Annotated in this window: 55 protein-coding genes, 2 tRNA genes and 1 pseudogene (1 of these 58 running past the window's edge); 33 read left to right on the top strand and 25 right to left on the bottom strand. The window is 69.6% G+C overall.

Annotated elements, in window-relative coordinates; all coding sequences use genetic code 11:
- Nucleotides 1-339, bottom strand: the beginning of a protein-coding gene (locus ACFFCN_RS06895; RefSeq protein WP_375490403.1) for a ferredoxin reductase. Its footprint begins 759 nt before the window's first position; only the first 339 of its 1,098 coding nucleotides appear in the window; the start codon lies at nt 337-339; the stop codon falls past the left edge of the window.
- Between the two features lie 166 nt (nt 340-505).
- On the opposite strand from ACFFCN_RS06895, the gene ppdK reads away from it, so the two are divergent.
- The gene (ppdK, locus tag ACFFCN_RS06890) at nt 506-3,184 is read left to right on the top strand and encodes a pyruvate, phosphate dikinase (protein WP_375490402.1); all 2,679 of its coding nucleotides are present in this window, start codon (nt 506-508) and stop codon (nt 3,182-3,184) included.
- Nucleotides 3,185-3,404: 220 nt separating this feature from the next.
- Here the strand turns inward: ppdK and ACFFCN_RS06885 are convergent.
- Nucleotides 3,405-4,265, bottom strand: a pseudogene (locus ACFFCN_RS06885) (NAD(P)-dependent oxidoreductase); the annotation flags it as partial.
- A gap of 94 nt (nt 4,266-4,359) precedes the next feature.
- On the opposite strand from ACFFCN_RS06885, the gene ACFFCN_RS06880 reads away from it, so the two are divergent.
- The 4 genes from ACFFCN_RS06880 to ACFFCN_RS06865 all read left to right on the top strand — a co-directional run bounded on the left by ACFFCN_RS06880 (nt 4,360) and on the right by ACFFCN_RS06865 (nt 8,542).
- Complete coding sequence (locus ACFFCN_RS06880) at nt 4,360-4,839, top strand: YbjN domain-containing protein (protein ID WP_375490401.1); 480 nt, start codon at nt 4,360-4,362, stop codon at nt 4,837-4,839.
- A complete protein-coding gene (locus tag ACFFCN_RS06875; protein WP_375490409.1) occupies nt 4,829-6,091 on the top strand; it encodes a deoxyguanosinetriphosphate triphosphohydrolase in 1,263 nt (420 codons plus the stop codon). Before ACFFCN_RS06880 ends, ACFFCN_RS06875 begins: the two co-directional genes overlap by 11 nt.
- A 64-nt stretch (nt 6,092-6,155) precedes the next feature.
- Nucleotides 6,156-8,042 (top strand): DNA primase, encoded by a 1,887-nt coding sequence (gene dnaG / locus ACFFCN_RS06870; RefSeq protein ID WP_375490400.1) that lies wholly within the window; start codon nt 6,156-6,158, stop codon nt 8,040-8,042.
- Nucleotides 8,042-8,542 (top strand): hypothetical protein, encoded by a 501-nt coding sequence (locus tag ACFFCN_RS06865; protein WP_375490399.1) that lies wholly within the window; start codon nt 8,042-8,044, stop codon nt 8,540-8,542. The genes dnaG and ACFFCN_RS06865 overlap by 1 nt, the downstream gene beginning before the upstream one ends.
- 3 nt (nt 8,543-8,545) lie before the next feature.
- Here the strand turns inward: ACFFCN_RS06865 and ACFFCN_RS06860 are convergent, their stop codons facing one another.
- Nucleotides 8,546-8,773, bottom strand: a complete 228-nt coding sequence (locus ACFFCN_RS06860; protein ID WP_375490398.1) for a hypothetical protein — start codon at nt 8,771-8,773, stop codon at nt 8,546-8,548.
- Between the two features lie 128 nt (nt 8,774-8,901).
- Between ACFFCN_RS06860 and ACFFCN_RS06855 the strand changes: the two genes are divergently transcribed.
- Nucleotides 8,902-8,974: transfer RNA gene (locus ACFFCN_RS06855), tRNA-Asn, on the top strand.
- An 86-nt stretch (nt 8,975-9,060) separates the two neighbouring features.
- Here ACFFCN_RS06855 and ACFFCN_RS06850 read toward each other — a convergent pair.
- Entirely contained in the window at nt 9,061-9,951 is an 891-nt protein-coding gene (locus tag ACFFCN_RS06850) for an aldo/keto reductase (RefSeq protein WP_375490397.1), read from the bottom strand.
- A gap of 443 nt (nt 9,952-10,394) precedes the next feature.
- Between ACFFCN_RS06850 and ACFFCN_RS06845 the strand changes: the two genes are divergently transcribed.
- A complete protein-coding gene (locus ACFFCN_RS06845) occupies nt 10,395-12,446 on the top strand; it encodes a phosphocholine-specific phospholipase C (protein ID WP_375490396.1) in 2,052 nt (683 codons plus the stop codon).
- 40 nt (nt 12,447-12,486) lie between these two features.
- The gene (locus tag ACFFCN_RS06840) at nt 12,487-13,395 is read left to right on the top strand and encodes an LLM class flavin-dependent oxidoreductase (protein WP_375490395.1); all 909 of its coding nucleotides are present in this window, start codon (nt 12,487-12,489) and stop codon (nt 13,393-13,395) included.
- A gap of 19 nt (nt 13,396-13,414) precedes the next feature.
- Here ACFFCN_RS06840 and ACFFCN_RS06835 read toward each other — a convergent pair whose 3' ends face one another.
- The 6 genes from ACFFCN_RS06835 to ACFFCN_RS06810 all read right to left on the bottom strand — a co-directional run bounded on the left by ACFFCN_RS06835 (nt 13,415) and on the right by ACFFCN_RS06810 (nt 19,226).
- A complete protein-coding gene (locus ACFFCN_RS06835) occupies nt 13,415-14,749 on the bottom strand; it encodes an aminopeptidase C (RefSeq protein ID WP_375490394.1) in 1,335 nt (444 codons plus the stop codon).
- Between the two features lie 117 nt (nt 14,750-14,866).
- Nucleotides 14,867-15,409 carry a DUF4142 domain-containing protein gene (locus ACFFCN_RS06830; protein ID WP_375490393.1) on the bottom strand — a complete coding sequence of 181 codons (543 nt, stop codon included), beginning with the start codon at nt 15,407-15,409 and terminating at the stop codon, nt 14,867-14,869.
- 196 nt (nt 15,410-15,605) lie between these two features.
- Entirely contained in the window at nt 15,606-16,082 is a 477-nt protein-coding gene (locus ACFFCN_RS06825; protein WP_375490392.1) for a MarR family winged helix-turn-helix transcriptional regulator, read from the bottom strand.
- On the bottom strand, nt 16,082-16,978 hold the full coding sequence (locus ACFFCN_RS06820) for an amidohydrolase family protein (RefSeq protein ID WP_375490391.1): 897 nt from the start codon (nt 16,976-16,978) through the stop codon (nt 16,082-16,084). Before ACFFCN_RS06820 ends, ACFFCN_RS06825 begins: the two co-directional genes overlap by 1 nt.
- Nucleotides 16,975-18,444 (bottom strand): long-chain fatty acid--CoA ligase, encoded by a 1,470-nt coding sequence (locus ACFFCN_RS06815; protein WP_375490390.1) that lies wholly within the window; start codon nt 18,442-18,444, stop codon nt 16,975-16,977. The genes ACFFCN_RS06820 and ACFFCN_RS06815 overlap by 4 nt, the downstream gene beginning before the upstream one ends.
- On the bottom strand, nt 18,444-19,226 hold the full coding sequence (locus ACFFCN_RS06810; protein WP_375490389.1) for a crotonase/enoyl-CoA hydratase family protein: 783 nt from the start codon (nt 19,224-19,226) through the stop codon (nt 18,444-18,446). Before ACFFCN_RS06810 ends, ACFFCN_RS06815 begins: the two co-directional genes overlap by 1 nt.
- Nucleotides 19,227-19,392: 166 nt before the next feature.
- Between ACFFCN_RS06810 and ACFFCN_RS06805 the strand changes: the two genes are divergently transcribed.
- Nucleotides 19,393-20,241, top strand: coding sequence for a sigma-70 family RNA polymerase sigma factor (locus tag ACFFCN_RS06805; protein ID WP_375490408.1), 849 nt, complete (start codon nt 19,393-19,395; stop codon nt 20,239-20,241).
- A 52-nt stretch (nt 20,242-20,293) separates the two neighbouring features.
- On the opposite strand, the gene ACFFCN_RS06800 is transcribed toward ACFFCN_RS06805, so the two are convergent.
- Entirely contained in the window at nt 20,294-20,878 is a 585-nt protein-coding gene (locus ACFFCN_RS06800; protein ID WP_375490388.1) for a hypothetical protein, read from the bottom strand.
- 176 nt (nt 20,879-21,054) lie between these two features.
- On the opposite strand from ACFFCN_RS06800, the gene ACFFCN_RS06795 reads away from it, so the two are divergent.
- The 5 genes from ACFFCN_RS06795 (at nt 21,055) to ACFFCN_RS06775 (ending at nt 24,147) form a co-directional block, all read left to right on the top strand.
- Nucleotides 21,055-21,345 (top strand): hypothetical protein, encoded by a 291-nt coding sequence (locus ACFFCN_RS06795; RefSeq protein WP_375490387.1) that lies wholly within the window; start codon nt 21,055-21,057, stop codon nt 21,343-21,345.
- Nucleotides 21,342-22,730, top strand: coding sequence for a CHAP domain-containing protein (locus ACFFCN_RS06790; RefSeq protein ID WP_375490386.1), 1,389 nt, complete (start codon nt 21,342-21,344; stop codon nt 22,728-22,730). The genes ACFFCN_RS06795 and ACFFCN_RS06790 overlap by 4 nt, the downstream gene beginning before the upstream one ends.
- Before the next feature lie 104 nt (nt 22,731-22,834).
- Nucleotides 22,835-23,086, top strand: a complete 252-nt coding sequence (locus tag ACFFCN_RS06785; protein ID WP_375490385.1) for a DUF6458 family protein — start codon at nt 22,835-22,837, stop codon at nt 23,084-23,086.
- A 64-nt stretch (nt 23,087-23,150) separates the two neighbouring features.
- A complete protein-coding gene (locus ACFFCN_RS06780) occupies nt 23,151-23,852 on the top strand; it encodes an ANTAR domain-containing protein (protein WP_375490384.1) in 702 nt (233 codons plus the stop codon).
- A gap of 139 nt (nt 23,853-23,991) precedes the next feature.
- The gene (locus tag ACFFCN_RS06775) at nt 23,992-24,147 is read left to right on the top strand and encodes a DUF6131 family protein (RefSeq protein WP_375490383.1); all 156 of its coding nucleotides are present in this window, start codon (nt 23,992-23,994) and stop codon (nt 24,145-24,147) included.
- 78 nt (nt 24,148-24,225) lie between these two features.
- Here the strand turns inward: ACFFCN_RS06775 and ACFFCN_RS06770 are convergent, their stop codons facing one another.
- The gene (locus ACFFCN_RS06770) at nt 24,226-24,657 is read right to left on the bottom strand and encodes a YrhK family protein (protein WP_375490382.1); all 432 of its coding nucleotides are present in this window, start codon (nt 24,655-24,657) and stop codon (nt 24,226-24,228) included.
- A 12-nt stretch (nt 24,658-24,669) separates the two neighbouring features.
- On the opposite strand from ACFFCN_RS06770, the gene ACFFCN_RS06765 reads away from it, so the two are divergent.
- From ACFFCN_RS06765 to ACFFCN_RS06740, 6 genes are read left to right on the top strand one after another with little or no spacing between them, the layout of a single operon-like run.
- Entirely contained in the window at nt 24,670-24,999 is a 330-nt protein-coding gene (locus ACFFCN_RS06765; protein WP_375490381.1) for an STAS domain-containing protein, read from the top strand.
- 3 nt (nt 25,000-25,002) lie between these two features.
- Nucleotides 25,003-25,176 (top strand): hypothetical protein, encoded by a 174-nt coding sequence (locus ACFFCN_RS06760; RefSeq protein ID WP_375490380.1) that lies wholly within the window; start codon nt 25,003-25,005, stop codon nt 25,174-25,176.
- A 38-nt stretch (nt 25,177-25,214) separates the two neighbouring features.
- Nucleotides 25,215-26,291 (top strand): type III polyketide synthase, encoded by a 1,077-nt coding sequence (locus tag ACFFCN_RS06755; protein WP_375490379.1) that lies wholly within the window; start codon nt 25,215-25,217, stop codon nt 26,289-26,291.
- Nucleotides 26,292-26,301: 10 nt separating this feature from the next.
- The gene (locus ACFFCN_RS06750; protein ID WP_375490407.1) at nt 26,302-26,820 is read left to right on the top strand and encodes an isoprenylcysteine carboxyl methyltransferase family protein; all 519 of its coding nucleotides are present in this window, start codon (nt 26,302-26,304) and stop codon (nt 26,818-26,820) included.
- Nucleotides 26,817-28,127: an NAD(P)/FAD-dependent oxidoreductase gene (locus ACFFCN_RS06745; protein WP_375490378.1), complete on the top strand. Its 1,311-nt coding sequence runs from the start codon at nt 26,817-26,819 to the stop codon at nt 28,125-28,127. Before ACFFCN_RS06750 ends, ACFFCN_RS06745 begins: the two co-directional genes overlap by 4 nt.
- Nucleotides 28,128-28,174: 47 nt before the next feature.
- Complete coding sequence (locus ACFFCN_RS06740; RefSeq protein WP_375490377.1) at nt 28,175-29,290, top strand: zinc-dependent alcohol dehydrogenase family protein; 1,116 nt, start codon at nt 28,175-28,177, stop codon at nt 29,288-29,290.
- Here the strand turns inward: ACFFCN_RS06740 and ACFFCN_RS06735 are convergent.
- Nucleotides 29,277-30,896, bottom strand: a complete 1,620-nt coding sequence (locus ACFFCN_RS06735; RefSeq protein ID WP_375490376.1) for an esterase-like activity of phytase family protein — start codon at nt 30,894-30,896, stop codon at nt 29,277-29,279. The two genes, ACFFCN_RS06740 and ACFFCN_RS06735, sit on opposite strands and share 14 nt — an antisense overlap.
- A 114-nt stretch (nt 30,897-31,010) precedes the next feature.
- Between ACFFCN_RS06735 and ACFFCN_RS06730 the strand changes: the two genes are divergently transcribed.
- The 3 genes from ACFFCN_RS06730 (at nt 31,011) to ACFFCN_RS06720 (ending at nt 33,391) form a co-directional block, all read left to right on the top strand.
- Nucleotides 31,011-32,471, top strand: a complete 1,461-nt coding sequence (locus tag ACFFCN_RS06730; protein ID WP_375490375.1) for a CHAD domain-containing protein — start codon at nt 31,011-31,013, stop codon at nt 32,469-32,471.
- The gene (locus ACFFCN_RS06725) at nt 32,464-32,922 is read left to right on the top strand and encodes an SET domain-containing protein (RefSeq protein ID WP_375490374.1); all 459 of its coding nucleotides are present in this window, start codon (nt 32,464-32,466) and stop codon (nt 32,920-32,922) included. Before ACFFCN_RS06730 ends, ACFFCN_RS06725 begins: the two co-directional genes overlap by 8 nt.
- A 142-nt stretch (nt 32,923-33,064) precedes the next feature.
- Nucleotides 33,065-33,391 (top strand): DUF6221 family protein, encoded by a 327-nt coding sequence (locus tag ACFFCN_RS06720; RefSeq protein ID WP_375490373.1) that lies wholly within the window; start codon nt 33,065-33,067, stop codon nt 33,389-33,391.
- 13 nt (nt 33,392-33,404) lie between these two features.
- On the opposite strand, the gene rfbD is transcribed toward ACFFCN_RS06720, so the two are convergent.
- Together rfbD and rfbB are read right to left on the bottom strand one after the other, a co-directional pair.
- On the bottom strand, nt 33,405-34,259 hold the full coding sequence (gene rfbD, locus ACFFCN_RS06715) for a dTDP-4-dehydrorhamnose reductase (protein WP_375490372.1): 855 nt from the start codon (nt 34,257-34,259) through the stop codon (nt 33,405-33,407).
- Complete coding sequence (gene rfbB, locus ACFFCN_RS06710) at nt 34,256-35,251, bottom strand: dTDP-glucose 4,6-dehydratase (protein ID WP_375490371.1); 996 nt, start codon at nt 35,249-35,251, stop codon at nt 34,256-34,258. The genes rfbD and rfbB overlap by 4 nt, the downstream gene beginning before the upstream one ends.
- 73 nt (nt 35,252-35,324) lie before the next feature.
- Between rfbB and ACFFCN_RS06705 the strand changes: the two genes are divergently transcribed.
- Together ACFFCN_RS06705 and ACFFCN_RS06700 are read left to right on the top strand one after the other, a co-directional pair.
- Nucleotides 35,325-36,302, top strand: a complete 978-nt coding sequence (locus ACFFCN_RS06705; protein WP_375490370.1) for a sulfotransferase — start codon at nt 35,325-35,327, stop codon at nt 36,300-36,302.
- Between the two features lie 102 nt (nt 36,303-36,404).
- On the top strand, nt 36,405-37,394 hold the full coding sequence (locus ACFFCN_RS06700; protein WP_375490369.1) for a helix-turn-helix transcriptional regulator: 990 nt from the start codon (nt 36,405-36,407) through the stop codon (nt 37,392-37,394).
- Between the two features lie 77 nt (nt 37,395-37,471).
- On the opposite strand, the gene ACFFCN_RS06695 is transcribed toward ACFFCN_RS06700, so the two are convergent.
- Entirely contained in the window at nt 37,472-38,308 is an 837-nt protein-coding gene (locus ACFFCN_RS06695; protein ID WP_375490368.1) for a hypothetical protein, read from the bottom strand.
- Nucleotides 38,309-38,361: 53 nt separating this feature from the next.
- Nucleotides 38,362-39,063, bottom strand: coding sequence for a VOC family protein (locus ACFFCN_RS06690; RefSeq protein WP_375490367.1), 702 nt, complete (start codon nt 39,061-39,063; stop codon nt 38,362-38,364).
- 1,142 nt (nt 39,064-40,205) lie between these two features.
- Here ACFFCN_RS06690 and ACFFCN_RS06685 point away from each other — a divergent pair.
- Nucleotides 40,206-40,709 carry a hypothetical protein gene (locus ACFFCN_RS06685; RefSeq protein WP_375490366.1) on the top strand — a complete coding sequence of 168 codons (504 nt, stop codon included), beginning with the start codon at nt 40,206-40,208 and terminating at the stop codon, nt 40,707-40,709.
- Between the two features lie 381 nt (nt 40,710-41,090).
- Nucleotides 41,091-41,753 (top strand): hypothetical protein, encoded by a 663-nt coding sequence (locus ACFFCN_RS06680; RefSeq protein ID WP_375490365.1) that lies wholly within the window; start codon nt 41,091-41,093, stop codon nt 41,751-41,753.
- 34 nt (nt 41,754-41,787) lie between these two features.
- On the opposite strand, the gene ACFFCN_RS06675 is transcribed toward ACFFCN_RS06680, so the two are convergent.
- The 5 genes from ACFFCN_RS06675 to ACFFCN_RS06655 form a co-directional block, all read right to left on the bottom strand.
- Nucleotides 41,788-42,240 (bottom strand): hypothetical protein, encoded by a 453-nt coding sequence (locus ACFFCN_RS06675; RefSeq protein WP_375490364.1) that lies wholly within the window; start codon nt 42,238-42,240, stop codon nt 41,788-41,790.
- On the bottom strand, nt 42,233-42,754 hold the full coding sequence (locus tag ACFFCN_RS06670) for a hypothetical protein (RefSeq protein ID WP_375490363.1): 522 nt from the start codon (nt 42,752-42,754) through the stop codon (nt 42,233-42,235). The genes ACFFCN_RS06675 and ACFFCN_RS06670 overlap by 8 nt, the downstream gene beginning before the upstream one ends.
- 1 nt (nt 42,755) lies before the next feature.
- Nucleotides 42,756-43,667, bottom strand: a complete 912-nt coding sequence (locus tag ACFFCN_RS06665) for a tyrosine-type recombinase/integrase (protein ID WP_375490362.1) — start codon at nt 43,665-43,667, stop codon at nt 42,756-42,758.
- Nucleotides 43,668-43,753: 86 nt separating this feature from the next.
- Nucleotides 43,754-43,827 (bottom strand) — tRNA-Ile (locus tag ACFFCN_RS06660).
- Nucleotides 43,828-43,858: 31 nt separating this feature from the next.
- Nucleotides 43,859-44,293, bottom strand: a complete 435-nt coding sequence (locus ACFFCN_RS06655; RefSeq protein ID WP_375490361.1) for an SRPBCC family protein — start codon at nt 44,291-44,293, stop codon at nt 43,859-43,861.
- Between the two features lie 62 nt (nt 44,294-44,355).
- Here ACFFCN_RS06655 and ACFFCN_RS06650 point away from each other — a divergent pair, with 62 nt between their 5' ends.
- Genes ACFFCN_RS06650 through ACFFCN_RS06630 form a run of 5 tightly spaced genes read left to right on the top strand, consistent with a single transcriptional unit; the run spans nt 44,356 to nt 48,897 of the window.
- Nucleotides 44,356-45,441 (top strand): DNA topoisomerase IB, encoded by a 1,086-nt coding sequence (locus tag ACFFCN_RS06650; RefSeq protein WP_375490360.1) that lies wholly within the window; start codon nt 44,356-44,358, stop codon nt 45,439-45,441.
- Nucleotides 45,438-46,124, top strand: coding sequence for a fructosamine kinase family protein (locus tag ACFFCN_RS06645; protein WP_375490359.1), 687 nt, complete (start codon nt 45,438-45,440; stop codon nt 46,122-46,124). The genes ACFFCN_RS06650 and ACFFCN_RS06645 overlap by 4 nt, the downstream gene beginning before the upstream one ends.
- Nucleotides 46,125-46,164: 40 nt before the next feature.
- Nucleotides 46,165-46,836 (top strand): NADPH-dependent F420 reductase, encoded by a 672-nt coding sequence (locus ACFFCN_RS06640; protein WP_375490358.1) that lies wholly within the window; start codon nt 46,165-46,167, stop codon nt 46,834-46,836.
- Nucleotides 46,837-46,861: 25 nt separating this feature from the next.
- A complete protein-coding gene (locus ACFFCN_RS06635; protein ID WP_375490357.1) occupies nt 46,862-47,854 on the top strand; it encodes a nitrilase-related carbon-nitrogen hydrolase in 993 nt (330 codons plus the stop codon).
- Nucleotides 47,851-48,897 (top strand): agmatine/peptidylarginine deiminase, encoded by a 1,047-nt coding sequence (locus ACFFCN_RS06630; RefSeq protein ID WP_375490356.1) that lies wholly within the window; start codon nt 47,851-47,853, stop codon nt 48,895-48,897. Before ACFFCN_RS06635 ends, ACFFCN_RS06630 begins: the two co-directional genes overlap by 4 nt.
- A gap of 4 nt (nt 48,898-48,901) precedes the next feature.
- Here ACFFCN_RS06630 and ACFFCN_RS06625 read toward each other — a convergent pair whose 3' ends face one another.
- From ACFFCN_RS06625 to ACFFCN_RS06615, 3 genes are all read right to left on the bottom strand, one after another.
- Nucleotides 48,902-50,050, bottom strand: coding sequence for a hypothetical protein (locus ACFFCN_RS06625; RefSeq protein ID WP_375490355.1), 1,149 nt, complete (start codon nt 50,048-50,050; stop codon nt 48,902-48,904).
- 139 nt (nt 50,051-50,189) lie between these two features.
- Nucleotides 50,190-52,088: a potassium transporter Kup gene (locus tag ACFFCN_RS06620; protein ID WP_375490406.1), complete on the bottom strand. Its 1,899-nt coding sequence runs from the start codon at nt 52,086-52,088 to the stop codon at nt 50,190-50,192.
- 112 nt (nt 52,089-52,200) lie between these two features.
- Complete coding sequence (locus ACFFCN_RS06615) at nt 52,201-53,979, bottom strand: AMP-dependent synthetase/ligase (protein ID WP_375490354.1); 1,779 nt, start codon at nt 53,977-53,979, stop codon at nt 52,201-52,203.
- A gap of 148 nt (nt 53,980-54,127) precedes the next feature.
- Between ACFFCN_RS06615 and ACFFCN_RS06610 the strand changes: the two genes are divergently transcribed.
- Nucleotides 54,128-55,279, top strand: coding sequence for an LPXTG cell wall anchor domain-containing protein (locus ACFFCN_RS06610; protein WP_375490353.1), 1,152 nt, complete (start codon nt 54,128-54,130; stop codon nt 55,277-55,279).
- Nucleotides 55,280-55,375 lie beyond the last annotated feature (96 nt).

Here is a 55,375-nt window from a genome sequence, read left to right as displayed (position 1 = left end):
CTTGACCGTGACGCTGACGACGCCTTCGGGGTGCTTCGGATCCGAGGTGATGGTGTAGGCCCGCCAGTGCCGCACGCCGTCGATCTCCATGCCCAGGCGCATGTACTGGCCTGGGGTGTGCCCGGGCCAGTCGAAGTCGGGCTTGACGACGACGGTGGCGGCGTGGCCGTGCTGGCGCACGACGCGCACGACCGTGCCGGTGGTCTCGCGCGTCGACCAGGTCGGCTTGACCAGCGCGAAGTAGTCGTCGGGCAGCAGGGGGTTGGTCATGACCCGGCCGATCCGGGTCACCTGGCGGCGTACGAACGACACCTTCGGCGTGGCGCCGGTTTCGACCATGTCTCTCCTCGCAGGCTGCCGTCCGTCAATGACCAAACTAACCAGTTTCAGTGCACAACTGTCAACTGAACCCGTGACGTTCCCCGCGCCTGTGGTGCTCGGAACAGTACCGATTATCGGCCGGAATAGGCTTCGCGCACCAGCACCAGCTCGGACGGAGATCGCCATGACGACTGCCGGTGACAAGCTCGTGTACGGCTTTGCCGAGGGCAATCGGGACATGCGGGACTTACTCGGCGGCAAGGGCGCCAACCTGGCCGAGATGACGAACCTCGGCCTGCCGGTGCCGCCGGGGTTCACGATCACCACCGAGGCGTGCCGGGCGTACCTGCGCAGCGGCCGGCAGCCGGCGGAGCTGGACGCGCAGGTCAGCGAGCACCTGACCGTGCTCGAGCAGGCCATGGGCAAGAAGCTGGGCCAGTCCGACGACCCGCTGCTGGTGTCGGTGCGCTCCGGCGCGAAGTTCTCGATGCCGGGAATGATGGAGACCGTCCTCAACATCGGGCTGAACGATCAATCGGTGCGCGGGCTCGCGGCCCAGGCGGCGAACGAGCGCTTCGCGTTCGACTCCTACCGTCGGCTGATCCAGATGTTCGGCAAGACCGTGCTCGGCATCGACGGCGAGCACTTCGAGGACGCCATCGACGCCGCGAAGGACGCCAAGGGCACGCACAACGATCTCGACCTCGACGCGGAGGATCTGCGCAAGCTCGTCGAGACTTTCAAGGACGTGGTGGTCGAGCAGGCCGGCCGGCCGTTCCCGCAGGAACCGCGCGAGCAGATGGACCTCGCGGTCCGGGCGGTCTTCGACTCGTGGAACACCCCACGGGCGGTGGTCTACCGACGCCAGGAGCGCATCCCCGGTGATCTCGGCACCGCCGTCAGCGTGGTGGCGATGGTTTTCGGCAACCTGGACATGCAGTCGGGCACCGGCGTGGCGTTCACGCGCGACCCGGCCAGCGGCGCCCAGGGCATCTACGGCGACTACCTGCAGAACGCGCAGGGCGAGGACGTGGTTGCCGGCATCCGCAACACGGTGCCACTCGCCGAGTTGGAGGAGATCGACAAAAGCTCCTACGACGAGCTGCTGCAGATCATGAAGAAGCTGGAGGAGCACTACCGCGATCTCTGCGACATCGAGTTCACGATCGAGCGCGGCAAGTTGTGGATGCTGCAGACCCGGGTCGGCAAGCGCACCGCCGGCGCGGCGTTCCGGATCGCGACGCAGCTGGTCGACCAAGGGCTCATCGACATGGACGAGGCGGTCTCGCGGGTCACCGGTGCGCAGCTCGCGCAGCTGATGTTCCCGCGCTTCGACGATAAGGCGTCCCGGACGAAGATCGCGCAGGGCATGAACGCCTCGCCCGGCGCCGCGGTCGGGCGCGTCGTGTTCGACTCCGAGACGGCTACCCGCTGGGCACGTTCGGGCGACGACGTCATCCTCGTGCGCCGTGAGACGAACCCGGACGACCTCAACGGCATGATCGCCGCCAAGGGCATTCTGACCTCGCGCGGCGGCAAGACCTCGCACGCTGCCGTGGTGGCGCGAGGCATGGGCAAGACGTGCGTGTGCGGCGCGGAATCGGTGGTCGTGGACACCCGCAACCGGACGCTGCGGGCCAAGGGCACCGAGCTGCGCGAGGGCGACGTCATCTCCATCGACGGCACCACGGGCGAGGTGTTCGCCGGAGCGGTGCCGGTGGTCGACTCACCGGTCGTGCGCTACTTCGAGGACGGCGCGGTCGAGGAGTCCGACGACCTGGTCGTGGCGGTGGACCGGATCATGCGGCACGCGGACGGCGCCCGGCGCATGGTCGTGCGGGCCAACGCCGACACCGCCGAGGATGCGGCGCGCGCGCGGCGTTTCGGCGCGCAGGGCATCGGCCTGTGCCGCACCGAGCACATGTTCCTCGGCGACCGCCGCAAGCTCGTCGAGCGGTTGATCCTGGCCGAGGACGACGGCACGCGCGAGAAGCAGCTCGACGAGCTGTTGCCGCTGCAGCGTGAGGACTTCGTCGGCGTCCTCGAGGCGATGGACGGCCTGCCGGTGACGATCCGGCTGCTGGACCCGCCGCTGCACGAGTTCCTGCCGGACATCACCGAGCTGTCGGTACGCGTCGCCGTGGCCGAGGCCAAGGGCGAGCCGCGGGAGAACGACCTGCGGATGCTGCAGGCGGTGCACCGGCTGCACGAGCAGAACCCGATGCTCGGGCTGCGTGGTGTGCGCCTCGGCGTCGTGATTCCCGGCCTGTTCGAGATGCAGTCGCGGGCGATCCTCGAGGCGGCCGCTGCACGCATCGACGCCGGCGGTGTGCCGCGTGTGGAGATCATGGTGCCGTTGGTGGCGAACGTGCAGGAGTTCGAGACCGTCAAGCACAACATCATCCAGGTGGCGCGCGAGGTGCGCGCGAGTACAGGTGTGCACCTGGAGTTCCTCGTCGGCACGATGATCGAACTGCCGCGCGCGGCCCTGACCGCGGACCAGATCGCCGACGCCGCGGAATTCTTTTCCTTCGGCACCAACGACCTCACCCAGACCACGTGGGGGTTCTCCCGCGACGACGTGGAGGCTGCGTTCTTCTCCGCGTACCTCGAACAGGGCATCTTCGGCATCAGCCCGTTCGAGAGCCTCGACGTCGAAGGCGTGGGGGAGCTGGTGGCCATCGCCGTCGAGAAGGGCCGGTCCCGGCGCCCCGGCCTCAAGCTCGGTGTCTGCGGCGAACACGGTGGCGACCCGGACTCGGTGCACTTCTTCGACCGCGTCGGGCTCGACTACGTGTCGTGCTCGCCGTTCCGCGTCCCGGTCGCCCGCTTGGAGGCCGGTCGGGCAGTGCCGCCGGCATGAGCATCGCGTTCCTGATCACGCCACCGTCGACGGCGACACCGACCTGCTGCACGGCGCACGTTCTCGATCAGCTACGTCGCGCGCGTGAACGAGCGGCATAGGGCTGTCCGGCGAGACGCCAACTATCTTTCGCCGAGCCGAAAGATAGTTGGCGTTTCTGCGGGGAGCCGTACAGCAGCCGGCTGCATCCCGCGTGGTCGCCTCCGCCGCCGACTGCCGTCTACCGCAGCGCGGTGTACACAGCGGCGAGGTCGTCGCCGCCGTGGCCGCCCTCGGACGCGGCGTCGAACAGGCCCTTGACAGCCTCGATCACCGAGGCATCGACGTCGTTGTCGTGGAATGCGTCGACGATGAGCGCGAGATCCTTGCGGCCGCCGTCCAGCCCGAAGGCGGGCGTGAAGTCACCGTCGATCATCGCGCCGCCCTTGAGCTGGGCGTACGGGGTGTCGGCCGCGCCGCCCTCGATCGCCTGCAGGAACAGCTGCGGGTCCAGCCCGAAGGCGCTGGTCAACGCCACCGACTGCGCCGTCGCCGCGGTGATGGACGTGATCCACGCGTTGCAGGCCAGCTTGAGGGCGCTGCTGTCGCCGAGGCGCTCGCCGGCCACGACGGTCTTGGCGCCGACGGCGTCGAGCACCGGCCGGACCCGCTCGATCGATCCCGGGTCGCCGGACACCAGCGGCACGAGCTTGCCGTCCTCGGCGGGCTGTTTGGTGCCGAGCATCGGCGCGTCGAGCAGGTGGACGTCGTCACCCACGTGCTGCGCGATCCGCCTGATGCCGTCCGGCCCGACGGTGGCCGACTGCAGCCACACAGCGTCGCGGCCCAGCGCGCCGGTCAACTCGTCCACGATGTCGAGCACGGCGTCGACGTCGAAGAGCATGGTGATCACCGCGTCCGCGCCCGAAACGGCGGCTGCGACCGAGTCGGCGACCTCGACCCCGTCGTCGGCGAGCGGCTGCGCCTTCTCCGGTGTCCGGTTCCAGGCGCTGACGTCGAGCCCCTCGCGCTTCATCGATCGGGCCATGCCCGCGCCCATCGTGCCGGTCCCCAAGATCGCAACGCGCACGCTGCCCGTCCTTTCGACTCGTTTGGTCGTTCATCTGCGTTTTGACCCGTTCCGCGTGCGGCTAACCCGTACGAACTCCGGGTGGGACCCGAGTAGATTCCCGGACGTGTTCCGCCGACGACCGCGCGCCGATACCGACTCGATGCTGACGTCGCGCCGGCACGAGCCGGGCGGCTCCACGCTCGTGCGCCCGACGGTCGCGCTGATCCAGCAGCTTTTGGACGAGTACGGCCTGCTGCACACCCTGGACGAGGACGGTGATCTGCTCGTCCGCTGGGAGAAGTGCAGCATCTACTTCTTCTTCTATGGCGAGCGCCGTGAGGTGTTGCAGGCACGGCTCTACCTGCACCGGCGCTTCGACGTCGAGAGCCGCACCGCCCTTGCGCTGCTGCTCGACGAGTGGAACCGCACGAAGCTGTTCCCCAAGGCGTTCACGATGCTGCCCGACGACGGCCAGGTGCACATCTGCGCGGAGCACTGCTACGACTACGAGAACGGCGCGACGCGCGCGCAGCTGAAGTACGCGGTGGGGGTGTGGGTCGAGACCCTGCTCCGGTTCGCCGACTGGGTCGACGATCAGCTCTGAGGCGCGCCCGCTCGCGGTCTACGACGCGCACGACCGCGCGCGGCTGGTCGACGAGGCGCCCAAACGCGCCGGCGCGCAGCCCGGCTCGCTCGAGCGCGACGACTTCGCCCGGGACCGCGCCCGGGTGCTGCACTCCTACGCGTTCCGGCGGCTTGCGGACAAGACGCAGGTCGTCGTCCCGGGTGAGGACGACTTCCCGCGCACCCGGCTGACGCATTCGCTGGAGGTCGCGCAGATCGGCCGGGAGATCGCTGTCGCGTTGGGCTGCGACGCCGACGTGGTCGACACCGCGGGGCTCGCGCACGACATCGGCCACCCGCCGTTCGGGCACAACGGCGAGGCTGCACTGGACGCCGTGGCGCAGGAGTGCGGTGGCTTCGAGGCGAACGCCCAGACACTGCGGGTGTTGACCCGGCTCGAGTCGAAGGTCCTGCACGACGACGGCTCGCCGGCCGGGCTCAACCTGACCCGCGCGACGCTCGACGCCACCTGCAAGTACCCATGGCCGCGGCACGGCGGCACCGGCAAGTTCGGCGTCTTCGACGAGGACACCGACGCGTTCGCCTGGCTGCGGGACGGGGCGCCGGCCGAGCGCCGCTGCCTGGAGGCGCAGGTCATGGACTGGGCCGACGACGTCGCCTACTCGGTGCACGACGTCGAGGACGGCGTGCACGCCGGCTGGATCCGGGTGGCCGCGCTCGACGCGGCGGAACGGCAGACGCTGTGCGAGGTGGCGGCCGGGGCGTACTCGCCGCTGCCTGCCGAAGAGCTGGCACCGGTGCTCGACGCCCTGCTCGCGCTGCCCACCCTGCGCGACCTCGGCGACTACGACGGCTCGTACCACGCGCAGGCGGCGGCCAAGCGCGCGACGAGCGAGTTGACCGGCCGGCTCGCCGGCGCGGCGGTCCGCGCGACGCGGGACGCGCACGGCGGCGGCCCGCTGCACCGGTACGCGGCCGACCTCGTCGTCCCCGCGCAGATCGTCGCCGAGTGCGCCCTGCTCAAGGCGATGGCCGCCCGGTTCGTGATGCGCCGGCCCGGGACCCCCGAGCGCCAGCAGCGGCAGCGGACGCTGCTGACCGAGCTGGTCGAGGCGGTGCACGCCGGCGCCCCGGCCACCCTGGACCGCGGGCTCGCCCCGGCGTGGCTGGCCGCCGACGCCGACCCGGCGCGGCTGCGGGTGGTCATCGACCAGGTGGCGCAGCTGACCGACAGCGCCGCCGTTGCGCGGCACGGCGCGCTGTGTCGATGACCTGCTGACACCGTCCGCTGTGGACGGCGGCACGGGCCGGGCGGCGCTGCCTAGAATCGGCCGGGTGGCGGGACGCATCCGAGACGAGGACATCAGCCTCGTCCGGGAGAAGTCGAACATCGCCGACGTGATCGGCGAGCACGTCCAGCTGCGCAACGCCGGCGGCGGCAACCTCAAGGGCATCTGCCCGTTCCACGAGGAGAAGTCGCCGTCGTTCAACGTCACGCCCGCCCGAGGGCTGTTCTACTGCTTCGGCTGCGGCGCCGGCGGCGACATCATCAAGTTCATGCAGGACGTCGAACACCTCGATTTCAGTGACGCGGTCGAGCGGCTGGCCGCGCGGGCCGGCGTGCAACTGCGTTACGTCGACGGCGGGGGCCCGACGCCGGATCGGCACCGCGGCCAGCGGCAGCGGCTGATCGACGCCCACCGCGCCGCGGCCGCCTGGTACAGCGAGCAGCTCGGCGGCGCGGAGGCCGAGCCCGCGCGCGGCTTCCTGCGCGAGCGCGGGTTCGACACTGTCGTGGCCGCACGCTACGGCTGCGGGTACGCGCCGTCCGGGTGGGACGCGCTGACCCGGCACCTGCTCGAGCAGCGGTTCACGCCGCAGGAGCTGACGCTGGCCGGGCTGTCGCGCGAGGGCGGCCGTGGTGGGCTGATCGACCGCTTCCACCGGCGGCTGCTGTGGCCGATCCGCGACATCAGCGGCGACGTCGTCGGTTTCGGCGCGCGCCGGCTGTACGACGACGACCGCGTCGAGGCCAAGTACCTGAACACCCCCGAGACGCCGATCTACAAGAAGAGCCAGCTGCTCTACGGCATGGACATGGCCAAGCGCGACGTCGCCCGTCAGCACCGGGTCGTGATCGTCGAGGGCTACACCGACGTGATGGCCTGCCATCTGGCCGGCGTCACGACGGCAGTGGCGACCTGCGGCACGGCGTTCGGCGGCGACCACGTGTCGTTGCTGCGCCGGTTGCTGATGGATTCGGATTCCAGCCGCGGCGAAGTGATCTTCACCTTCGACGGTGACGCCGCGGGCATGCGGGCCGCCGAGCGGGCGTTCGCCGACGACCAGAAGTTCATGTCCTACACGTTCGTCGCGGTGGAGCCGAACGGGCTCGACCCGTGCGACCTGCGGCAGAAGTCCGGCGACGTCGCGGTGCTCGACCTCGTCGCCGGGCGAATCCCACTCGTCGAGTTCATGCTGCGCAACACCGTCGGCCGGTTCGACCTGGACACCGCCGAGGGCCGGGCGGCCGCGGCGGACGCCGGCATCCCGCTCGTCGCGCAGATCAAGGACCGCGGCATCCGGGACAACACCGCCGTGCGTCTCGCCGGGCTGATCGGCTTCTGGGGCAGTTCGGACGAGGAGAAGCGCATCGTCGACCGCGTGCGCGCCTACGCCCGTACCGGCGACAAGCGCGAGGTCGAGGCCCAGCAGCCGCAACGGCCGGCGCGCACGAAGCCGGACGTCGACGAAGCGGTCGCCGCTGTCGAGCGCGAGGTGTTGAAGGTCGCGCTGCAACTGCCCGCCGTCGCCGGTCCGGAGTTCGACGCGCTGGAGCCCGAGGCGTTCCTCGTCGAGCGGTATCGCCAAGTGCGCCGCGCCATCGGTGAGGTCGGCGGCACCGCTTCGGCCGTCACCGGGCCGGCGTGGCCCGAACGCGTGCAGTCGCAACTCGGCGACGAGCGGATCAAGCGCGGGGTGCACGCGCTCGCGGTCGAGCCGCTGCCCGCCGGCGCGATCGGCGATGAGCGGTACGCGTCGTTCGTGCTCGCGCGGATGCTGTCCAACGTCACCGGCCGGCAGATCAACGCCATCAAGGGCAAGCTGCAGCGCATCAACCCGCAGGAACGCCCGGACGACCACGCGCGGTTGTTCGGTGAGCTGATCGCGTTGGAGAGCTACCACCGCGGGCTGCGTGAACGCGCCAACGGCAGTCCGTGATGCGTTCGCTCCGCCGTCGCGAACAGCCGCCCCAGGCGCTGACGATGCACCTCGACAAGCACGAACGCGTGCTGTCCTGGGCCGACGTCGATGACGACACCGTCGTGGCCGCGACGTCGCGCGGCATCTGGTGGCCGGACGCCGAGGGCTACCGGCTGATCGCGTGGCAGTACGTCGACAAGGCGACGTGGCGCGACGGATGGCTGCGGGTGATCGAGGCAGACGTCGTCGACGACGAACTGCTGGTGGACCGGCCCGCGGTGAGCGTGGCGCTGGCAACGCCGCGCGACCTCCCGCCGACCGTGCGCAAGCGCGTCGAGGCCAACATCGTCGGACGTGAGCTGCTGGAATTCGGCGGGGGAGCGGTGCGCTTCGTCGCGCGCCGCCGGCCCGGTCGCGACGGCGTCACCTGGTGGGCGCACCTCGAGCCAGGCACCCGCGACACCGACGCGCTGCGCTCCGCGGTCCGGGCGCGGCTCGCGATCCTGCGCGCGGGCTGACGCCTAGCGCCTGGTGTGGTTCTGCCTGCCGGTCAACCGGTCGGTGATCGCCTGCTTCGCGCGCACCTTGCTGCGGTCGACCTGGCCCTGGGCCACGCCGGCCACCGACTGCACCGTCTGGCTGCCCGCGACGCGTCGGGCGACACGCACAATCTGCTCGTAGCGCTCCTGCCCGGCTCGTGCACCGAGCACGTAACCCGCGGCGCCGTAGACGAGGCTGGACAGCTTCACGTCGATCTCCACTGACGGCGGCCCACCGGACGGGCGACGCTGATCCGGCCAGCCTAGCCGCAGCGAAACAGGTGCCCCGGGTGGGATATCGTGTCCCTGCCGCCCGCGCAGGCGGCGGCGCACGGCAATCCCCCGTAGCTCAATTGGCAGAGCATTCGACTGTTAATCGAAGGGTTACTGGTTCGAGTCCAGTCGGGGGAGCAAAGAACCTGGGGATGGCTGACCGCGGTTCAGGTCGCGACGGCTCGGTACGGTGCCGCCGCACTCTTCGGTCGTCGCCCGGTCGTTCAGTCTTCGGGGATGGTGCGTTCGGCGATGTCCTTGCGCATCGGGCCGTCCGGGTCGGGGCCGTTGCGCTCGCCGGTGTCCAGACCGTCGAGCGCGGTCATCTGCTGGTCGGTGAGTTCGAAGTCGAACACGTCGAAGTTCTGCGCGATTCGGCCCGGATTGGTCGACTTCGGGATCGCCGAGCGGCCGTGCTGCAGCTGCCAGCGCAACAGCACCTGCGCCGGGCTCTTGCCGGTCGCACCCGCGATGGAGGTCACGGTGTCGTCTTCCAGGACGTTCGTGCGGTGCTCACCCCAGCCCGGGTAGAAGGTGATGCCACCAATGGGCGACCAGGCCTGGGTGAGGATGCCGTGCTCGGCATTCACCGCCTGCACGTCCGGTTGGGAGAAATAGGGATGGCACTCGATCTGGTTGACGGCGGGCACGATCTCGGTGCGCGCGAGCAGGTTGTCGAGGTGATGGCGCATGAAGTTGCTGACCCCGATCGCGCGGACCTTTCCGTCGGCCAGCAGCCGCTCGAGTGCGTTGTAGGCGCCCACCGTCTGGTCGAAGCGGTCCGGCGCCGGCTGGTGCAGGATCAGCAGGTCGACGGTGTCGAATCCCAGCTTGCGCGTGGCCTTGTCGAAGGCGTGCAGCGTCTCGTCGTAGCCGTAGTCGCTGACCCAGATCTTGGTCTCGAGGAACACCTCGTCCCGGTCGACGCCGGAGTTGCGGATGCCTTCGCCGACCTGGCGTTCGTTGCCGTAGGCGGCGGCGGTGTCGATGTGCCGGTAGCCGACCTTCAGCGCGGCCTCGACCGCGGCCGAGGTCTCCTCGGGCGGGCTCTGGTAGACGCCCAGCCCGATCGGGGGCAGGGTGACGCCGTTGTTCAGGGTGAGTTCGTTGGTCATGGTCTCGACGCTAGGAGCCCGCCGCCGATCCTGCGAGGTACAGCCGTTACCCCCCCCGCGTGCAGGTGCGAGACTTCCGTGCCGCACACCGGTCAGGATTGCCGCGCAGCAGCCGATGGGTGGGGGCAGGACTTCGTCGAGGCAGCGACCGGCCGGCTACCCCACCCCCTGCCCTTGGGCGCGCCTCGACGAAGCCCGCCAACCAAAACTTCCGCCGAATGTGCTTACACGGAATTTACTCTGGGCATAACAATCCACGAAGTGGCGGTGCCGACCTGGGGATGCATCCACAGGATGCCACCGCGGGGGGCGATGTCCGGGTCGGCACCGCCACGCTCATCACCACCGCACGCGATGTCGTGTGCGGTTCATCTGCATGTTCACGACACGTCGCCCGGCTTGTGCAGGCTCTCTCGCAGTTCATCGACGCGAAGGAGTCCTCCGTGCCCACTGTCGACCGCCGCCGGTTTCTGCAACTGACGGGCGGGGCAACCGCTGCGTCCATGCTGTCCGCGCCGATCGCGCGCGCCGCGTCCATCCCGGCGCACCGCGAGCACGGCTCGATCCGCGATGTCGAACACATCGTGGTGCTGATGCAGGAGAACCGCTCGTTCGACCACTACTTCGGCACGATGCGCGGCGTCCGCGGTTTCGGCGATCCGCACCCGGCCACGCTGCCGAGCGGCAAGTCCGTCTTCCACCAGTCCGACGGCACGAAGGACGTCCTGCCGTTCCGGCCCGACATGGACGACCTGGGCCTGGCGTTCATCCAGGACCTCGACCACGGCTGGGAAGGCGGCCACGCGGCCTTCAACGCCGGCAACTACGACAAGTGGGTGCCGGTCAAGTCGAGCACCACGATGGCCCATCTCGAGCGCCGCGACATGCCCTTCCATTACGCACTTGCCGACGCGTTCACCATCTGCGACAGCTACCACTGCTCGTTGCTCGGCCCCACCGACCCCAACCGGTACTACATGTGGACGGGGTGGGTCGGCAACGACCACAAGGGCGGCGGCCCGGTCATCGCGAACGACGAGAAGGGTTACAGCTGGCAGACCTACCCGGAGCGGCTGCAGGCGGCCGGCGTCTCCTGGAAGGTCTATCAGGACGTCGGCGCCGGCCTCGACGCAGCCGATTACTGGGGCTGGGGGAGTGACGCGTACATCGGCAACTACGGCGACAACTCGCTGCTGTACTTCACGCAGTACCAGAACTCCAAGCCGGGCAGCGCGCTGTACGAGCGAGCGTTGCGGGGCACCGACGTCAAGACCTCCGGCCTGTTCTTCGACCAGCTGCGCGCCGACGTCCGCGGTGGCACGTTGCCGCAGGTCTCGTACGTCGTGGCGCCGGAGGCGTTCACCGAACACCCGAACTGGCCGGCGAACTACGGCGCCTGGTACGTCTCGCAGGTGCTGGACGCGCTCACCTCCGATCCCGACGTCTGGTCCAAGACGGCGCTGCTGATCAACTTCGACGAGAACGACGGCTTCTTCGACCACGTCGTCCCCGCGTACCCGAACGTCGGCACGCTGCCGGGAGCGTCGACGGTCTCGACCGAGAACGAGTTCTTCGACGGCACGACGACGACTCCCGGCGGGTCCGTCGGGACACCCGGGCCGTACGGACTCGGCCAGCGGGTGCCGCTGCTGGTCGTCTCGCCGTGGAGCACCGGCGGCTGGGTCTGTTCCGAGACCTTCGACCACACCTCGGTGATCCGGTTCATCGAGGCGCGCTTCGGCGTGCACGAGCCGCAGATCACCCCGTGGCGCCGCGCCGTGGCCGGTGACCTGACCTCGGCGTTCGACTTCGGTCGCCGGCGCACTCGCACGCCCGACCTGCCGTCCACCGCCGCCTACAAACCGAAGGACGACCAACGGCACCCCGACTACGTGCCGACACCGCCGGCGCAGGGGCGCCTTCCGCGTCAGGAGCACGGGGTGCGTCCGTCGCGCTCGCTCGGCTACCGGCTCGCTGCCGACGGCATGCTCGACGGGTTCGCGTTGCGCCTGTCCTTCGTGAACGGCGGCCGGTTGGGCGCGAACTTCCAGGTGCGCCCGCGCGCGCAGGCACCGTCCAGCTACACGGTCGGCGCCGGTCACCGGCTGGGCGCCGAGGTGCCCGTCGCCGGACCGTACGACGTGGAGCTGCACGGCCCCAACGGGTTCTTCCGGCGCTTCGCGGGGACGGCAGCCAAACACTCGGTCGAGGTCGCGGCCGAGCAGGACGCCAACACACACCGGCTGCTGTTGCAGCTGAGCAACCCGACGTCGTCGGCCCAGACCCTGGAGTTCGCCGACGCCTACCGCTCGCGCACGCGCTCCCTCCGACTCGAACCGCGCAGCCAGCACCGCGTCGAGCTGGACACCGGTGACGCAGGCGGGTGGTACGACGTGACGATCACGGTGCGCGGCGACACCGGGTACCTGCGTCAGCTCGCAGGCCGACTCGACAACGGCGGGCCGGCGATCAGCGATCCCCAGCTCGGCCGGTAACCCCAGCACCGCTCGCCCCGCCGCGCACTAGGTTCGGTTCGTGGTGTGCCGCGTCGGGGTCCAGCTGCCCGAAGTCGAACGTGCGGTGCCGTGGCCGGAGGTGGCGGCCATGGCTCGGGCAGCCGAGCACGCCGGGCTGGACTCGATCTGGCTCGGTGATCACCTGCTCTACGACCTGCCCGGCGGGCAGGTGCGCGGGCCGTGGGAGGTGTGGACAGCGCTCGCCGCGCTGGCCGCCGTGACCGAACGCGTCGAGCTGGGGCCACTGGTGGCCTCGACGAGCTTCCATGCGCCGGCGATGCTCGCCAAGCTCGCCGCCACGGTGGACGCGATCTCGGGCGGCCGGTTAGTCCTCGGCCTCGGGGCCGGCTGGAACCAGCGCGAGTACACCGCGTACGGCTTCCCGTACGACAACCGGGTGTCCCGCTTCGAGGAGGCGTTCACGATCATCCGCGAGCTCGTGCGTACCGGCGCGAGCACGGTGCACGGCCGCTACTACGACGTCACCGATTGCGTGCTGGACCCCCGACCGGTGCGGCCCGGCGGTCCGCCGCTCATGTTGGGGTCGATCGGCCCGCGGATGATGCGCATCGCGTTGCCGCACGTCGATTCCTGGAACGTGTGGTGGAGCGATTACGGCAACAGCGCGGACGGTTTCGCCGCGGTGCGCAACCGGGTCGAGCAAGCGGCCGCGGAGGCGGGCCGTGCGCCCGGCGAGGTGGAAGCGACGGCTGCGGTGTTCGTGCAGCTGCCCGGCGGCGAAGGCCGGTTGATGGGGGAGCCCTACGACGAGCGCACCCCTGACCCGGTGCCGGTGGCCGACCTCGCCACGCACCTGCAGGCGATGACCGCCGCCGGGGCGGCGCACGTTCAACTCGTCCTCGACCCGATCACGATCGAGTCGGTCGAGACCGTCGGCGAGGTCGTGCGCGAGCTGCGCGAGGGTTGACCGTCAGCGCGACGCCGGGTCAGCGTGCGAGGGCACCCATCGGGTCCCACGCGGGCAGCACGACGGGCTCGCTGTCCAGCTGGTCGCGCAGGTCGGGTGGCAGCGCGTCACGGCGCACCGCGGTCTCGAACACGTGCTCGGCGAACCATGAGTCGTTCATGGTCCAGAAGCCCTTGTCCGCCTTCTCGTCACCCCAACTGTTCTCCACCCGCCAGCGCAGTGGGACGCCGTCGGCGACGTCGACGCCGGTGAGCAGCATCGCGTGGGTCATCGCTGCCGCCTGGTGCAGCAACCGGTCGGCCTTGTCCAGCTCCGTGGTGTGCCGGTAGAGGCTGTCGTAGTCGTAGAGCGACGCGTCCCAGACTCCCTGTTCCGCGTCGTACATCTGCGCGACGTCGCAGCCGAACCACACGGGTTCGCCGCCCACGATGCTGTCCATGGCCAGCTGCTTGAGCACGCCGATCTCGACATTCAGATAGGTCACGGCCGGAGCGCCGACGACGTTGCCGAGCGCTTCGACGGTGTAGGTCCGCCCGACCGGGTTCTGCGCGCGCGGGTCGTGGACGATGCAGACGTAGTCGTCGATGGGCAGCGTGACGTAGCGCTCGGCGAACTGCGCCGGCGTCAAGGTGCCGTCGCGGTGGAACACCTTCTCGTCGTCACGCCACTGCCAGACGAACTGCTCGGGCGGAGTGCCCAGGTGCAGCGACAGCATCCGGTGCACCACAGCGAGGGACTCCGCCTTGCGAGCGGCGAGGTCTTCGGCCGAAGCGCCGTTCGCCGCCAGGCGACGCAGGTCGCGGCCGGCCTGGCGCAGCACGGCGGCCAGGTCCCGGTTGAGCGGTGCGGTGTTGGACGACGAGAACGTCTCCGGCATGGCGGATTTCGGGACGAGACCGTGCTTGCGCACGAGGGCCACGAACATGTTCCACTGCCCGCCGTCCTCGGCGGGGGAGCGCATCAGGTGCGCGACCGTGCGGTCGTCCACATCGCGGTCGGCGGTGGCCAGCACCTGCTCGAGCCAGAAATTGGCCTTCTCGAGCCGGTCCCAGAACTGCACGTAGCTCTGCGAGAACTCGAAGTCCTTGACGCCCAGCTTGTTCGCCACGCCCACCCGGAGCAGGTTGAGGCCTGCGAACATCCAGCAGCGCCCGCTCTTCTTCTGGTTCGTCACCGCCCAGTCGTCGAGCTGGTGCGACACGGAGCGGTCCACGGACACCGCGATGCGATGGTCCAGCGCAACCTCGTCGACCTTCGTGCGGGTCAGCGCGTTCTGCAGCAGATGATTGGCGGGGTCGGCGTCGAATTCCTTGGCCAGCTGTTCCAACCGCGCTGCGTCCAGCTCGTGCGTCACCGAGACCTCCCGTGCTCCGTCGTTGAACTGCCAACGCTAGCGCCGCCCCGGGGTATCTGCGCCCGGGCATACGACGACACGGGGCCGCACCGGATCGGTGCGGCCCCTGGCGTCGATCTACCGGTTCTGCAGGCGGTGCAGATCGGTCTCGCTCATCCGCAGATGCATCTGAGCCACCGGCAGATACGCACGCGCGTAGCGCAGGACGTTGCGCCTCGAGCCGTTTTTGAGCTCGGACTTCGTCGCCGCGATCGACGTCTTGTGGCCGGCGACCTGGTCCTTGAAGTACGTGAGGGCGACGTGCGACGGAACCGCCCGTAGCGCAGCCGCGACCTTCTGCTGCGCGGCGTTCGGCGCGCTCGGCAGCACGACGCCGTCCTTGCGGGCCACCGACTTGACCTCCTGCTCGGCCTTGCGGTGGTCGCGGATGGTCACGCGGGCGAGCTCGCGTGCGCGCGGACCGTCCGAACGACGCAACACGATCTTGCCCAGGGTGATCTCGGCCAGATTGACCTGCTCGTTGGACTTGAGGAACGCGGTGTCGGACTTGTTCAGTCGAGCCGACGCGTGGGTCGGCGACGCGCCGGCCGTGGCTGCGCCGGTGAGTGACAGACCGCAGGCGGCGAGCATCGCGGCGGTGATCTTGCTGGTTCTGTTCATGGTGCCTCCGTGGCAACAGCGAGCAGGCGGGGGGGAAGCTCGCAGGAAAACCGGTGGGCGCTGGCTCGACCCACAGTGCGTCGATACCCGATTTGTCCGTTTCGCATGCTCGCGAGGTGCGAACCGACGACGATGTCCCGGTGGGCGACGAACTGCAGTTCCGGCGGGAGCGGGTGGCCGGGTGTGGCCGCGCACGTCATGACCGTCGACTCGCGGGCGTGGCCCGACGGCCGGCTTCGGCCGATTCGTCCAGCGCGGTCCGGCACTGCTCGAGGGCCGTCCGCAGGGCCGTCGCCTCGGCCCGGTCCAGCCCGCGCAGCATCTGCGCCTCGATCGCTGCCGCCGGCGCGCGATACGTCTGCAGCAGGTGTTCGCCGGCGCGGGTCAGTGACAGCGCGAGCCGGCGGGCGTCGGCCGGATCGCGGCGGCGCTCGATCAGTCCGCGGGCGGACAACGTCGTGACCATGTCCGCCATGCTCTGCGCGGTCACGAACGACCGCCGCGCGAGCTGGGCGGAGCTGAGGTCGGGATGATCGGCCAGCACGGTCAGCGCGGTGTACTGCAGCGCGGTCAGCCCGTCGGGACGCACCATGTCGTCCAGGCGTGCCCGGACGGCGAGTTCGACCTGTTTCATCAGGTACAGCAGCGTCGGGCGCGGCGCGGCCCGTGCCATCAGCGCAGTCCGAGCACTCGCGCCGCGGTGAGCTTGCGGATTCGCGGCTGCACCTCGTCCGGCCAACCCAGTTCGGCAGCGTCGGCCAGCCAGCGCTGCGGCGTGATGAGCGGATAGTCGCTGCCGAACATCACCTTGTCGCGCAGGATGCCGCCGGCGGCGCGCACGAGTTCGGGCGGGAAGTACTTCGGCCGCCACCCGGACAGGTCGACGAACACGTTCGCCTTGTGCGTCGCCATGGAGATCGCTTCTGCCTGCCAGGGCACCGACGGATGCGCGAGGATCACCGTCAGCTGCGGGAAATCGGCGGCGATGTCGTCGAGCAGCAGGGGATCGGAGTAGCGCAGCTTGATGCCGCGGCCGCCGGGCAGGCCGGCGCCGATCCCGTTCTGGCCGGTGTGGAACAGGGCGGGCACGCCCAATTCCTCGAGCCGGGACCATAACGGCCGAAATTGCGGCTCGTTCGGCGCGAAGCCCTGCAGGCTCGGGTGAAATTTGAAACCCTGCACGCCGTAGTCCCGCACGAGGCGCGTCGCCTGCTCGACGGCCGGCGCACCGCGCAGCGGGTCCACCGACCCGAACGGGATGAGCACGTCGTTGTGCCGCGCGCACTGCTGCGCGATCTCCTCACTGGACACCGGAGGACGGCCGAGGTTGGTCTGCGCGTCGACGGTGAACACCACGGCCGCCATGCCGGCGTCGCGGTACGTGGCGGCCAGGTCGTCCACCGTCGGGGTGCGGTTGGCGACAGCGCGGAAGTATGCCGACGACGCCTCGAGCAGCTCGTCGTCGAGCGCGCGATGCCCATGGGCGTCGGCTTCGACATGCACGTGGACGTCGATCGCCGCGACGGCGTCCACGTCCACCGCAGGGGTGTACGCCGGTGTCGCGGTCACGAGTACTCCTTACGCAGCTGGGTCTTGCGGATCTTGCCGGAGCCGTTGTGCGGCAACTCGGCGACCACGATCACCGACTTCGGGATCTTGTAACGCGCCAGCCGGCCGTCCAGGTTGGCGAGCAGGCTCTGCTCGTCCGCGTCCGAACCGGGCGCCAGGGTCAGAATGGCCCGGCCCACCTCACCCCAGTGCGGGTCGGGCACGCCGATGACGGCGCACTCGGCCACCGCGGGGTCGGCGAGCATCGCCTGCTCCACCTCGGCCGGGTACACGTTCTCGCCGCCGGACACGAACATGTCCTTCAGCCGGTCGACGATGCGTACGTACCCGTCGTCGCCGACGGTTGCGAGGTCACCTGAGCGCAGCCATCCGTCGGCGGTGAACGCGTCGGCGGTCGCCTGCTCGTTGCGCCAGTAGCCGGCGGACACGTTGGGTCCGCTGATCTGCACCTCGCCCGGCTCGCCCCCGCTGACCGGTGTGCCGTCGAGATCGACGACGCGGGTGTCGGCGAAGAACACCGCGGCACCCGCCGAGCCGATGCCGCGCTCGGCGTCCTCGCGGCGCAGCATGGTCGCGCCCGGCGACGTCTCGGTCATGCCGAAGCCCTGGATCAGCGGCACGCCACGTCCGGCCCACAAACGCAGGACGGTGTCCGGCACGGACGCGCCGCCGGTCAGCGCCGAACGCAGCGAGCTCAGGTCGGCGCCGTCGAAGCCCGGCACCGCCGCGAGCGCGAGGTACATCGACGTCACGCCGAACAGCAGCGTGACCCGTCGTTGCTCGATGAGCTGCAGCGCATGCTCGGGGTCGAAGCGGGCCTCGATCAGTGCCGTGCCGCCCTTGAACAGCGTCGGGAAGAGCACCTGGTTCAGGGCCGCTGTGTGGAACAGCGGCGCGGTGACCAGCGAGATCTCGTCAGTGGCGACGTCGACGTCGCCGAGCAGGTTCATGACGTTCCACGTGACGTTGCCGTGGCTGAGCTGCACCCCCTTGGGCCGGCCGCTCGTGCCCGACGTGTACTGGATCATGAACGCGTCGTCCAGGCCGATCGGCTCGTCGAGCGGCGGCCCGTCGACGTCCGCTGCCAGCGGCACCTGCACCGTGGCGCACGGCATGCCGGCGGCGACGTCGCCGGACTCGGGTGAGTGCAGCAGCAGCACCGGTTCCGCGTCCTGCAGAACGTAGGCGAGTTCGGGGGGCGCCAGCCGGGTGTTCAACGGTACGAAAACGGCGCCCAGCCGCGCCGTCGCGAGCATGGCGACGACCAATTCGACGCTGTTGGCGCCGAGGTAGGCGACGCGATCGTTGCGGTGCACCTCGCGTCGGCGCAGGTCGCGTGCGGCAGCGTCGATCAGCGCGGCCAGCTCGCCGTAGGAGACGCTGCGCGCGCCGTCCACCAGCGCGGTCTTGCCGGCGCTCGTGCGCGCCCGGCGCGCCGGCCACGAACCAAGACCGTGGTCGCGCATCAGCCGGTGACCTTCGGCGCGTTCCCGGCGAGGAACTCGCGCATCCGCTGCTTGGCATCGTCGGTGCTCTGCGCGACCGCGGCTGTCAGTGCCTCCAGCAGATAGCCCTCGCGCGGGTTCGCTTCGGCGATCCGCGGCAGCGCCTGCAGCACGGCATAGACCGTCTGCGGCGCCACCCGGGCCATCCGACGCGCCAGGTCCAGTGCGGTCGAGGACGCCGATCCCGCGGCGACGACGTACTGGCTCAGGCCGGCCGCCAGCCCCTCCTGTGCGTCCAGGCGGCGCCCGGTCAGCATCAGGTCGAGCACGCGGGCCGTCCCGATGAGTCGCGGCAGCCGCACCGATCCGCCGCCGCCGAGAAAGATCCCGCGCTGCCCCTCGGGCAGGGCGTAGAAGGCGGTCTCGTCGGCCACTCGGATGTGGCAGGCCGCGGCGAGTTCCAGGCCGCCGCCGATCACCGCTCCGCGCAGCGCCGCCACCACCGGCACCGGCCCGCTTTCGATCGCGTCGAGCGCGCGGTGCCACATGCGCGAGTGCCGCACTCCGGCGAAGGCGTCGTGTTCGGACATCTCGTTGAGATCGAGACCCGCGCAGAAGTGCGGGCCTTCGGCGTCCACCACTACGGCGCGCGTCGTGTCCGCGAGCTCGGCGAAGACGCGTTCGATGCCGAGGACGGTCTCGTCGTCGAGGGCGTTGCGCTTGTGCGGACGCCGCAACGTCAGCACCAACACGCCGTCGTCGAGGCGAACCGACAGGGACTCGGGCAGTTCACCGGCGGACATGCGACGACCTCCATAATCATCAGGAATCCTGATTGTCTGCGCTGATGCTGCCACACTCCGGTGGTCCGGGGAAGTCAGCGTCGCGACGGTCGACGCGCACCTCGGTCACATGTGTGTCGTGCTGCTCGTCATGGTGGTGACGGCCAGACTGCGAGGGGTGAACGCGGTGGAAGACGACGTGGTGTTCGCGGCGGAGCGGCCGCGTCTGGTGCGGTTGGCCGCACGGGTGCTCGGCGACCCGACGGAGGCCGAGGACGTCGTCCAGCAGGCGTGGCTGCGCCTGCACGCCAACGCCGTGCAGCTCCAGAACCTGCCGGGCTGGCTGACCACGGTGACGACGCGGTTGTGTCTGGACCGGCTGCGCGCGCGGGTACCGCTACCGGTCGAGGACGTCGAGACCGACGCGGCCGCACCCGACCCCGCCGACGACATCGCGTTGGCGGACACCGTCGGGATCGCGCTGCAGGTGGTGCTCGATCGCTTGAGCCCGGCCGAACGGGTTGCCTTCGTGCTGCACGACAGCTTCGGCTTCGATTTCGCCACCATCGCCGAGATGCTCGAGACGTCGCCCGCGGCCGCACGCAAACTCGCCTCGCGGGCGCGGGCGAAGGTGGCGCAGCCGGCGCCACAGGACTCACTGTCCGACTGGGAGGTCGTCGAGGCGTTCCTCGCCGCGGCCCGGCACGGCGAGTTCGACCGGCTGCTCGCGTTGCTCGCACCCGATGCACAGCTCAGTGCCGACGCCGCCGCCATCGCCCTCGGCACCCCGACGCGCATCTCGGGCGCAGCCCAGGTCGCGGAGTTCTTCAACGGCGCCGCGAAGGCAGCCGTGGCGGCCTTCGTGCACGCACGGCCGGGCGCCGCATGGTTCCACCGCGGCGAGGCCAAGGTTGCGTTCGACTTCACGATCGCCGACGCAGTGGTGCGCGGCGTGGTGTTCCGCGCCGAACCGGACACGCTGCGCACGGTGCATCGACGCAACCGGGACGGCTTGTCTACCCGGCCGGCGACGTGATCAAGGCCCAGGATCGGGCCGCTGCGCGACACCGCCGCACCCGCCGGACCGGTCAGCCGGCACCATCGGCGTCGGGGTCGGCGTCGGACAATTCCTCGTCGACGCGCCTTTTGACACGACCAAGACCGGGCAGCGATCCCATGATCTCGTTGAGTCCTCTGGACACGGCCACCAGCTCGGTCAGGTCGGGCGCGACGGTGTGCAGCGTCGCCATCGCAGGCAGCAACTCCTCGTCGATCCGGCGCAGTGTGGATTCGTACTGCAGATAGGCCACCACTGCATCGACCTCGGCCGGCCCGATCCGCTCGGTCACGTACGCCGCCGTCTCGTGCGCTTTCTCCAGCACGGGTTCGTAGCGCTCGACACCGACCCGGGCCCGCTGCTCCAGCGCGCTCACGTCATCGATGAGCCCTCGCGCGGCGCGCTCGGACGACGACACGTCCTCGATGACGGCGCGCAACCGCGCTTCGCTGCGCTCCAGCCGGTCCAGGACGGCCTCGAACCGGTCGATCGCCCGTTGCGCGGCGTCCAGCACGTCCGCGGCCTGGGGGAGCAGGCCGACGAACTTTCGGGCGAAGTCCGGGCCCTGGGTCGCCGCGTCCAACGCGCGAGCAAGCGGATTGGGCGGAGTGCGCATGCGTTTACCTCGATCCGGGCCGACCGGGTCACCGGCAGATCACCGAGCAGGCCCCGCGGATAACTCGTGTCTACCCCGGATGCCGCCCCAGTCGTCCGGATTGCGGTTCGGCGTAGATGCACCAGACTGTGGATCAACGTGGCAGCGACAGGTCGAGCACTCGTCGAGGAGTCGTCATGAGTCATCACGGCACGCACCCGCACGCGTCGGAATGGGCCGACGCCCGCGACACGGTGGGCAAGCTGATCCAGCAGGTCGAACAGACGTTGCAGACCATCGAGTCCGCGCGCCGGCACCTGAACTGGCGCGGCGGTTCGGAACGCTATTACCAGTGGCAGGCCGGGCAGCAGCACCACTACCTGTCCGAGCAGCTGGACTATCTTCGCGAGCTGCACGACTGGCTCGACCGGGCTGCCCGGCATCCCGGCGAGGCCATCCCCCAGCCGCTGACGGTGGGCGCGCGATGAGCGTCACGCCGCAGTCCTGGGCGGCTGCCCTGCTCACGAAGCTGGACGCGCCGGTGAACCGCAACAACATGGTCTCCGTGCTCGCGTGGGAGGAGGCCGAGGGCGGCCATTTCCACAACGGTGCGCACTGGAACCCGCTCAACACGACGCTCGACAGCGCGAAGTACGGCAAGTTGCCAGGCAACTCCGCCGGCGTCGCCGTCTACCCCGACTACCAGACGGGGTTACGCGAGACGGCATCGACGCTGCGCGAATCCGACTACGCAGGCGTCTTGCACGACCTGCGGTCCGGTGCAGCCCCGGCGAAGACCACTGCGGCCGTGGCGGCCTCGCCGTGGGGGACATGGCACGGCAGCTCACCGGCCCCGAACGTGCAGACCGCCGCTGCTCAGGTGCGCGAGCACCCGGGCTGGATCACCGATCAACAAGGCGGCGGCAAACACCACGACCCGAAGCACCACAACCAGCACCACAAGCACGACGGGCCGCCGAACCCGGGAGCTCCGTCCACCAGGCATGACATGGTTGTGCTCGACCTGCCCGAACTCGACCGGCTGCGCGGCAAGTACCAGCACGCAAGCACGGACATTGCCGGCGTTCGCGCGCAGTTGACCCGCACGCAGCTGCAGCTCGCGGCACCGATCGCCAGCCTGTCCGAGGACTACCTGCGCGACAACATCAACGGCCTGTTCGAGTGGCTCACCGCTGCGAAGCAGAGCCTGGACAGCAACGCGCGGCAGTTGAACGACATCTCCGAGTACTGCCGCTCGATCCATACCCTGGCCGAGAAGGCCGACGCGCATGGACCCGGCCACGGTGGCCCGGGCGTCGCGCAGCGATTCGTCAAGGAAAATCCGCGCCCGAAGCACGCACCGCAGGGATGGGAAGCCGTGGTCGCCGCCCTGCACGGCGGCCGGATCGAGCGCACCGAACACAGTGCTCCGAAGGGCGCATCCCGCCGCGCCGAGGCGGTGGTCAAGCTGGCGAAGACGCAGCACACGGAGGAGACCTATTACGACCGCACGAAGTACGGCGCGTGGTTCGGTGACAACGGCGTCGCCTGGTGCGGCATCTATGTGTCCTGGGTGTTCGCGCACGCAGGCACGCCGCTGCCACCCATCGACGGGCCGCGCGGCTTCGACTCGGTGAGCAACGCGATCAAGTACGCCTCCGCGCACCACCAGCTGGAAGGCGAGCCGCACGTCGGCGACATCTTCTTGTACAAGGACGGCCAGCACACCGGGATCGTCACCAAGGTCAACGCGGACGGCAGTTTCCAGACCTCCGAGGGAAACGCCGGGCCGGGGGACCTGCGCGTCGTTCAGGGCCATCGCGCCAACGACGGCACTTACGACTTCTGGAAGCCCTACCCCAAGGCGACGTGACGCGGGCGAGTCCCGACCGGAGCTCGCCAATGCTGTTGATCGTTAGAGAACTTGACAGTGGGGAAACATGATCTCAACTGTCCAGGTGAGGTAGGGAGAAACCGATGCGGATCGGTGGCGCGCTGTTCGTGATCGCGCTCGGAGCGGTGCTCAAGTTCGCCGTGTCGACGCAAAGCAGTCACGGGGTCAACTTCCAGACCGTCGGGCTCATCCTGCTGATCGTCGGCGCCGTCTGGCTGGTCGCCGAGATCGTTTACGCGACAGCTCGCCGTCGTACCGACGTCGTGCACCGCGGCCCGTACGGTGCCACCCGCACCACGGTCGCCGAGCCGCCGCCCGTGGACTACCCGTACTGATCGATTCGAACCTGTCCGCGGGACAGGTCGGGAGTGCGGTCCGGCCTGCCGCATACTGTGCGTCGTGACCGTCTCTGTTGCCGACGTCCGGCGTGCGATGACCGAGCTCGGCACGTTGCGCTTCGGCGAGACGCAGGTCGACGAGGCCATGCACCAGATCGTCATGACCACTCACCAGATCTTCGACGTGGACGGCGCCGGCCTCATGCTGGTCGACGACGAGGATCGTCTGCGCAATGTGGCCGTCTCCGACACCCGGTTCGAACACCTCGAGCGCGTGCAGCTCGAGCACGACGAGGGTCCGTGCATCTCGTCGTTCCGCGACAGGGAACTCGTCTGCGTCGAGGATCTGCGCACGGACGAGCGGTGGCCGGCGTTCGCGTCGACGGCATTGTCGAGCGGCATCTGCGCGGTGCTGGCCAGCCCGATTCCGTACAACCAGCAGGCCATCGGCGTCGTCGGCGTCGTGTCCGAGGATCGCCACCCGTGGTCCCCCGAGGGTGAGCTGGCGCTGCTTGCCTTCACAGATCTCGCCGCGCTGCTCATCGCGAGCATGGTGCAGGCCGAGGAGCAGGGTGCGCTCGCCACGCAACTGCAGGGCGCACTGGACTCGCGCGCGGCGATCGAGCAGGCCAAGGGCGTGCTCATGCATCAGCACGGGATCTCGGCGCGCGAGGCGTTCGACCGGATTCGCAGCCAGGCCCGTACCGAACGTCGCAAGGTCCGCGACATCGCCGTACAGATCGTCGACAACGGCCGCAGTTGACTTGCGCCCGGCACCGGGGCGTGCATACTGAGTAGGTCATCGCCGCCCGGACCCCGCGGCTATTCACCGCTTGTGCCCGACCCTCGCGCCCCAAGCGCCTTCTGGTCGAGCAGCAGCGGTTGAGGTAGGGGGTTCCACCATGATCGTCCTCGGCATTGTGCTGCTGATTATCGGATTCGTAGCCAAGATCGCCATCGTCTGGACGCTGGGCATCATCGCTGTCGTCATCGGCGCGATTCTCGCGTTGCTCGGCTTCGTCGGGCACGAGGTCGGCGGTCGCCGGCACTACTACTGACCGCCCGGATCGCGGGGCTACCGATGCACCCCCGTCACCGCTAGCCCCCGGATCGCCAGGCCCGCCGGTGCACCCCCGTCACCGGCGGGCCTCGGCCCCCTTCGTATGCGGTTCGACTGCGTCGTCGGCGTCTTCGGCAAGGTCGTGCAGATCGTGCGGCAGCTTGTTCAAGTGCGCCGAGCGCACCACGTCGATCGTCGGCTTGAGCGCGAACAAGATCGAGCCGACGAGGAACAGCCAATCGGCCTGAATGGTCAGGTCGGCGAAGAAGAAGAACGCGCTACCTATGACGAAGCACGCAGCCGCGCCGAAATCGACGAGCGTCCGGACTATCTGATAACGCCAGAACATCGCGGCATGTGCGGGAGTGAGGTCCGCCAGTCGCGGATCGAGGAGTCTCATAATGTCTGCTGATACCCGTCTGACGTCCTGGGCCGCGGCGTGCCTTCGGTGAAGCTGGCCCTGCGCGCCGACCGTGCCACCGATCTCGACGTGGATGTCATCGTCCACGATCGCGACAGCGTGACCGTTGCGCTGATCGGTGAGCTCGACGTGTCGAACACCGCTGTGGTCGACCGTGTGTTGCGTGAGCAGGCCGCGCTCGGCCGTCTGTTCGTGCGGGTCAATCTGTCCGGCGTGACCTTCTGCGATTCCGCAGGCCTGCTCGTGCTCGTCGAGGCGCACAATCGCCAACTCGCGTGCCACGGGACGTTGGTGCTGACCGGTGTCGCGCCGATCATCGCGCGGTTGCTGGCGATCAGCCACCTCGACGAGGCACTGTTCGTCGCCGACGGGCCGGGGGAGCCGCCGCACGTACGAAAGCCGTGCCGACCCGCCGCACGGGCCCGATGACGCGTGGAACTCGAACGCATCGCCGTGCAAAGCATCGAGGACCTGGCCGAGGAGTTCGCCGAACTGCCGGTGGACGTCGTGGCCCGGGCGGTCTGCGACCACGCTGACGGCCTCGAGAACGGCGCGCTGGCCGACGTCCGTGGCGAGCTGGACGCCGAGCGGCAGAGACGCACCTGACATCCAGCCCGCCGCGATCCGGGGTACACCTTGAGGTGATGACCTCACTCGTGGGCGTGTCGGCGGTCCTGCCGCGGCACCGCTATCCCCAGGAAGAGCTGACCGACAAGTTCGCCGAACTCGTGCTCACCGGCCAGGGTCGCTCCCACGCGCTCGTACGCCGACTGCACAACAGCTCGCGCGTCGGCACCCGGCACCTGGCGTTGCCGATCGAGCGGTACGCCGAGCTGGACGGGTTCACCGACGCCAACGACGCGTTCCTCGGTGCGGCGACGGATTTGGGCGCCACGGCGGTGGTCCAGGCACTCGAGGAAGCCGGCCTGACCCCCGCCGACGTCGACTTCATTGTCTCGACGACGGTCACCGGCGTGGCCGTGCCCTCGCTCGAGGCGCGGATCGCGGCCCGCATCGGGTTACGCCCGGACGTCAAGCGCATCCCGATGCTCGGCCTCGGCTGCCTGGCCGGCGCCGCCGGCATAGCGCGGGTGCACGATCTGCTGCGCGGCGCGCCGGACGCGGTGGCCGTGCTCGTGTCGGTGGAGCTGTGCTCGCTGACCGTGCAGCGCGGCGACGAGAGCACCGCGAACATGGTGGCGTCCGGGCTGTTCGGCGACGGCGCGGCGGCAGTGGTGGCCGTCGGCGCCCAGCATCCGTCTGCGACGTCCGGCACGGCAACAAACGTCCCGCGTGTCGTGGACTCGGTCAGCCACCTGTACCCGAACACGGACCGCGCGATGGGCTGGGACGTCGGTTCGCAGGGTTTCAAGATCGTGCTCGGTGCCGAGGTGCCCGACCTGGTCGTCGAGTACCTGGCCGACGACGTCGCCGCGCTGCTCGACCGGCACGACCTGACGATGTCCGACATCAGCCGATGGATCTCCCATCCGGGCGGACCGAAGGTCATCGAGGCGATCGAGAAGGTGCTGGGGTTGTCCGACGACGACCTGGCGATGACCTGGAACTCGTTGAACTCGATCGGCAACCTGTCCTCGGCGTCCGTGCTGCACGTCCTGCGCGACACCCTCGACCAGCGACCGGCGCAGCGCGGCGACTGGGGCCTGCTGATGGCCATGGGCCCGGGTTTCGCCGCCGAGCTCGTCCTGCTGCGCTGGTGACCGGACCGTGCTGAGCCAGTGGCTCTACACCGGTCTGGTGGCCCTGGTCGGGCTGGAACGGCTGGCCGAACTCGTCGTCGCCAAGCGCAACCTCGAGTCGAGCTTGAGCCGAGGTGGGCGGGAGTACTCGTTCGGGCACTACCCGGCGATGGTCGCGCTCCATACCGGGCTGCTCGCCGGCTGTGTGCTCGAGGTCTGGCTGGCCGACCGGACCTTCGTGCCCGGCCTCGGCTGGCCGATGCTCGCGCTGGTGCTCGCCGGGCAGGCACTGCGGTGGTGGTGCATCCGCACCCTGGGTCCGCAGTGGAACACCCGCATTGTGGTCGTGCCCGGACTCCGACGCGTCGAGGGTGGGCCCTACCGGTGGTTCAGTCACCCGAACTACGTCGCCGTGGTGATCGAGGGGCTCGCCCTGCCGCTCGTCCATTCGGCATGGATCACCGCGATCGCCTTCACCGCGCTCAACGCGCTGCTGCTGAGCGTGCGCATCCACGCGGAGAACCTCGCCCTGCGTGAGGTCTACGCATGAGCCCGGCTGCGCAGTACGACGTCGCGATCGTGGGCGGCCGGTGTGCCGGCGCACCGCTCGCGGTCCACCTCGCCCGGCTCGGGTTGCGCGTGTGCGTGCTCGACCGCGCGCATTTTCCGAGCGACACGCCGTCCACGCACATCATCCAGCCGCGGGGCACTGCCGCGCTCGAGCGGCTCGGCGCGCGTGCCGCGCTGGACGCCGCCGGCGCCGCGCCGCTGCGCCGGTACACGCTGCTCTATGACGGCGTGACGCTCGACGCCGACCTGTGTGACCCGCGTGCCGACCGGCACCTGTCGACCGGCAACACCCCGGGACTGTGCGTGCGCCGCACCGTGCTGGACGAGGTGCTGCTGCGAGCTGCTGCGGATGCCGGTGCCGACGTGCGCACGCGGACCGCCGCCACCGCACTGCTGCGCGACGGCGAGCGCGTGAGCGGTGTGCGTACCGCGGCCGGTGACGTGCGGGCACGGGTCGTGGTCGGCGCGGACGGGCGGAAGTCGTTCGTGGCGCGCGAGGTCGACGCTCGCGAGTACGCGGTCTACCCGGCGCCGCGGATGGCCGCGTGGGCCTACTTCGAGGGCGCGGCCGACGACGGCGGCAGGCTGCGGATCGGGCGCATCGGCACCAGCGCGCTGCTCGCCTGCCCGACCGACGGCGGCCTGCAGCTGGCCGGCGTCGTCCCGGCCATCAGCCAGCGCACGGCATTCCTCGCCGATCGCGACAAGGCCTTTGCGACCGAGCTGCGCCGCTGGCCCGCGCTCGCCGGGGTGCTCGACGGCGCCGAGCGCGTCGGGCCGATGCGGGTCGTGCCGGACTGGCGCGGCTACCTCCGCAGCGCCACGGGCCCTGGCTGGGTGCTGACCGGCGACGCGGGCAACTTCAAGGACCCGTCCGCCGCGCAGGGCATCACCGACGCGCTGCGGCAGGCCGAGACGCTGTCGTCCGCGCTCGTCCGCGGCCTGGACGCCGACGGCGACCCCGACCACGAGCTGCGGCAATGGGGACGCTGGCGCGACAAGGACTGCCGCGACATGCACTGGTTCGCCGCGGGGATGGCCGCAGCGGGCCCGGCCGGGCCGGTCATGCGCGAGATGATCCGCGATGTCGCCGAGCGCGACGGCGGCCTGCCGTTCGCCGCGCTGCTCAACCGCGATCTGCGCAGCACCGATCTGCTCACCGCCCGTCGGGCCGGGTCCGCCGTCCTGCGTGCGGTGAGCAGCGGGCCCGCGGCGATCCGGCCGGTGACCCGCGACGTGGTCCGGCTGGCGCGCGAGCAGGCGCGCGCCGTCCTGCCCCAGCGCTAGCCCGCCTGGTCGGCGGCGACCCAGGTCGTGATGGGTAAGAGCTGCGCATGGATCAGGCGTGGATCGTGGACCACCCGCGTCCGATCGACGACGGCCCGTTGCGGCGCATCGAGCGCGAGGTGCCGCAGCCCGGTGCGGGCCAGGTACGCGTGCGCGTCGTGTGCTGCGGCGTGTGCCGGACCGACCTGCACCTCGCCGAGGGTGATCTGGCACCCCACCGGCCGCGGACGACGCCGGGGCACGAGATCGTCGGAGTCGTGGACGCGGTCGGCGACGGCGTGCGCCGGTTCAGCGAGGGCGACCGCATCGGCGTCGCGTGGCTCGCCGGCACGGACGGCACCTGCGCCTACTGCCGCAGCGGGCGGGAGAACCTGTGCCGCGAGCCCGTCTTCACCGGCTGGGACGTCGACGGCGGCTACGCCGACCATTGCCTGGCCGACGAGGCATTCGTCTACCCGCTGCCGGACGCGATCGACGACGAGCAGGCCGCGCCGCTGCTGTGTGCGGGCATCATCGGGTATCGCGCGCTGCTGCGCGCCGACGTCCCGCGCGGTGGGTCACTCGGCATCTACGGCTTCGGCGGGAGCGCCCACCTGACGGCGCAGCTCGCGCTGCACGAAGGCACCCGCGTGCATGTGTTGACTCGCGGCGCCGGAAACCAGGACCTCGCCCGTCGGCTGGGCGCCGACTCGGTCGGCGGCGCGGACGATGAGCCGCCCGAACCGCTGGACAGCGCGATCCTGTTCGCGCCGGCCGGCGAGCTCGTGCCGGTGGCCCTGCGCGCGCTCGCGCCGGGCGGCACGCTGGCCGTGGCCGGCATCTGGCTGTCCGACATCCCGCCGCTGGACTACGCCGCCGAGCTGTTCGAGGAGCGCCAGCTGCGCAGCGTCACCGCCAACACCCGCGCCGACGGCGAGCAGTTCCTGCGCCTCGCCGCGCGGCACGGCATCCGCGCCACCACGACCGCCTATCCGATGGCCGAGGCCGACCGTGCCCTTGCCGACCTCGCGCACGGCCGGTTCAGCGGCGCCGCCGGCCGCCACACCTGCCCCTCCCGCCCCGGCCCCTGTACCTCGCTCGCCCGCCGGGATGGTGGCGACGCGGGGGCCCGACGCGGACCATCCCGGGGGGGAAGGCGGGTTGGGGCCGTCAGCGGACGGTGATCGTCACCGTGGCAGTGGTGGTGCTGGCCGGCAGCCGGTCGGTGTGCACGGCCAGGTACTCGCCGTCGTCCTGCTGCCCGTTCGGCAGGATCTTCGCGTGCACGCCGAACGGCGGGGTGTCCTGCGCCGTGCCGTCGATGCCGAAGTCGTTGTCGTTGCTCAGCACCAACGTCCGGCCGCCGTGCAACGCGGCAACGCCCTCGATCTTGTCATGGCCGAAGAACCCGCCGGTCGGGTCCAGGCCGGTCACCAGGCCGCCCACGTCCACCGCCAGGGACTTGCCGACCGGCGTGATGTGCGCGGCCGCCAGGTCGCTCGCCGCCGCAGCGGTCGTCGTGTCGTTCTGGGTGTAACCCTCGATCGTCTGCTTGGTCGAGCCGATCAGCAGGCCGCCGTGGCCGGCGTCGTAGGTCGCTCCCGGCACCGACGCCTGCGGCCCGACGTCCGTGGCGCCGGACAGGTCGATCTTGAAGAGCTTCTTGTACGCGTTCGGCTCGAAATTGCCGTCGCGCTCGTCGACGAGGAACGACGTGTTCGACAACGCGGTGATCTCGCTGACCGCGCCGCTGTTCGTCTTCGGGTCGTCGAGCAGGTAGACGTACTCGTGCTCGGCGAACGTCCGCAGGTCGACGGTCACGATGCGCAGCGGCGCGACGTTGCCCGGCTTCTTCGTCAGGTCGGGCTGCTGCAGCGCCGACTGCATGATGCCGACGAGAGTGTGGCCGTCGGGCGTGATCGTCAGACCCTCCATGCCCTTGTTCGGCACCCGGTTGGCGAGTTCGCGAGGCAGCGAGTGGTCGAACGGCGAGAGGCGGCCGATCTGCCGGCCGTTGCGGTCGAAGTGCGTGATGAACGGCCCGTACTCATCCGATACCCAGAACGTCCCGTCGGGAAGTGCCACCAGACCCTCCGGGTCGTATCCCGTGTCCGAGCAGGGCAGCACCGTGCCATCGTTGTCGGTGATCGTCTCGCCGGTGCTGGCCTGGCAGTTCACCTGCCCGTCGTAGGGCGTGCCATCGGCCGCGTGCAGGTCGATCTTGCGCAGCAGATCGGCCTTGCCGTCGTGCAGCTTGAACTTGCCGATCGCCGGCGTGAAGTCCGGTAGTGGCTCGACCTTGGTGCCGTTCGGGCCGTCGACGTTCGGGCCGCGGTCGGTGAGGCCGTAGAACTCGTCGCTGCGGCCCGGCACGCGCGCGAGGGACGACCCGTACGCGCCCGCCGTGACCGGCACGCCGCCGATCGTCGCCAGCGGGGGCAGGTGCGTGCGGAAGAGGTCGACGGCGTCGCTCGTCGTGTACTGGAAGGTGTCGGTGCCGGTGAAGCCGGCGTCCGGCGTGTAGGCGAACGCGCCGTCCGGCTGCAGGGACAGCTTGCCGTGCGCGGGGACGGTGTTGCGCACGACCGTGGTCAGGGAGTTCGGGTCGTTCGCGAACACGCCGCGACCGCGAACCGTCAGCGTGCTGTCGTGGCGCACGCGGTAGCTGTCCGGCCGCGCGGATGCCGCACGGTGCGGACCGGCGCTGGCGTTCGCCAAGCCGGTCGCCAGGGTGAAGGTGGTGGCGAGCGCGACGCCCGCACCGACGATCTTCGGTTTGCTGATGTGCATCGGTCACTCCTCGACGAGCGGTGGTCTGCGCCAACCCTCGCCAGGTCTGGTGTCCGTTCGCCGACACCAGGGCGACCAGAACGTGAACTAACCGGTAGGTGATTGACTGTGCGCGTGCACGAGATTCACGAACGCGAGGTGAAGTTCGAGGTACCGGACGGGTGGTCCGTACCGGACGTCAGCACCCTCGGTCCGGACGGCGCCACCGTCGAGCAGCATCAGCAGGAGCTGCACACCACCTACTTCGACACCGAGGACTACGACCTGTTGCGCGGGCACATCACGCTGCGGCGACGCACCGGTGATGCCGACGAGGGCTGGCACCTCAAGATCCCTGCCGGCAAGCAGGCCCGCGACGAGATCCACGAGTCGCTGGACGACAGCACCGAACCGCCCGCCGCACTGAGCGACCTCGTCGTCGGCCTCACCGGCGGGGCGGCATTGCGGCCAATCGCGATCCTGCACACCCGGCGCACGGCCTATCGGTTGGCCGACCCGAACGCCACCGTCCTGCTCGAGGTCGCCGACGACCACGTCGATGCGACGGCGCTGGGCCGCCCCGCGACGATGCGCCAGTGGCGCGAGGTCGAGGTCGAGCTGGTGGACGGCGATGCGTCGCTGCTCAAGCAGGCCGGCCGCCGACTAATCAAGTCCGGGGCGAGCGAGTCGACATCGCGCTCGAAGCTCGCGCGCGCTCTGGCCGCCGATGACGAGCCACCCACGCCCGCGGCCAAGCGCGCCGGCGACTCGCTGCACGAGGTGATCGGCGGGTTCGTCCGCGAGCAGTGCGACGTCATCGTCCGCACCGACGTGGACCTGCGGCGCGACCACAACGTCGTGCACGTCGCACGCGTCGGCACCCGCCGGCTGCGCAGTGTGCTGCGCGTCTTCGCGCAGGAGTTCGACGCCGAGCGCGCCCGCGCGCTGGAGAGCGAGCTGCGCTGGTACGGCGGTCTGCTCGGCGCGGTGCGCGACTGTCAGGTGTTGCGCGAGCGGCTGCGCGCCGCGGTGTCCGCCTTGGCGCCGGAGATCGTGCTGGGGCCGGTGCAGGCCCGCATCGAGGAGTCGTTGTCGACCCGCGAGCGGGACGCCCGACGGACCCTGGCCGAGGCCCGGTCCGGGGAGCGGTACCGGGCGCTGCTCGCCACGCTGCGATCGTGGTCGCAGGAGCTGCCCTGGGTGACGCCCGATCGGCGCAGCCATGACCTCGCCGACTATCTCGAGGCGGCCGAACGCAAGGTCAACAAGCGGCTCAAGAACGCGCGCAGCGCACCGGATCCCGAAGAGGCGCTGCACCGGGCCCGCAAGGCCGGCAAGCGTGCCCGCTACGTCGCCGAACTGGCCGAACCGGTGCTCGGCAAGCAGGCCCGCAACCTGGTCAAGCGGCTGAAGTCGCTGCAGGACGAGCTCGGCGACCTGCAGGACAGCGTGGTGGCCACCGAGTTCCTGCGGCTGGCCGGCGCGCGGGCGGGTACGACCCCGGGCGAGAACGGCTTCACCTTCGGCATTCTCTGGGCACAGGAACAGGAGGCGGCGCGCATGGCCGTGCGATCAGCGCCGAAGCGTCTTGGCTAAGCGCGCCAAGGCCGATGACCGGTTGGTGGTCCGCGATTCCGAGGTGCACGGCCGCGGGGTGTTCGCCGGCCGCGCGATCAGTGCCGACGAGGAGCTCATCCACTACGGCGGTCGGGTCATCTCGTGGGACGAGGCGCAGGACCGCTGGGCCGACGGCGAGCAGGACGACGACCACACGTTCTTCTTCGACCTCGGCGACGGCCGCGTCATCGACGGCGACCAGGACGGCAACGACGCGCGGTGGATCAACCACGGTTGCCAGCCCAACTGCGAGACGACCGACGAGGACGGCCGGATCGTGATCCGTTCGCTGCGCAAGATCAAGCGCGGCGAGGAGCTGTTCATCGACTACCAGTTGACGATCGAAGGCAAGGTCACCAAGAAGCTGCGCAAGCAGTACGCGTGCCGCTGCGGCGCCAAGAAGTGCCGCGGGACGATGCTCGCCGGCTGAGTGCACCACCGGGCGAACCGCCCCGACACGTGTCGGCGGGCGCGAGTAGGTTGGAGGCGTCCTCGAGGTACGGGTTGAAGTCACAGCCGGGCTCGGACGACCCGAGAGTGATCACCGTGAACATTTCGACCTGCCTGGCGCCATGACGGCGACCGGTATCAACGTCGCAGAACTTGTCAGTTTCCTGCTCGCGCGCATCGACGACGACGAAGCAGAGATCGCCCGCCTGCAGCGCAAGGCCCGTGCCGCACATGCGCAGGACGGCGCGTCCGACGCTTCCGTGCTGTCGCTGCGGCGCATCCGCCAGGACTGCCGGGCCAAACGCAAGGTGATCGGTGCGGCACAGCAACTGATCGTCTTCCGTGATCTGCCGAACGAGCACCAGGTGCGCGAAGAGGCGTGGCGGACGCTACGCGCGTTGGCGTCGACCTACGCACACCACATCGGCTACCGCGGCGAGTGGACCTGAGCCGCAGGCAGCTTCAGCGCGCGCGCACGACGTCGGCGACGGCCTGCTGCCAGGGGCGCGGTGCGCTGAGCCCGGCTGCGGTCCACGACCGCGTGGTCAACACCGACCATGCCGGACGTGGTGTCGCGAAGGCGTAGGACGCGGAATCGATGGCCTCCACCCGGGACGGGTCCGCGCCCGCGAGGCGGAAGACCTCGCGAGCGAGATCACACCAGGACGCCTGTCCGGCATTGACGTAGTGCACGATGCCCGGAAGATCGCCGGGCGCGCGGCCGAGCTCGACCAGCGCCGCGCCGAGGTCGGCCGCCGTCGTCGGGCTGCCGATCTGGTCGTCGACGACGGTGAGGCGCTCGCGCTCGCCCTCGAGGCGCAGCATCGTGTCGATGAAATTCGGCCCGGGCCCGCCGCACACCCAGGCGGTGCGCACGATGCACGACCCCTGCGGCCGCTGCGCGCGCACCGCCTGCTCGCCGGCCAGCTTGGTGCGCCCGTACACCGTGCGCGGACCGGTCGGGTCGTCGACGTCGTAGGGCGCGCTCGCCGTGCCGTCGAAGACGTAGTCGGTCGACACGTGCAGCAGCCGGGTCGATGCACCGGTCAGTTCCTCGGCCAGCACCTGCGGGCCGGTCGCGTTCGCGCGGTGCGCCGCGTCTGCCTCGTTCTCGGCCGCGTCGACCTTCGTGTACGCGGCCGTGTTGACGACGACGTCCGGTTGCACCCGATCGAGCACCGCGCGTACCGAGGCGGCATCGGCGATGTCGAGTTCGGCACGGCTGCACGCGGTGACGTTCGCGTCGAGCTCACGCAGCCGCGCGACCACGTGCGTGGCCACCTGCCCGCCCGCGCCGGTGACCAACCAACCGCTCACTGACCGGCCCGCGCGTAACGCGCCTCGATCTCGTCCTTGGCGCCGGACCACCACGACTGGTTGTCGGCGTACCAGCGGATGGTGTCGGCCAGGCCGGCGCGCAGATCGGCGTGCTGCGGCGACCAGCCGAGCTCGGTGCGCAACTTGCTCGCGTCGATCGCGTAGCGCAGATCGTGTCCGGCGCGGTCGGTGACGTGGTCGTACGCGTCGGCCGGCTGGTCCATCAGCTCGAGGATGGTCTCGAGCACCTGCTTGTTGTTCGCCTCGCCGTCGGCGCCGATCAAGTACGTGTCGCCGATCCGGCCGCGGTCGATGATCGTCCACACCGCGGCGTTGTGGTCGTCGACGTGGATCCAGTCGCGCACGTTCTCGCCGGCGCCGTAGAGCTTCGGCCGCAGCCCGCTGAGCACGTTCGTGATCTGGCGCGGGATGAACTTCTCGATGTGCTGGTACGGGCCGTAGTTGTTCGAGCAGTTCGAGATCGTCGCCTGCACGCCGAACGAGCGCACCCACGCGCGCACGAGCAGGTCCGATCCGGCCTTCGTTGCGCTGTACGGGCTGGACGGGCGGTACGGCGTCTGCGGGGTGAACCGCTGGGGATCGTCGAGTTCGAGGTCGCCGTACACCTCGTCGGTGGAGATGTGGTGCAGCCGGACGCTGTGCCGGCGGACCGCCTCGAGCAGCGTGAACGTGCCCACGAGGTTGGTCTGCACGAACGGCGACGGGTCGCGCAGCGAGTTGTCGTTGTGCGACTCGGCCGCGAAGTGGACCACGATGTCGGTGTCCGCGACGAGCTTGTCGACCAGGGCGGCGTCGGCGACGTCACCCACGACCAGCTCGATGCGGTCGCGCACGGCGTCCAACGACGACTCGCTCGCCGCGTAGGTCATCGCGTCCAACACCACGATCGAGTCGTCCGGGCGATGGGCGACGGTGTGGTGGACGAAGTTCGCGCCGATGAAACCGGCGCCACCGGTGATCAGTACCCGCACGCCGGGCATTCTCCCACGACGGCCTCGTCGGCGGCCGAAGGTCCGTCTCCGCCTACGACGTAGGTTGAGCTGCATGAGTTCGACACGGCCGATCTTCCTCGTCGGCTGTGCGCGTTCGGGGACCACGTTGCTGAGCACCATGCTGCACGCGCACCCACGGATCGCGATGCCGCCCGAGACGCGCTTCCTGGTGCCGGCGTACTACGGCCGCGCCCGGTTCGGTGACCTGCAGCTGCCCGAGAACCGCCGGGCGCTCGCCGAGAGCATCACCGGGAAGGGCAGCAAGTTTCGCGATCTCGGGCTCAACCGCAAGCGCACCGTGCAGGCGATCGTCGACGGGCCGCCGACGATCGGCTCGGCATTTGGCATCATCTGGCAGGAGTTCGCGAGTGATCGCGGCAAGGCGCGGTGGGGGGAGAAGCGGCCGGCCTACTGGGAGACGCTGGACGCGGTCCGGCGGTTGTTCCCGGACGCGCAGATCATCCACCTGGTGCGCGACGGCCGGGCGTGTGCGGCGTCGCTGAAGAAGGTCGACTGGTGGCGCAGTGGCGTGCCGGGCGCCGCGGCCTCGTGGGTGTTGTCGAACCGGGTGCTGGACCGGCTGGGTCGCAAGCTGCCGGCGCACTCGTACTACTACCTGCGGTACGAGGACCTGCTCGCCGACCCGCGGGGCGAGCTCACCGCGCTGTGTGGCTTCCTCGAGGAGTCGTTCGACGAGGCGATGCTCGACTTCGCGAGCGCGGCCGGCGACATCGTGCCCGAACGCAAGACATGGCACCAACTGACGCGCTCGGGATTGGACACGTCGCGGGTCGACGCCTGGCGTACGTCGCTCACCCCTGCCGAGATCGGGCTGATCGAGCTGATCGGCCGCAACGCGATGCACAAGCACGGATACGCGGTGAGCGGGGTCGCCGAGCGGCCTGCGGCGCGGGCGGTGGTGACCAGTCTCAGCGACCTCGAGAAGCGGTCGCTCAGCATGGCCCGGCGGCGCGTCCGCGACGCCGTGCAGCAGCGTCGGGACCTCAACCCGGTGGCGTACCAGGCCTGAAAGTGGCGCGATCGCCTCGCGGGCTGCCTGAGCGTGCGGTAAGTTACCGGGCGGTACCGCCACGAGTCGCGCATCGCAGGCTCGCGTCCGGAGGGGGACGAGATGACGTCGGTAGCGCAGGTCGCCGCCACGATCGACGTGTCGCAGCCTGGAGCCATCGCCTGGCTGGATGTCTCGGCCGAGAACTGGGCCGGTCGGCCGCGTACCGGCCCGCTCGGCATGCAGATCACCGCCTCGCGGGCCGCCGACGCCCCGTTCGCCTTCCACGGTGCGCGGCTGCGCGGCGTCCGGTGCGTGTGGGCGGCCTCGACGGTGCGCGGCGCCGAGCTGACCCGTCCGGCGCGCACGTTGATCCCGGCCACCGTCGAGAGCAGCGTGCATCTGCTCGCGCGGATCAACTGCGCCGGTTCGGTCTTCGATCCGTCCCCCGTCGTCGCCGGGACGCTGCGGGTTCTCAAGCCCGTGGACGAGATCTACGAGGAGTTCGAGACCGACACGCACCTGTTCACGTTGAACGTGCCGCTCGGCGCGCTCGGTGTCGAGGCCACCACCATCCGTCAGTTGCACGGCAACACCTACGACCTCAGCCCGCTGCAGGGCACGCTGCTGCGCGCCGCGACGACGATGTTCACCGACAACAACCGCGAGCTCGGTAACTCCGCGACGCTCGGTGCCGTGGATCGCTACCTCGCCGCACTTGCCGCGCTGTTGCTGCGTACGACCTCGACGCAGTCCGTCGCCGACGTCGCGCACGTCGATCATCTGCGCCGGCGCACCGACGACATCATCGCCGAGCAGTCCGGTGATCCCGACCTGACGCCGGCGGCCATCGCGTCGCAGCTCGGCATCTCGCTGCGTCAGCTGTACCGCGCGTTCAGCGACAGCGAGTCGCCGGCCGCGCGGATCCGGCGCAGCCGACTCGAACGCGCCGCCGAGATCCTCGCCAAGCGCACCGGCCCGGGCGAGGTCGAGCGCGTGGCCATCGAGTGCGGCTTCGTGTCCGCCGAGTACTTCTCGCGCGCGTTCCGCCGCGAGTTCGGGCTCAGCCCGCGCGCCTACCGCTCCGCCAACCGTGACGCCGCCACCCGCTGACCGCTCTGTGGCTTGATCAATCCCCGCTCCGCCTCGGCCTAGCGATGTGTAACGAGGATCGATCTTGGCGCAGCGGCTCAGTCGGCGTTGCGCTGCTCGCGGTCGAGCGCCGACCGTGCCTCGCGCCGCTCGCGCTTGGCGTCCTTGAGTTCCGTCCGTCGCTCGTCCAGCGCGGCGCGGGCGTCGTCGAGCGCCCGTTTCGCCTTGGCCTGCTCCCGCTCGCGTCTGTCGACCGCGTGGATCGCGTCGCGTTCGGCTGACTGGGCTGCGTCGAGTGCTGCGTCGGCGTCGTCGAAGGTTCGCTGGGCGGCGTCGAGCGCGCGTCGCTGCTTGCGACGCTCGGCGGCGCTCACCTTCTTGGCCGCGGCCTTCTTCGCGCCGGCCTTCTTCGCCGGCGCCTTGCCGCCGCCGCGCACCAGCGTCAGCTGCGGTGGCCCGGACGCCGCGAAGCCGAACCCGGAGAACCGCTCCGGCCGCTGCAGGGTGCCCAGCCGCGCCGCGACGTCCGGGTCGGCCACCGCCGCGTCGAAGGTGCCGAGCACGTCGTCGCGCAGCGCAGCCGCCGGATCGTCGGCGCCGGCCAGTGCGAGTGCGCGGCGGGCGCAGTCGGCGACGAGGCGGCGGCGCTCGTCGGTCAGCTCGCGCATCCGCGCGGCGTCGAAGCTGTCCTGCGCGTCGCGCATGCGGTCACCCAGGTCGCGCAGGCTGTCCACCACGCTCGGGTCGTCGGCCACCAGCGCGTTCACGATGCGCGCCGGGTTGGTCGGCTTGCGCAGCTTGCCCACGGCGCGGCCGGTCTCCGCGTCGCCGTCGCGCGTGGCCTCGTCGGCGAGCGCGCGGCGCAGGCCGGCGAACTCGTCCGCGGGCGCGGCATAGAGGCGTCGCGTCGCGGCGTCCAGCAGCTCGTCGTCCACGGCCATCATTCTCGGCCCGGGAGCAGCCCGGCGCACGATCTGGCCGGCGAACGTCAGTCGCGGTCCTGCCAGGTGCAGACGCAGACCTCGTTGCCCTCCGGGTCTGCGAGCACCCAGAACGCCCGCGCGTTCGCGTCACTGACCATCCGCCCGCCCGCAGCTAGTGCCGCGGCGACCCTGCTTCCGGCCTCGTCCTCCGCGACGGTCAGGTCGAAGTGGACCCGGTTGCGTTGCGGGCGTGGTGCGTCCAGCTGCTGGAACCAGACGGTGGGCCCCTGTCCCGCGGGATCGACGACGACGGCTTCGTCAAGGCCCTCCCCGACGGGACGAATCGCCACGGCGTAGCCGAACACAGCGCGCCAGAAGGGCAGCACCGCCGGGATGTCCATCGCGTCGATGGCGATCTCCAGTGCCTGCACGGGGCGCACACCGTTGCCCCCGGGCGTGGTCGCCCACCCGAGCTCGTCAACCGCGGCGGAGATGTTCGACGCGAGCGTGGCGTCGAGCCGCGTCAGCTCGGTGGCCGCCGGCGTGCGCACGACGAGGTCCACCCGACGCGGGCGCAGGTCGAGACCCAGGTGCGCGGCGTCCGGGCCGCACGCGCGGACCGCAGCGGCCGCGACCTCGACCGCCGCGGGCAACGAGTCCACCGCGACCGTGCTGCACGCGCCGCCGAGCAGCAGCCGCCACCCGTCCCGGCGTATAGCGGCGGCGGCCACTGCCGCGGTCAGCGTCTCGTCGTGTTCTGGTGTCATGGTGCGAGCCTGCCAGCACGTCCGGACAGCGGCTCCGGCTGCGGCGAGACCTGGTGGGGCGGGTCGGACTCGAACCGACGACCCACGGATTATGAGATCTCTGGGCCTGAGCGGTGTGCTATCGCCTGCAGCGTAGGGGATTGAGGGCCGGCGTCGGCTGCGATTCTGGCCGGCTACCTTGGTCAATTCGTGGCGAACGATCTTGCCGCACTTGGGCGTGCGTTGTACCGTTCGATCAGCTCAGCAAACCGGGGCGTGACCCGCTGGTACGGCCCGGGGGTAAGACCTCAATCCGCTGAGTCAAGCAGCACCCAACAGAGGTCCAGCGGGTGGGCAGACGCGTTGACGCCCGGATACGCGTACGAAGCGAGGGCGTAGGGCCGCCGAGGTCGATTCCAATCGAATCGACGCTCGGAGCACTTCGTGGCCGCCAGCTCTCCTGATGATCGAGTTCTCATTGCCCGCATCGCCGCGGCTGAACGTTGGGCGCGTGTCCCCGATCGGGCTGCCGCCACCGAACCTGCGCGGCGAGGCTTGCGTGCCAGGTTCGAGCGCGAAGTGGATCCAGACGGATCGCTGCCGCCTGATGAGCGGGAACGTCGCACCGCGAGCTTGATGCGGGCGCACATGCTTCGGTTGTCGCGGGCTTCAGCAGCTTCGCGCAGCCCTCGCTCGAACGGCGGCCGATGACCGGTGGAACGGACGGCGGGCAATATCCAGCACTCGCAGCGGAGTGCCGCATGCGCCGACTTCGCCCTCTGTTCGGACGTCCTCGACCTGGGTTGGACTGCCTCAACCCCGTGCCGTGGGTGTGTGACCGTGGGTGTTGCTACCGATTCGGAACGTGCGGAGATCGCCGGCCTAGCCACTGCAAACCATGCGCTGAACGTCACCGGAGACGAGTTAGAGCGATTGCTCTGTCAGGCGCGATCGGCGCGGGGGAGCGGTCCTACTTCGTCACGCTGACGCCGGTAGGCGATCGGATCCACTGCAAGCGACCAGGTTGCGATAGTGCGCCGCACTGCGGTCATGCGCTCTGCGCGTGCACGGTCGACGGTGGCCCCGACCTCGCGGATTGGAACGCGTCGCACGGCAAGCGTTGGAACCACTTCGTCACGCTGCTGCGCCGTAAGGCCCCCGACGTGCAGTTCATGCGCGGTTGCGAGGTGCAGGACGGTAAGCGACGCACGGACGGCCGTGGGCGCATGGGCCTCCACGACCACGCGATCTTCCGCACCCGGTATGCGCTCGATGAACGCCTTATCCGCCGGCTGGCGATGCAGGCCGGCTACGGACACTCGGTTCAGCTCGATGACATGCAACCGGGCTCGTCGCGCGAAGCCCACTACGTGTCGAAATACGTCAGCAAGTCGGCCGACGCGCGTTGGGACGTGCCGTGGCGCGCCGACGTCGTCAACATTGAGACGGGCGAAGTGGCTCGGGAGCTCGTCAAAGCGCGCTACCGGACCTGGTCCACATCTCGGAACTGGGGACTGACGATGCGCCAGCTTCGAGCCGAGGCGTGTATCCGCGCACGGTCCTTCGCCACAACGACTGAGGACGCCGAGCGTGTGGCACTCGACCTTCTGCGATCAGAGCTGGGCGCGGTGCTGATCGACCACGCTGAGCCGCCCCCGTTGCCCTAATAGGCGCCAACGGCGCACGGCCGACGAAGCTCGTCAAGGGAAGGTGATGGGTGTCGATCGCGGCGTGCGCGCGTGCGTCGCAACGGCCCTTGACGAGCATCACGAGGACGTGCGACTTCATCGTAAAGAGGGCAACGGGGGCCCCCTGACCGGAAGCTACCGCGTAGCGCAGGCCGAGCCGTGCGGATGCCGCCGCAAGCGAAGCGGGCGGTACCGCACGGCCCGGCGTGCGCACAGCGTCGCGGCCGCGTAGCGGACGCTCTTGATCTCTTCTACGCGTTACTCCACATCGCTCGGTCCGGACCGCATCTCGCAGGACGCTGTTGGCGCGAGACGCGGAAGCGGCTACGTCGGCGACGCCCTCTGCGTCACAATGTCTGCATGGTCAACACTGATCGCGTTGGGCCGTCCGCGTTGGAACGTGAGGCGGTCAAACTCCTTCTCCAGGCCGTCATGGAACAGCACGTGCGGCACGGCGATCTCGTCCTCAATGGGCGGTCGGACGAAGACGTCGCTGATCAAGTAGCCGAGATCCTTAAGTGCTACGTTGATCAACTTGGCGAGTTTGAGGTCGTGAAAGATCACCGGGCCACCCTGTTCGAGGAGGCCCGGGTGTACTTGGCCGCTGGGAAAGCAGATCTGGCGCTGATGTTGATTGCGACGTGGATCGAGCATTGGCTCAATGACATGATCGCTTGGAGAGCTGAATCGACAGGCTTGAATGACAGCGAGATTATCCAGCTCCTACGAGACTCAGGGTTTCGGAGCAAGTTGACGGTTACGTGGCGTCTGGTGTTCGCCGAGCGGCTGCCGGATAGGTTAGTTGGCATAGCGCAGCGAGTAGGCGAACGACGCAATGCCTTTGTTCATTACAAATGGCAGTCAAAGCCGGCAGGCGACGCTGCCGCCGATGACGAGCGAACCGCAGCCTTGGCTTCAGATTCGCTGGCGGCTGTACAGGAGTTTCTGGCGATCGAGGAGCGGCTCGTTTTCGCAAACGATCGAGACCGTTTCTTGCGGATTTTGGACGAGGTTGGCGAATAGCTGCGGCCGCGCGGGTCGTAAGCTGAATCGCAGATCAACGCCACACACTGGAAGACGGCACGTCGTCAGCGGAGCCCGTGAACTTCTCGACGCGATCACCGACTTCGACTACTGACTCATCTGGCAGCAAAGGGTCACCCGCCTGCGGGCTCCGACGTAGGGTCTCGGTTCGGGTCTCCCATTTTGGCGGGTCGAACATGCGCGAGATTGAGTTAATTCCGCCACCGCCGCCTACATTTACCCTCCGGCTGCGGAAGGTTCGCGCCAGCGCGAATCTTTCCTTTACGTCGTAGGCTTTGACGACAGCTTTGGTCTGCACAACTTGACCCAGCACCTCGTTCGTTTCGGGATCGCGAATGTCGACCGGCCGCCCCTGAATCAGAAGAGTGTCGCCGCCCGAGATCCCAGCTTCCGCGCCGCCGGAGATTGCTACCTCCCGGTCATTGACAATTTGAATAATTCGAAGGTGTTCGTGCGCATCAGTCATGTGGTTCTCTCTCTGCGTCGTCGGGCGCTGCACCGATTTCTCGCACTGCTTGGTCATTTCGATCGATAAACGGTTCCCAGGCGAGAGCCGCCGCCTCCGCCTGGGCAAGCAGGCCACGGCAATGGGAGTCAACGCCTTCAATGAGCGCTTGCGACGCCTGTTGGAACGAATCGTTCGTCTTGGGTGGTGAATTCAGCAGCCGTGTCTTATGTGCCTCAAGAGAAGTCAGGAGGGCGTTCACGCTCTTGGCCAGAGCGCCAAGGTTGACGATGGAGGTCGTCGCGGCACCCTGAGCCGCGCGACGTTGGTCGCCGAGCTGAAGGTGCGCACCGAGATAGATTCCCGCCAGCGTCCCGATTGCTTGAGCGCTGCCGCGAACCCAACCCCAGAGGTCGTTTAATGACCCGAACAGAGTGAGTGCAACAACGACGACCGCGATCAGCGCCGCGGTCACGTTCTGTGCAACGTTCCTATTCAGCAAAACCCCTCCCGCGCGGTGCTTCGTCGTGGGCATCTCATAGACGATCGCCTCTCGCCATTCGGCGGTGGGCGTCGCGGGCACGTTCGTCGGCGGCGCTAGCCGCGTAACGCCCGACCATCTCACGGGTGCGCCAGCCGGCAAGGCGCATGAGGTCGGTCTCCTGGCCACCGCTTGCGAGCCAGTCGTGCGCAAAAGTGTGGCGGAACTGGTGCAGATGGACGTGCGGGATGCCAGCGTTGTGGCATCGGCGCTCGATCATCTGCCGGATGCCGTTGTCGGTAATCGGGCCGAACTTGCCGAGCCAGTAGGCGGAGTTGCTGGCCTGGGCATGTTGTCGCCGTGCACGGTTGTAGCGGCGTAGCGCATCGGCGGTCTTGGCTCCGTACGGACAGGCGCGCAGCCGATCACCCTTCCCGCGCACGATTGCGACGTCGTTGGCGGTGTTGAGGTCCTCGCTGCGAAGACCTGCTAGCTCGCCTGCGCGCATGCCGGTGTCGATCAGCAGGCGGATGATCGCCTGATCGCGCCGGTTCTCGTACGTGTTGCCTTTGCACGTCGCCAACAACGCCGACAGGTGCGCGTCGGTCAGTACGGGCACCGGCTGGTCAGGCACGGTGGGCGGCTTCATGCGATGCATGGGGGAGCGGGCGATCTCGCCGTCGTCCTCGAGCCAGCGGAACAGCTGTTGCAGTGATCGGTAGTGCTTCGCGGTCGTAGCCGGCGCGACCCGGTCGGCAAGATCAGCAAGGAAGGCTTCGATGTGCTCGCGCGTGATCGCGCTCGCCGAGGTCGGCATGCCGCGAGCGGTGAGGAAGGTGCGCAGTGCGGTCGCGCAGCGGGTGTAGGAATCGATGGTTGCCTTGCTGCGGTTGCGGGCTCGCAGGTGGGTCCGCCAGTCGGCTAGCAGAGTTTCGAGGTCGTCGAATGCCTCGATCTGGCTCGTCATGCGGATTAAGATACCTTGGTCAACGAGCGCTATGCGATTCTGGCGCAGATCCGCAGGTGTACATAGGCCAGTAAATTCGGGCCTTGTGGGGCGGGTCGGACTCGAACCGACGACCCAGGGATTATGAGTCCCCTGCTCTAACCGGCTGAGCTACCGCCCCGGCGGCCACAACGTACCCCGCGCCCCGTCGTTCACCCGACGAGCTCGGTCAGCCGGGCGATCGAGCTGTGCACCTCGGCACGCGCAGCGGTCTCGACGGCCTGCTCGATCGGACCGGTCAGCAGCTGCCCGGCGAACTCCGCGATCACCGTGACCGCGCTGGCGTCGCTGCCGTCGGCGGTCACGTCCAGCTCGATCGAGATGTCGATGTTGGCGAGGCCCTTGCCGGCGAACCGCACCCGGGTGGGCGCTTCGTACTCCTCGACGGTCCAGGTGATCGTGGTGGGCAGGTTCAGCAGGCTGACGACGGCGGTCACCTGATCACCGGCCGCGAACTGCGACGGCGGGTCGCCCTGCCACGAACGGTGCATGCGCAGCCACTCACCGAAGCGCGCCGGGTCGGCCGCGACCGCCCAAACGTCGGCCGGCGCGGCGGGCAGCCGCGCGGTCTCCTCGATCCGTCCCACGCCGACCCTCCCGGGTGTCCAGGGTGCTTGCAATTTCGTCAGCGGCGGGTAGGACGTAACGCGTGGCAGCGACCAAGTCCAAGGCCGCGCAGCTGATCGCGACACTCTACGAGGATCCCGAGGAGTGCGCGCGGATCGCGAAGCTGCGCTACGTGAGTCCGGACGAGCCGGGCATGAAGCGCCTGCGCAGCGGCAAGGGTTTCACCTACCGCGACGTCGAGGGGCGCACCGTCGTCGACGTCAAGGTGCGCAACCGGATCCGCAAGCTCGCGATCCCGCCGGCCTGGCAGAACGTGTGGATCTGCACGCTGGAGGACGGGCACATCCTCGCCGTCGGCGAGGACGAACGCGAGCGGCGGCAGTACATCTACCACGAGCGGTGGCGCTCGCTGCGCGATCAGCTGAACTTCTACCGGCTCATCGGGTTCGGCGACGCGCTGCCGACGATCCGCGAAGACGTCGCGACCCAGCTGCGCCGCCGCACACTCGACGCCGACCGCGTGCTGGCCGCGATGATCCGCATCATCGACATCGCCGGGCTGCGTGTCGGCAACGAGGTCTACGCGGACGAGAACGATAGCTACGGCTTGAGCACGCTGAGCCGCCGGCATGTGCAGGTGCACGGTGCGCGGATGGACTTCCGCTTCCCGGCGAAGTCCGGGAAGACCGCCGAGGTGTCGGTCATGGACGCCGGCGCCGCGCGGGTGATCGCCACGCTTGCCGAGCGACGCAGCCGGTGGTTGTTCAACGTCGACGGCGCGCGCATCGACGCCGACGAGATCAACGCGCACCTGGCCAAGCTGTCCGGCGCGCACCTGACCGCCAAGGACTTCCGCACCTGGAACGGCACGAAGACCGCGTTCCGCTATCTGCGCAACCACCTGCCTGCCGACGGCAGCGACACGCACATCCTCGCCGCGCTCGACGAGGCGTCCGACGCACTCGGCAACACCCGCTCGGTAGCGCGCGCGCACTACGTCCATCCCGAGGTGATCGACGGCTACACCTCCGGCGAGCTCGAACGCTTCGTCACCGGCAAGCGCACGCGGCCGGCGAAGTGGCTGGAGATCGACGAGCGGTTGTTGCTGGCCTATCTGGCCGAGTCGCTCGAGGCGCGCGCGGGGGAGTTCGCGGAACTGGCCTCGTGAGGCAGTTCGTCAAGGACTCGCCGGCGCCGCTTGAGGAAGCGGGGTTGCGCTGGCTGGCGGACGGTGGCGCGCGGGTGCCGCGCATCATCGAGAGCACCGCGGACCGTCTCGTTCTCGAGCGGATCGACGGCACGTCGCTGAGCGCCGAGGGCCAGGCCGAGCTCGGCGCGATGCTGGCCACCGTGCATCGCGCCGGCGCGGCGCGGTTCGGCACCCTCCCCGCCCCTGGCCGCTTTCTCGTCGGACTGTGCGAACTCGAATCACCCGAGGGCGACGACTGGAACTCCTACTACCTGCAGCACCGCTGCCTGCCGCTCGCGCGTCGCGTCGGCCTCGAGCGTGAGGTCGCGCAGGTGCGGGTCGACGCGCCGGTCGAAGCGCCCGCGCGGCTGCACGGCGACCTGTGGAGCGGCAACGTGCTGGCCGACGACGACGGCCGGCCGGTGCTCATCGATCCCGCCGCGTACGGCGGGCACCGCGAGATGGACCTCGCGATGCTCGATCTGTTCGGGCACATCCCCGAACGCACTGCGGCAGCCTATGAAGAGGTCGCGCCGTTCGCCGACGGCTGGCGTGAGCGCATCGAGCTGTGGCAGCTGTTCCCACTGCTGCTGCATGCCCACGTGTTCGGCGGCGCGTACCTGCGCCGGGCGCACGACGTCGCTGTGCGTCTCGCGCGCTGACGTCGGGGAATTCGCGAGTGGCACCCGTGTTGGCACAGATATGACCACCATCGGATTCATCGGAAGCGGCAACATCGGCGGCACCGTCGCGAAGCTGGCGGTCGACGCCGGTTACGACGTCGTGCTGTCCAATTCGCGCGGCCCGCAGACGCTCGTCGACATCGTGGACCAGCTCGGCGCACGCGCCCGCGCGGCCACCGCGCAGGAAGCGGCGGCTGCCGGCGACATCGTCGTCGTGTCCGTGCCGCTGAAGGCCTACACGCAGGTGCCGGTCGAACCGTTGGCCGGCAAGGTCGTGCTCGACACGAACAACTACTACCCGGAGCGAGACGGGCGCATCGAGGCGCTGGACGACAAGCAGGCGACCACGTCAGGGCTACTGCAGGAACATCTGCCGCAATCGCACGTCGTGAAGGCGTTCAACAACATCTTCTTCCGGTTCCTCGGCTCGATGCAACGGCCGAAGGGCGACCCGGACCGCGCCACCCTGTTGATCGCCGGCGACGACGCGGACGCGAAGGCCACCGCGACGGAGTTCATCGACTCGCTCGGCTACGACGTCTACGACACCGGGACGCTGGCCGACAGCTGGCGCTACGAGCACGGTCAGCCCGCGTATGCGCCCGCCTACGCCGAGGACGGCGACTTCGACCGGCCGCTGCCCGCCAAGCAGGACCGGCTCGTCGCGTTGCTCGCCCAGGGGCAGCGCTGAGCTGACCGGATGGGATGCTGGGCCGATGCCCGACATCCGCGTCATCGAGGGGCCCGCGGTGCAGTCGCTCGCACGGGTGCACCACACCGACGTGCCGCCGCTGCGGGTCGGCGTGGTGCAGCACGCGTGGGACGCCGCCCGGCCGACAGCCTGGCTGGACGCCGCGATCGACGCGGCTGCCGAGCGCGGCGCGCGGATCGTGTTCCTGCCCGAGGTCACGCTCTCGCGCTATCCGGCCGACACACTGCCGACCGGTATCGCGGGTGAGCAGGCGGAAGATCTGGACGCCGGGCCGACGCTCGCCTTCGCGCGGGCGGCCGCGCAGCGCAACGGCATCCACGTGCACGCGTCGCTGTACCGGCGCGCGGACGACGGCTCCGGTGACGGCCTCGGGCTCAACACGTCGGTCATCGTCGACCCGTCCGGGACGTTGGTCGCCGCGACGAACAAGCTGCACATCCCGGTGACAGCCGGCTACTACGAGGACAGGTACTTCCGCGCCGGTCCGGCCGGCCCCGACGATCCGTACCCGGTCTACTCGCTGGACGGCCTGACCAGTGCGCGCTTCGGCCTGCCGACGTGCTGGGACGAGTGGTTCCCGGAAGTGGCCCGCGCCTACGGCCTCGGCGGGGCCAACGTGGTCGTCTACCCGACGGCCATCGGCTCCGAGCCGGACCACCCCGACTTCGACACCCAGCCGCTGTGGCAGCAGGTCATCGTCGGCAACGGCATCGCCAACGGGCTGTTCATGGTCGTGCCCAATCGCACCGGCGTCGAGACCAAGGACGACGGCACCGCCGGCAACACGTTCTACGGCTCGTCGTTCGTGTCCGACCCGTACGGCCGCATCCTCGTGCAGGCACCGCGGGACGAGCCGTGTGTGCTCGTCACCGATCTCGACCTCACGCAGCGCGAGGACTGGCTGGATCTGTTCCCGTTCCTGCGTACCCGCCGCCCGGACACCTATGCGGCACTGACCCGGCCGGTCGACGCGGACCTGCCCTACGGCGCCCGATGACGTCGGCGACCCAACGCTGGACGATGCCGCACGAGGGCGGGCCGCACGAGCGGCTCTGGCTGGCCTGGCCCACGCAGGGCTACACGCTCGGGGAGACGGCCGAGGACGCCGAGACGGCGCGCCGCACCTGGGCGGCGGTGGCGAACGCGGCGGCCCGGTTCGAGCCGGTCAGTGTGGTGGTCCATCCGCGCGACGAGGACACCGCCCCGCACTACCTCGACGGCTCGATCGAGTTGCTGACCCACGAGATCGACGACGCGTGGATCCGCGACACCGGCCCGTCGTTCGTGCTCGGTGACAACGACGCGCTCGGCGCCGTCACCTGGGTGTTCAACGGGTGGGGGCAGCAGAGCTGGGCTCAGTGGGACCTCGACGCGACCGTCGGACCCGCGGTGGCCGGGTGGGCCGGTGCGCAACGCATCGATTCCGATCTCGTGAATGAGGGCGGCGGCATCCACGTCGACGGCGTGGGCACGGTGCTCGTCACCGAGACGGTGCAGCGTGATCGCGGCCGTAATCCGGAGCTGTCCCGCGAACAGATCGAGGCCGAACTCGCCCGCACGATCGGCGCCGTCAAGGTGATCTGGCTGCCACGCGGGCTGACCCGCGACTCCGAGACGTACGGCACCCGCGGACACGTCGACATCGTCGCGACCATCCCGTCGCCGGGTGTGCTGCTGCTGCACGACCAGCGCGACGCCGCGCATCCCGACCACGCCGTCATGCGTGAGATCCGCACCGCACTGGCCGAGGCCACCGACGCGCGCGACGAGCCGTTCGAGATCGTCGATCTGCCGGCACCGCAGGCACTGCGTGACGCCGACGGCTGGGTCGACTACAGCTACGTCAATCACGTCCTCGTCAACGGCGGGGTCCTCGCCTGCGCCTTCGACGACCCGCACGACGCGGACGCCGCCGCGATCCTGCGAGACGCTTATCCCGGCCGGGAGGTCGTCACCGTCGACGCCCGCCCACTGTTCGAACGCGGCGGCGGCATCCACTGCATCACTCAGCAGCAACCGGCCGCAGCAGGAGTCGGGTAAGCGGCTAGGGCTTGGGCTTGCACTTCGTGCCGATGGGCAGCAGCGGCGTGCAGGTCGGCAGGACCGACTTGACGACACTGCCGACAGCCGAGGTGACGCCCTTGACCGGCTTGGTCACCTTGCTCGCCGCACTCTTCGCCGGGTTCGCGGCAACCGGTGTGGGCGACGCCTTCGCGGCACCGCCGGCCGCCGGCTGATTGCCCCCGCCGCCGGCCGCAGGCTGCTGTGCCGCGGTGCTGCTGTGCGCTGCAGGCTTGGCGGCCGCCGCTGTCGAGTGGGACGGCTTGGCCTTGGCGCTTGCGGGCGCCGGTCCGGCCGCCTGCGCGCCGCTGCCGTTCGACCCGTCCGACCCCGAGGGGATCGGTGCGTTCGGATCGGGCGGCGCGACGGTCGGGTAGTGATGGCCGTGGGCATCGAAGTAGCGCACCACGTAATTGACGGCCTGGGTCGCGATCATCAAGAAGCGTTCGTACGCACCGTTGTTGTACGTCGACCACGGGCCCCACGACGTGCAGCCGGAAGAGATCACGTACATTGCCGCTGCGTTCTTGGCGGCGTCCTGGTTGGCAACGGAGTCACGCAGGGCGCCCGTGCCACGTTCCGAGCGCAGGCCGCGGATCTGCCACAGACCCGCCGACCAGTCCCAGGTCGAGTTCATCAGGGCGATGTCGCCCTGCGCCGCCGGGCTGCCACCCGACTCGGCCATGGAGATGGCCGTCGCGGTGACCGCGTTGGCCGACGAGCAGCCGTGCTGGAGCGCGAGCGTGGCGATCCCGGCCGGCGTCAGCGTGCCGGACCCGCCCTGGTAGGTGGCGATCGCCGCGCTCTGCACGGGCACCTGTCGCGTGTTGGCCGTGGGCGGCTTGGCGCTCACCGGCACACCGGCCTTGCCGGTGTCCCCGGACAGCGACGGCTTGCCGAGCTTGCCGGTTGCCAGCAACGTGCCGACCGGCAACGTGTAGCTGGGCGGGATCTTCGTGTCGCGCTGGGCCGCAGTCTGGTGCTTGTGTGCCGCGGTGGGCGTGGTGGCCAGCGCGACACTCGCGAAGACCACCGTGGTCAGCGCGACGACGCCGCCCCAGGCGATGATCGTTCGGTGATGTTCATGCGCGTCCGCCCGCTTGGGCAGCGCAGCAGGATGCAACCACCGCATGATCCGACCGCGGTCGCTGTCTGAAGTCCCCGTACTCATTGAGCCCTTCCGTCAGTGACCGTGCAGCACTGACTGAGGTTCATCCCCCACGTGAGCCTGATGCTAAACCGGAGTCACGCACGGGGCCACTTGAAGCTGGTCAGATCTCGAGGTGCCCACCCATGACGACCGTGCGGTCCACGGGCAGCCGGAAATTGGCCGACGGGTTGGCCGCGTTGTGTGCCAGACCGATGAACAGCCGCTTGCGCCACGTGGCCATCCCGCCGCGTCCTGCCCGGGTGATCGTCAGCCGGGACACGAAGTAGGACGCGTGCTGCGGGTCGAACCGCAGCTCCTCGCTCTTGCCGATCGCCCGGCACAGCGCGTCGGGCAGGTCCTGCTCGTCCTGGAAGCCGAAGCGGATGGCTACGTGCACAACGCCGTCGTCGGCGTGGATCAGCTGGTCGACCTCGATCTGGTCCTCGGGTGCGATGTAGGGAACGTTCTCGGTGAGGATGGAGACGAGTACGACGTGCTCGTGCAGCACGTGGTTGAAGTCGACGTTGGCGCGCAGCGCGAGGGGTGTCGTCTCCTTCGTCGGGTGCGGGAACACCGCGACCCCCGGCACTCGCTGGAGATGCTCGTCGCGCATCTCGTCGACGAAGTCCTGTAGCGGGCCTTCCAGTTCCTTGCGCCGGTGGGTGACGACGCGTCGTCCGTGGTGCCAGGTCGTCATCACCGTCGAGACGATCAGCGCGATGACCAGGGGAAGCCACGCGCCACTGACGATCTTGTCGACGTTGGCGCCGAAGTAGGCGAGCTCGACCGTGCCGAAGAGCACGCCGATGACGACGAGCTTCCACTTCGCCCAGTGCCAGACGATCGTGGCGACGATGAGGAACAGGGTCGTGTCGATGAGGAACGTGCCGGTGACCGCGAAGCCGTACAGCGAGGCAAGCTTGGTGGACGAGCGGAACGCGAGTACGAGGGCGAGCACGCTGCCGAAGACCAGCCAGTTGACCGCCGGCACGTAGATCTGCCCGCTCTCCTCCTTCGAGGTGTGCCGCACGGTCAGGTTCGGCAGGAAGCCGAGGCGCACCGCCTGGCGAGACACCGAGTACGCGCCCGAGATGACGGCCTGCGAGGCGATGACGGTGGCCATCGTCGCGAGCACGACCATCGGTATCCGGGCCCAGCTCGGCGCGAGCAGGAAGAACGGGTTGCTGATGGATTTCTTGTCGTTGAGCACCAGCGCGCCCTGGCCCAGGTAGTTCAACACCAGGCAGGGAAAGACGACGAAGAACCAGGCGCGCCGGATGGGTTTGCGGCCGAAGTGACCCATGTCCGCGTACAGCGCTTCAGCACCGGTGATCGACAAGACGACGGCGCCGAGCGCGACGAACGCCAGTAGGGGATGGTCGGCGACGAAACTGACGATGTAGGTCGGCGAGAGCGCGCGGATGATCGCCGGGTGCGCCACGATGTGCGGCAGGCCGGTGACGGCGAGGACCAGGAACCACAGCACCATGATCGGCCCGAAGAAGCGGCCGACCGCGTGCGTGCCGAAGCGCTGCACCATGAACAGCAACGCGAGGATCACGAGGGCGATCGGCAGCACCGCATCGTGCAGGTTGGGAGACGCCACCTCGAGGCCCTCGACGGCGGAGAGCACAGAGATCGCAGGCGTGATGACGCTGTCGCCGAAGAACAGCGATGCGCCCATGACGCCGAGCATCAAGGCCACGCCGACAAGCCGTCTGCGGTCGTGGGCGAAGCGGCGGGCCAGCGCGGCGAGCGCCATGACGCCGCCCTCGCCGTCGTTGTCGGCGCGCATGACGAATGCGACGTACTTGACCGACACCACGATGGTGATCGACCAGAACACGAGCGAGATGACGCCGTACACGTCGCCCTGCGTCGGCTGGACCTTGCCGCCGTCGAGGTGGAACACGGTTTGCAGGGCGTACAGCGGGCTGGTGCCGATGTCGCCGAACACGATGCCCAGTGCACCGAGGGTGAGGCCGAACATTCCCGCGGCGCCGGCCGCCGGGTGCGACATGCGGCCGGACGGCCCGCGCGGCGGTGGCGCCGGTGCGGTCTTGTCGCTCTCGACCTCGGTCCCGGAACTGGAGACGGTCACAGCGTCAGTGTGTCCGACGTGGCTGTCGGCCTCACGAGGCGGCGTAGAGGGCGTCGATCTCGGTGGCGTACTGGGTCGCGATCGGCTTGCGTTTGAGCTTCATGGTCGGCGTGATCTGTTCGCCGCCGGGCTCCCAGATCTCGGGCAGCACGGTGAACCGCTTGATCTGCTCGACGCGCGCCAGGCGGCCGTTCGCCTCCTTCACGCCGCGGTCCAGTTCGGCGCGGACGGCCGGATCCCCGGCCAACGCCGCCGGGGTGGCGTCGACGATGCCGTGGGCCTGCGCGAACGCGGCTGCCGCGTCCGGGTCGAGCGTGATCAGCGCGGTGACGTACGGCCGGTCGTCACCGATCGCCACCACCGAGCCGATGAGCGGGCAGCTGACCTTGAGGGTGCCTTCGATGTTCGCCGGCGACATGTTCTTGCCGGAAGCGTTGATCATCAGCTCCTTCTTTCGGTCGACGATGCGCACGTAGCCGTCCGGGTCGATGCTCGCGATGTCGCCGGTGTGCAGCCACCCCTCTCCGTCGATCGTCTCGGCGGTCCTCTGCGGATCGTTGCGATAGCCCTTCATGAGGAGCGGGCCGCGGACAAGCAGTTCGCCGTCGTCGGCGAGGCGCAGCTGCGCGTTGGGCAGGGCGGTGCCGACCGTACCGATCCGGATCGCGTCCGGCGGATTGACGGTGGCGGCGCACGACAGCTCCGACATGCCCCATAGCTCGCACACCGGCAGGCCCAGGCCGAGCACGAACTCGAGCGCCTGCGGGTCGATGGCGGCGGCGCCGGTGGCGCAGAAGCGCACGCGGTCGAGGCCGAGCTTGACACGGATGGCGCTCAGGACGACGCGGTCGGCGAGCAGGTGCTGGGCCTCGAGTGCCCGGGGGATGGGCCGTCCGTCCGAGCGCAGCCGCGCGCGTTGTGCTCCGACGCCGATGGCCCACTCGGCGAGCTTGCGCTTGACCGGTGCCTTCTCCGCGGCCAGCTGCGCCTCGATGCCTGCCTTGAGCTTGTACCAGATCTGCGGCACGGCGCCGAACAACGTCGGTCGCACCGACGGCAGCGCCGAGATCAGCTGCTTGAGGTCGGCGAGCGTGATCAGCTCCATGCCGGTGGCGATGCTCGTGTAGTGCGCGCCCCAGCGATTGGCGATGTGCGCGTCCGGTAGGTAGCTGATCACCGAGTCGTCGGCGTCGAGCGGCACGATCTGCGTCGTCGACTCGAGCTCGGCGAGCATGTTGGCGTGCGTCAGCTCGACGCCCTTCGGTGGTCCCGTCGTGCCGGACGTGTAGATGATCGTCAGCACGTCGTCCGGTCCGACGGCGTGCCAGGACGCGTCGAAGTCGAAGCCGTCGGCCGCGCGGTGTTCCAGTTCGGCGAGCGCGATGGTGCCGTCCGGGTTCGCGTCGACACACACGATGTGCTCGACGGCCGTGTCCGCGTGTGCGGCGGCTGTCCGGATCTGGTCGAGGAATTGCTCTTCGCACACGACGATCCGATTGCCGGCGTTGGCGAACAGGTGGGCGATCTGCTCCGGAGCCAGCGTGTTGTAGATGGAGAACGGGGTCGCGCCGGCGTGCAGCGCAGCCGTGTCGACGAGGTGGAACTCGGGCCGGTTGGTGAGCATCAGGCCGATGGTGTCGCCGTGCGCGACGCCGAGCGCGGCCAGTCCGCAGGCGATGTCGCGCACGCGCTGCGCGTACTGCCCCCAGGTCAAGCGGACCGTGTCGTCCGGCGTCCGGAGCGCGATCCGGTGCTCGTGCGCTGCTGCCGTTTGCTGAAAAGCGGCGCACAGCGTCGTCGGAGGCGTCATGGCTGGTGATCCTGCCACTGCGCCAGGCCAGGGAAACGCACCCGCGCAGCTGCGTTAAGTCTGCGTTTAGTCCGGGCATCTTGGCTTAGGCAATGCTGGTGCTAAATACCTACTACGCACAGTCATCACTATTTACGGGGAGTAACTGATGTCCATTGCATTCCGTCGCGGCGCGGTCGCCGCCGCCGTCGGTGGGCTGGCTCTGGTCGGCGTCCAGCTGATCGGCATGGCGGCCGCCGGTGCGCATGTCGAAACGGTCGCCGGACACGCCACCTGCCTGAGCAACGGGGCCTACACCGTCGCTTGGACGGTCACCAACACCTACGCGAGCGAGTCCGAGACGATTACGGCAACGGGCCACGCCCCGGCGTCCTCGACGCTGTCGGAGTCGTCGTTCGACGTCGCCGCCAACGATCACCACCAGGTGACGCAGACGGGCATCCCCGCGGGCACCGGTTCCGCCACGCTCTCCGTGCACGGTCTGTGGCACCCGGACAACTTCACCCAGGACGTCACCGGCACGGTGAACCTGAGCGGCGTCTGCTCGCACAACGCGGCCACCGGTACCGCCACTGCGCCGTCCGCCGCCAACGGCGGGTGCGTCAACCACGCGGTGACCGCTCCGTCGATCACGATCCCGGCCAAGCCGGGTGTCACCTATCTGACCGACAACCACGTGATGAGCGCCGGCCGCCACGCGGTCAAGCCGGGCACGCACACCGTCGTCGCGTCGAGCAAGACCCAGCACCTGGTCGGCACGGTCCACTGGACGTATCACCTGACCAACACGATCTGGTCCTGTGCCCCCGACACGCACGTCGCGCGGCCGGTCACCCCGACCGTCTCGCAGGCGCAGTGCACGGGCAGCGGGACCCAGGCGCCGCACCTGACGCTCCCGGACACCCGTGGCATCACGTACAGCGTGAGCCGGCACGCGCCGTATCACGCCGGTGAGACGGTGACGGTGACGGCGAAGAGCGCCAGCGGCTACACCCTCGGGAACCTGTCGCACGGTTGGACGGCCGTCGGTTCGAACGAGGCCCGTTACACGACGACCTTCCACTCGGCACCGTCCTGCCTCGGAACCGCCGGCAGCACCAACCACAACGGTGGCAGCCACGCGACCGCCGCAAGCGACACCTCATCGGTGCCGACCAGCTCCACGGCAAGCAGCTCCTCGCCGTCGGGTCTTGCCAGCACCGGCGTCGAAACGAGCACGGAGATCGCCATCGCGTTGGGGCTGCTGGTCGCGGGTGTCGGCTGCCTGATGCTGGCTCGCCGTCCGGGCACGACCGACTAACGCCAAGCAGCCACCGGTGCGGCCGGGACCCCTCCGGTGCCCGCCGCCCCCGTCCCCCCCGGGGGGCGCGGCGACACAGTGGGGGCGGACCCCCGG

Origin of the sequence: uncultured Jatrophihabitans sp. (assembly GCF_964246335.1) — a bacterium.
In the GTDB taxonomy this organism is placed as follows: domain Bacteria; phylum Actinomycetota; class Actinomycetes; order Mycobacteriales; family Jatrophihabitantaceae; genus Jatrophihabitans.
This window is presented reverse-complemented; position numbering and strand designations above follow the sequence as displayed.

Coding starts and splice junctions, on each gene's coding strand:
- ppdK (WP_375490402.1), top strand. CDS start 506: ATGACGACTGCCGGTGACAAGCTCGTGTACGGCTTTGCCGAGGGCAAT.
- ACFFCN_RS06865 (WP_375490399.1), top strand. CDS start 8,042: ATGCGTTCGCTCCGCCGTCGCGAACAGCCGCCCCAGGCGCTGACGATG.
- ACFFCN_RS06850 (WP_375490397.1), bottom strand. CDS start 9,951: ATGACCAACGAACTCACCCTGAACAACGGCGTCACCCTGCCCCCGATC.
- ACFFCN_RS06830 (WP_375490393.1), bottom strand. CDS start 15,409: ATGAACAGAACCAGCAAGATCACCGCCGCGATGCTCGCCGCCTGCGGT.
- ACFFCN_RS06825 (WP_375490392.1), bottom strand. CDS start 16,082: ATGGCACGGGCCGCGCCGCGCCCGACGCTGCTGTACCTGATGAAACAG.
- ACFFCN_RS06815 (WP_375490390.1), bottom strand. CDS start 18,444: ATGCGCGACCACGGTCTTGGTTCGTGGCCGGCGCGCCGGGCGCGCACG.
- ACFFCN_RS06810 (WP_375490389.1), bottom strand. CDS start 19,226: ATGTCCGCCGGTGAACTGCCCGAGTCCCTGTCGGTTCGCCTCGACGAC.
- ACFFCN_RS06800 (WP_375490388.1), bottom strand. CDS start 20,878: ATGCGCACTCCGCCCAATCCGCTTGCTCGCGCGTTGGACGCGGCGACC.
- ACFFCN_RS06795 (WP_375490387.1), top strand. CDS start 21,055: ATGAGTCATCACGGCACGCACCCGCACGCGTCGGAATGGGCCGACGCC.
- ACFFCN_RS06790 (WP_375490386.1), top strand. CDS start 21,342: ATGAGCGTCACGCCGCAGTCCTGGGCGGCTGCCCTGCTCACGAAGCTG.
- ACFFCN_RS06785 (WP_375490385.1), top strand. CDS start 22,835: ATGCGGATCGGTGGCGCGCTGTTCGTGATCGCGCTCGGAGCGGTGCTC.
- ACFFCN_RS06775 (WP_375490383.1), top strand. CDS start 23,992: ATGATCGTCCTCGGCATTGTGCTGCTGATTATCGGATTCGTAGCCAAG.
- ACFFCN_RS06755 (WP_375490379.1), top strand. CDS start 25,215: ATGACCTCACTCGTGGGCGTGTCGGCGGTCCTGCCGCGGCACCGCTAT.
- ACFFCN_RS06745 (WP_375490378.1), top strand. CDS start 26,817: ATGAGCCCGGCTGCGCAGTACGACGTCGCGATCGTGGGCGGCCGGTGT.
- ACFFCN_RS06740 (WP_375490377.1), top strand. CDS start 28,175: ATGGATCAGGCGTGGATCGTGGACCACCCGCGTCCGATCGACGACGGC.
- ACFFCN_RS06735 (WP_375490376.1), bottom strand. CDS start 30,896: ATGCACATCAGCAAACCGAAGATCGTCGGTGCGGGCGTCGCGCTCGCC.
- ACFFCN_RS06720 (WP_375490373.1), top strand. CDS start 33,065: ATGACGGCGACCGGTATCAACGTCGCAGAACTTGTCAGTTTCCTGCTC.
- ACFFCN_RS06705 (WP_375490370.1), top strand. CDS start 35,325: ATGAGTTCGACACGGCCGATCTTCCTCGTCGGCTGTGCGCGTTCGGGG.
- ACFFCN_RS06700 (WP_375490369.1), top strand. CDS start 36,405: ATGACGTCGGTAGCGCAGGTCGCCGCCACGATCGACGTGTCGCAGCCT.
- ACFFCN_RS06690 (WP_375490367.1), bottom strand. CDS start 39,063: ATGACACCAGAACACGACGAGACGCTGACCGCGGCAGTGGCCGCCGCC.
- ACFFCN_RS06680 (WP_375490365.1), top strand. CDS start 41,091: ATGGTCAACACTGATCGCGTTGGGCCGTCCGCGTTGGAACGTGAGGCG.
- ACFFCN_RS06675 (WP_375490364.1), bottom strand. CDS start 42,240: ATGACTGATGCGCACGAACACCTTCGAATTATTCAAATTGTCAATGAC.
- ACFFCN_RS06670 (WP_375490363.1), bottom strand. CDS start 42,754: ATGCCCACGACGAAGCACCGCGCGGGAGGGGTTTTGCTGAATAGGAAC.
- ACFFCN_RS06665 (WP_375490362.1), bottom strand. CDS start 43,667: ATGACGAGCCAGATCGAGGCATTCGACGACCTCGAAACTCTGCTAGCC.
- ACFFCN_RS06640 (WP_375490358.1), top strand. CDS start 46,165: ATGACCACCATCGGATTCATCGGAAGCGGCAACATCGGCGGCACCGTC.
- ACFFCN_RS06635 (WP_375490357.1), top strand. CDS start 46,862: ATGCCCGACATCCGCGTCATCGAGGGGCCCGCGGTGCAGTCGCTCGCA.
- ACFFCN_RS06630 (WP_375490356.1), top strand. CDS start 47,851: ATGACGTCGGCGACCCAACGCTGGACGATGCCGCACGAGGGCGGGCCG.
- ACFFCN_RS06625 (WP_375490355.1), bottom strand. CDS start 50,050: ATGCGGTGGTTGCATCCTGCTGCGCTGCCCAAGCGGGCGGACGCGCAT.
- ACFFCN_RS06620 (WP_375490406.1), bottom strand. CDS start 52,088: ATGTCGCACCCGGCGGCCGGCGCCGCGGGAATGTTCGGCCTCACCCTC.
- ACFFCN_RS06615 (WP_375490354.1), bottom strand. CDS start 53,979: ATGACGCCTCCGACGACGCTGTGCGCCGCTTTTCAGCAAACGGCAGCA.
- ACFFCN_RS06610 (WP_375490353.1), top strand. CDS start 54,128: ATGTCCATTGCATTCCGTCGCGGCGCGGTCGCCGCCGCCGTCGGTGGG.